This is a genomic window from Martinezella lusitana (genome assembly GCF_900094565.1).
Taxonomy (GTDB): domain Bacteria; phylum Pseudomonadota; class Alphaproteobacteria; order Rhizobiales; family Rhizobiaceae; genus Rhizobium; species Rhizobium lusitanum.
The window spans coordinates 228970-286640 of sequence record NZ_FMAF01000001.1; the positions used below are offsets into that span (position 1 = coordinate 228970).

50 protein-coding genes (2 of these 50 only partly in view) are annotated in these 57671 nt (G+C 61.1%); 28 read left to right on the forward strand and 22 right to left on the reverse strand.

Annotated elements, in window-relative coordinates; genetic code table 11:
• The 3 genes from iolD to iolB all read left to right on the forward strand — a co-directional run.
• Positions 1-1260: the 3' portion of a 3D-(3,5/4)-trihydroxycyclohexane-1,2-dione acylhydrolase (decyclizing) gene (gene iolD / locus GA0061101_RS01055; protein ID WP_037193833.1), read on the forward strand. It extends 591 nt beyond the left edge of the window; only the last 1260 of its 1851 coding nucleotides appear in the window; its start codon lies beyond the left edge, outside the window; its stop codon occupies positions 1258-1260.
• A 67-nt stretch (positions 1261-1327) separates the two neighbouring features.
• A complete protein-coding gene (iolE, locus tag GA0061101_RS01060) occupies positions 1328-2242 on the forward strand; it encodes a myo-inosose-2 dehydratase (RefSeq protein ID WP_092572841.1) in 915 nt (304 codons plus the stop codon).
• Between the two features lie 16 nt (positions 2243-2258).
• Positions 2259-3056 (forward strand): 5-deoxy-glucuronate isomerase, encoded by a 798-nt coding sequence (gene iolB, locus GA0061101_RS01065; RefSeq protein ID WP_037193829.1) that lies wholly within the window; start codon positions 2259-2261, stop codon positions 3054-3056.
• A gap of 49 nt (positions 3057-3105) precedes the next feature.
• Here the strand turns inward: iolB and GA0061101_RS01070 are convergent, their stop codons facing one another.
• Entirely contained in the window at positions 3106-4473 is a 1368-nt protein-coding gene (locus GA0061101_RS01070) for an MATE family efflux transporter (protein WP_092572842.1), read from the reverse strand.
• Positions 4474-4537: 64 nt separating this feature from the next.
• Positions 4538-4975, reverse strand: coding sequence for a glyoxalase superfamily protein (locus tag GA0061101_RS01075; RefSeq protein ID WP_092572843.1), 438 nt, complete (start codon positions 4973-4975; stop codon positions 4538-4540).
• A gap of 309 nt (positions 4976-5284) precedes the next feature.
• Between GA0061101_RS01075 and GA0061101_RS01080 the strand changes: the two genes are divergently transcribed.
• A complete protein-coding gene (locus GA0061101_RS01080) occupies positions 5285-5677 on the forward strand; it encodes a PilZ domain-containing protein (protein WP_037193823.1) in 393 nt (130 codons plus the stop codon).
• A gap of 91 nt (positions 5678-5768) precedes the next feature.
• A complete protein-coding gene (locus GA0061101_RS01085; protein WP_092572844.1) occupies positions 5769-6881 on the forward strand; it encodes a pyridoxal phosphate-dependent aminotransferase in 1113 nt (370 codons plus the stop codon).
• Between the two features lie 133 nt (positions 6882-7014).
• Here the strand turns inward: GA0061101_RS01085 and GA0061101_RS01090 are convergent, their stop codons facing one another.
• Positions 7015-7278, reverse strand: a complete 264-nt coding sequence (locus GA0061101_RS01090; protein ID WP_034507870.1) for a sel1 repeat family protein — start codon at positions 7276-7278, stop codon at positions 7015-7017.
• A 464-nt stretch (positions 7279-7742) separates the two neighbouring features.
• Here GA0061101_RS01090 and GA0061101_RS01095 point away from each other — a divergent pair, with 464 nt between their 5' ends.
• From GA0061101_RS01095 to GA0061101_RS01100, 3 genes are all read left to right on the forward strand, one after another.
• Positions 7743-8081 (forward strand): DUF2147 domain-containing protein, encoded by a 339-nt coding sequence (locus GA0061101_RS01095; protein WP_047640150.1) that lies wholly within the window; start codon positions 7743-7745, stop codon positions 8079-8081.
• A 316-nt stretch (positions 8082-8397) separates the two neighbouring features.
• Positions 8398-8559: a hypothetical protein gene (locus tag GA0061101_RS39245; protein WP_162693676.1), complete on the forward strand. Its 162-nt coding sequence runs from the start codon at positions 8398-8400 to the stop codon at positions 8557-8559.
• A gap of 124 nt (positions 8560-8683) precedes the next feature.
• Positions 8684-10186 (forward strand): AMP nucleosidase, encoded by a 1503-nt coding sequence (locus GA0061101_RS01100; protein WP_037193816.1) that lies wholly within the window; start codon positions 8684-8686, stop codon positions 10184-10186.
• Positions 10187-10214: 28 nt separating this feature from the next.
• Here GA0061101_RS01100 and GA0061101_RS01105 read toward each other — a convergent pair whose 3' ends face one another.
• On the reverse strand, positions 10215-10445 hold the full coding sequence (locus tag GA0061101_RS01105; RefSeq protein ID WP_037193814.1) for a hypothetical protein: 231 nt from the start codon (positions 10443-10445) through the stop codon (positions 10215-10217).
• 155 nt (positions 10446-10600) lie between these two features.
• Between GA0061101_RS01105 and GA0061101_RS01110 the strand changes: the two genes are divergently transcribed.
• The 4 genes from GA0061101_RS01110 to GA0061101_RS01125 are packed head-to-tail and all read left to right on the forward strand — an operon-like array spanning position 10601 to position 12981.
• Positions 10601-10960, forward strand: coding sequence for a YciI family protein (locus GA0061101_RS01110; RefSeq protein WP_037193812.1), 360 nt, complete (start codon positions 10601-10603; stop codon positions 10958-10960).
• A gap of 10 nt (positions 10961-10970) precedes the next feature.
• Positions 10971-11333 (forward strand): YciI family protein, encoded by a 363-nt coding sequence (locus GA0061101_RS01115; protein WP_092572845.1) that lies wholly within the window; start codon positions 10971-10973, stop codon positions 11331-11333.
• A gap of 18 nt (positions 11334-11351) precedes the next feature.
• Positions 11352-11729 carry a YciI family protein gene (locus GA0061101_RS01120; protein ID WP_037193807.1) on the forward strand — a complete coding sequence of 126 codons (378 nt, stop codon included), beginning with the start codon at positions 11352-11354 and terminating at the stop codon, positions 11727-11729.
• 10 nt (positions 11730-11739) lie between these two features.
• Positions 11740-12981, forward strand: a complete 1242-nt coding sequence (locus tag GA0061101_RS01125) for an RNA polymerase sigma factor (protein WP_092573007.1) — start codon at positions 11740-11742, stop codon at positions 12979-12981.
• A gap of 5 nt (positions 12982-12986) precedes the next feature.
• On the opposite strand, the gene GA0061101_RS01130 is transcribed toward GA0061101_RS01125, so the two are convergent.
• On the reverse strand, positions 12987-13946 hold the full coding sequence (locus GA0061101_RS01130) for a lysylphosphatidylglycerol synthase domain-containing protein (RefSeq protein ID WP_092572846.1): 960 nt from the start codon (positions 13944-13946) through the stop codon (positions 12987-12989).
• A gap of 94 nt (positions 13947-14040) precedes the next feature.
• On the opposite strand from GA0061101_RS01130, the gene GA0061101_RS01135 reads away from it, so the two are divergent.
• The 3 genes from GA0061101_RS01135 to GA0061101_RS01145 are packed head-to-tail and all read left to right on the forward strand — an operon-like array spanning position 14041 to position 17185.
• Complete coding sequence (locus tag GA0061101_RS01135) at positions 14041-15060, forward strand: glycosyltransferase family 2 protein (RefSeq protein ID WP_037193803.1); 1020 nt, start codon at positions 14041-14043, stop codon at positions 15058-15060.
• On the forward strand, positions 15053-16549 hold the full coding sequence (locus GA0061101_RS01140; RefSeq protein ID WP_092572847.1) for a glycosyltransferase family 39 protein: 1497 nt from the start codon (positions 15053-15055) through the stop codon (positions 16547-16549). Before GA0061101_RS01135 ends, GA0061101_RS01140 begins: the two co-directional genes overlap by 8 nt.
• Before the next feature lie 15 nt (positions 16550-16564).
• Positions 16565-17185, forward strand: a complete 621-nt coding sequence (locus tag GA0061101_RS01145; RefSeq protein WP_092572848.1) for an NUDIX hydrolase — start codon at positions 16565-16567, stop codon at positions 17183-17185.
• Here the strand turns inward: GA0061101_RS01145 and GA0061101_RS01150 are convergent, their stop codons facing one another.
• The gene (locus GA0061101_RS01150; protein WP_092572849.1) at positions 17186-18553 is read right to left on the reverse strand and encodes an aspartate aminotransferase family protein; all 1368 of its coding nucleotides are present in this window, start codon (positions 18551-18553) and stop codon (positions 17186-17188) included.
• 289 nt (positions 18554-18842) lie between these two features.
• Here GA0061101_RS01150 and GA0061101_RS01155 point away from each other — a divergent pair, with 289 nt between their 5' ends.
• Entirely contained in the window at positions 18843-20183 is a 1341-nt protein-coding gene (locus GA0061101_RS01155) for a glutamine synthetase family protein (protein WP_047640152.1), read from the forward strand.
• A 5-nt stretch (positions 20184-20188) separates the two neighbouring features.
• Here the strand turns inward: GA0061101_RS01155 and GA0061101_RS01160 are convergent, their stop codons facing one another.
• Positions 20189-21136, reverse strand: coding sequence for a diacylglycerol/lipid kinase family protein (locus tag GA0061101_RS01160; RefSeq protein ID WP_037193793.1), 948 nt, complete (start codon positions 21134-21136; stop codon positions 20189-20191).
• A 324-nt stretch (positions 21137-21460) separates the two neighbouring features.
• Here GA0061101_RS01160 and GA0061101_RS01165 point away from each other — a divergent pair, with 324 nt between their 5' ends.
• Positions 21461-22678: an MFS transporter gene (locus GA0061101_RS01165; protein ID WP_092572850.1), complete on the forward strand. Its 1218-nt coding sequence runs from the start codon at positions 21461-21463 to the stop codon at positions 22676-22678.
• On the opposite strand, the gene GA0061101_RS01170 is transcribed toward GA0061101_RS01165, so the two are convergent.
• Positions 22594-23046 (reverse strand): winged helix-turn-helix transcriptional regulator, encoded by a 453-nt coding sequence (locus tag GA0061101_RS01170; protein ID WP_245297419.1) that lies wholly within the window; start codon positions 23044-23046, stop codon positions 22594-22596. The two genes, GA0061101_RS01165 and GA0061101_RS01170, sit on opposite strands and share 85 nt — an antisense overlap.
• Positions 23047-23150: 104 nt before the next feature.
• Between GA0061101_RS01170 and GA0061101_RS01175 the strand changes: the two genes are divergently transcribed.
• Positions 23151-24164, forward strand: a complete 1014-nt coding sequence (locus tag GA0061101_RS01175; protein ID WP_092572851.1) for a zinc-binding alcohol dehydrogenase family protein — start codon at positions 23151-23153, stop codon at positions 24162-24164.
• 355 nt (positions 24165-24519) lie between these two features.
• Positions 24520-25893, forward strand: a complete 1374-nt coding sequence (gene mgtE / locus GA0061101_RS01180; RefSeq protein ID WP_037193786.1) for a magnesium transporter — start codon at positions 24520-24522, stop codon at positions 25891-25893.
• A 66-nt stretch (positions 25894-25959) separates the two neighbouring features.
• Here the strand turns inward: mgtE and GA0061101_RS01185 are convergent, their stop codons facing one another.
• On the reverse strand, positions 25960-26481 hold the full coding sequence (locus GA0061101_RS01185; protein WP_376774223.1) for an Lrp/AsnC family transcriptional regulator: 522 nt from the start codon (positions 26479-26481) through the stop codon (positions 25960-25962).
• A 96-nt stretch (positions 26482-26577) separates the two neighbouring features.
• Here GA0061101_RS01185 and GA0061101_RS01190 point away from each other — a divergent pair, with 96 nt between their 5' ends.
• Complete coding sequence (locus tag GA0061101_RS01190; protein WP_092573008.1) at positions 26578-27492, forward strand: DMT family transporter; 915 nt, start codon at positions 26578-26580, stop codon at positions 27490-27492.
• Positions 27493-27552: 60 nt separating this feature from the next.
• On the opposite strand, the gene GA0061101_RS01195 is transcribed toward GA0061101_RS01190, so the two are convergent.
• Together GA0061101_RS01195 and GA0061101_RS01200 are read right to left on the reverse strand one after the other, a co-directional pair.
• Entirely contained in the window at positions 27553-28080 is a 528-nt protein-coding gene (locus GA0061101_RS01195) for a GNAT family N-acetyltransferase (protein ID WP_092572852.1), read from the reverse strand.
• Between the two features lie 6 nt (positions 28081-28086).
• Positions 28087-29751, reverse strand: a complete 1665-nt coding sequence (locus GA0061101_RS01200; protein ID WP_092572853.1) for an electron transfer flavoprotein-ubiquinone oxidoreductase — start codon at positions 29749-29751, stop codon at positions 28087-28089.
• Positions 29752-30045: 294 nt separating this feature from the next.
• Between GA0061101_RS01200 and GA0061101_RS01205 the strand changes: the two genes are divergently transcribed.
• From GA0061101_RS01205 to GA0061101_RS01230, 6 genes are all read left to right on the forward strand, one after another.
• Positions 30046-30834, forward strand: coding sequence for an SDR family oxidoreductase (locus tag GA0061101_RS01205; RefSeq protein ID WP_047638902.1), 789 nt, complete (start codon positions 30046-30048; stop codon positions 30832-30834).
• 528 nt (positions 30835-31362) lie between these two features.
• The gene (locus GA0061101_RS01210) at positions 31363-32601 is read left to right on the forward strand and encodes an efflux RND transporter periplasmic adaptor subunit (RefSeq protein WP_092572854.1); all 1239 of its coding nucleotides are present in this window, start codon (positions 31363-31365) and stop codon (positions 32599-32601) included.
• On the forward strand, positions 32598-35717 hold the full coding sequence (locus GA0061101_RS01215; protein ID WP_037193775.1) for an efflux RND transporter permease subunit: 3120 nt from the start codon (positions 32598-32600) through the stop codon (positions 35715-35717). Before GA0061101_RS01210 ends, GA0061101_RS01215 begins: the two co-directional genes overlap by 4 nt.
• Positions 35718-35957: 240 nt before the next feature.
• Positions 35958-37247 carry an Hsp70 family protein gene (locus tag GA0061101_RS01220; RefSeq protein WP_037193774.1) on the forward strand — a complete coding sequence of 430 codons (1290 nt, stop codon included), beginning with the start codon at positions 35958-35960 and terminating at the stop codon, positions 37245-37247.
• Positions 37248-37302: 55 nt separating this feature from the next.
• On the forward strand, positions 37303-38190 hold the full coding sequence (locus GA0061101_RS01225) for a uracil-DNA glycosylase (RefSeq protein ID WP_092572855.1): 888 nt from the start codon (positions 37303-37305) through the stop codon (positions 38188-38190).
• Positions 38191-38330: 140 nt separating this feature from the next.
• Positions 38331-38522, forward strand: a complete 192-nt coding sequence (locus tag GA0061101_RS01230) for a hypothetical protein (protein ID WP_037193769.1) — start codon at positions 38331-38333, stop codon at positions 38520-38522.
• Positions 38523-38838: 316 nt separating this feature from the next.
• Here the strand turns inward: GA0061101_RS01230 and GA0061101_RS01235 are convergent, their stop codons facing one another.
• Positions 38839-39714: a hypothetical protein gene (locus tag GA0061101_RS01235; RefSeq protein ID WP_092572856.1), complete on the reverse strand. Its 876-nt coding sequence runs from the start codon at positions 39712-39714 to the stop codon at positions 38839-38841.
• 494 nt (positions 39715-40208) lie between these two features.
• Between GA0061101_RS01235 and pepN the strand changes: the two genes are divergently transcribed.
• Positions 40209-42857, forward strand: a complete 2649-nt coding sequence (gene pepN, locus GA0061101_RS01240) for an aminopeptidase N (RefSeq protein WP_092572857.1) — start codon at positions 40209-40211, stop codon at positions 42855-42857.
• A 229-nt stretch (positions 42858-43086) separates the two neighbouring features.
• Positions 43087-45402 (forward strand): PAS domain-containing sensor histidine kinase, encoded by a 2316-nt coding sequence (locus GA0061101_RS01245; RefSeq protein ID WP_037193763.1) that lies wholly within the window; start codon positions 43087-43089, stop codon positions 45400-45402.
• Here GA0061101_RS01245 and GA0061101_RS01250 read toward each other — a convergent pair whose 3' ends face one another.
• The 10 genes from GA0061101_RS01250 to GA0061101_RS01295 form a co-directional block, all read right to left on the reverse strand.
• Positions 45403-48363 (reverse strand): bifunctional [glutamine synthetase] adenylyltransferase/[glutamine synthetase]-adenylyl-L-tyrosine phosphorylase, encoded by a 2961-nt coding sequence (locus GA0061101_RS01250; RefSeq protein WP_092572858.1) that lies wholly within the window; start codon positions 48361-48363, stop codon positions 45403-45405.
• 40 nt (positions 48364-48403) lie between these two features.
• Positions 48404-49819, reverse strand: a complete 1416-nt coding sequence (locus tag GA0061101_RS01255) for a sensor histidine kinase (protein ID WP_047559755.1) — start codon at positions 49817-49819, stop codon at positions 48404-48406.
• Positions 49816-50574 carry a response regulator transcription factor gene (locus GA0061101_RS01260; RefSeq protein WP_037193758.1) on the reverse strand — a complete coding sequence of 253 codons (759 nt, stop codon included), beginning with the start codon at positions 50572-50574 and terminating at the stop codon, positions 49816-49818. Before GA0061101_RS01260 ends, GA0061101_RS01255 begins: the two co-directional genes overlap by 4 nt.
• A gap of 103 nt (positions 50575-50677) precedes the next feature.
• On the reverse strand, positions 50678-52234 hold the full coding sequence (locus GA0061101_RS01265) for a Do family serine endopeptidase (protein WP_037193757.1): 1557 nt from the start codon (positions 52232-52234) through the stop codon (positions 50678-50680).
• A gap of 170 nt (positions 52235-52404) precedes the next feature.
• Positions 52405-52911: a cytochrome c-type biogenesis protein gene (locus tag GA0061101_RS01270; RefSeq protein ID WP_051963345.1), complete on the reverse strand. Its 507-nt coding sequence runs from the start codon at positions 52909-52911 to the stop codon at positions 52405-52407.
• Entirely contained in the window at positions 52908-54896 is a 1989-nt protein-coding gene (locus GA0061101_RS01275; protein WP_092572859.1) for a heme lyase CcmF/NrfE family subunit, read from the reverse strand. Before GA0061101_RS01275 ends, GA0061101_RS01270 begins: the two co-directional genes overlap by 4 nt.
• A complete protein-coding gene (gene ccmE, locus GA0061101_RS01280; RefSeq protein WP_037193754.1) occupies positions 54893-55342 on the reverse strand; it encodes a cytochrome c maturation protein CcmE in 450 nt (149 codons plus the stop codon). Before ccmE ends, GA0061101_RS01275 begins: the two co-directional genes overlap by 4 nt.
• On the reverse strand, positions 55339-56481 hold the full coding sequence (gene ccmI, locus GA0061101_RS01285) for a c-type cytochrome biogenesis protein CcmI (RefSeq protein ID WP_092572860.1): 1143 nt from the start codon (positions 56479-56481) through the stop codon (positions 55339-55341). Before ccmI ends, ccmE begins: the two co-directional genes overlap by 4 nt.
• A gap of 232 nt (positions 56482-56713) precedes the next feature.
• On the reverse strand, positions 56714-57145 hold the full coding sequence (locus tag GA0061101_RS01290) for a membrane protein (protein WP_037193752.1): 432 nt from the start codon (positions 57143-57145) through the stop codon (positions 56714-56716).
• Positions 57146-57235: 90 nt separating this feature from the next.
• Positions 57236-57671, reverse strand: partial view of a sensor histidine kinase gene (locus tag GA0061101_RS01295; RefSeq protein ID WP_037193751.1) — the final stretch only. It continues 959 nt past the right edge of the window; 436 of the gene's 1395 nt are visible here — the last part of the coding sequence; the start codon falls outside the window, past its right edge; the stop codon is at positions 57236-57238.

Genomic DNA, 57671 nt, shown 5'->3' on the forward strand with positions numbered 1-57671 from the left:
TATCCCGAGAGCTTCTTCGAGGAACATGTCTGGACGACGCGACGCCCGCAGCCGGATGCCGACGAGCTGGCGAATGCCGTTGCGCTGATCCGCAAATCCGAAAAGCCGGTTATCCTTGCCGGCGGCGGCGTGCTCTATTCACAGGCGACCAAGGAACTGACTGCTTTCGCCGAAGCGCATGGCATCCCCGTCGTCGTTACGCAGGCCGGCAAGTCGGCGATCGACGAGAGGCATCCGCTGGCGCTCGGCTCGGTCGGGGTCACAGGCACGTCGGCCGCCAATGCCATTGCCGAGGACACCGATCTGGTGATCGCCGTCGGCACCCGCTGCCAGGACTTCACCACCGGCTCCTGGGCGCTGTTCAAGAACGATAAGATGGTCATCATCGCCCTCAACATCGCGGCCTATGATGCATTGAAGCATGATAGTCACCCACTGGTGACGGATGCGCGCGAAGGTCTGAAGGCACTCGGCGCCGGCCTTGCCGGCTGGCGGGCTCCGGCCTCGCTCGCGGAGCAGGCAACGCGGGAGAAGAAGGTCTGGATGGAGGCCGCCGCCAAGGCGATGGCGACCACGAATGCCGCCCTGCCCTCCGACGCCCAGGTGATCGGCGCCGTCACGCGCACGCTCGGCGGCGATAAAACCATCGTGCTGTGCGCCGCCGGCGGCCTGCCGGGCGAGCTGCACAAGCTCTGGCCGGCAACCGCGCCCGGCAGCTACCACATGGAATACGGCTTCTCCTGCATGGGTTACGAGATCGCTGGCGGCCTCGGCGCAAAGATGGCGCGGCCGGACAAGGACGTTGTCGTCATGGTTGGCGACGGCTCCTACATGATGCTGAATTCGGAGCTGGCGACCTCGGTCATGCTCGGCCTGAAGCTCACAGTCATCCTCCTCGATAACAGGGGCTACGGCTGCATCAACCGGCTGCAGATGGCAACCGGCGGCGCGAACTTCAACAATCTGCTGAAGGATTCGTACCATGAGGTGATGCCGGACATCGACTTCAGGGCGCATGCCGCGAGCATGGGCGCGGTTGCCGTGAAAGTCGCCTCCATCGCCGAACTGGAACAGGCGATCGAGGCATCGAAGAAGAACGAGCGCACCTCGGTCATCGTCATCGACACCGATCCGCTGATCACGACGGATGAAGGCGGTCACTGGTGGGACGTCGCCGTTCCCGAAGTCAGCCCCCGGCTTGAGGTCAACAAGGCCCGTGCCGCCTACGAAAAAGCGCGCGCCGTCCAGCGTATCGGCTGATCGATTTCTTTCATTTTTCCGGAGGAGCTTTTCGGCTCCTCCAACACTATTTTCAAGGAGACCATTGATGAAGGCCAAACTTGGCATGTCGCCCATCGCGTGGTGGAACGACGATCTTCCGGAGCTGAGCGACGACGTATCTCTCGAAGAATGCCTGCGCCAGTCACGCGGTGCTGGCTTCACCGGCATGGAACAGGGTCGGCGTTTCCCGAGCAATCCTGAGGAGATGCTGCCGATCCTGCGCGCCGCCGACGTGACGCTCTGCGGCGGCTGGTTTTCGGGCACGCTGGTCAACGAGGAACTTGCCGCCAACAAGGACCGCATCGCTCCGATGATCGCGCTGTTCAAGGCGGTCAACGCACCCTGCATCGTCTATGGCGAAGTCGGCCGCTCCATCCAGGGCGACCGCTCCAAGCCGCTCGCCACCAAGCCGCGCCTTTCGGATGACGAGATGAGGGCCTATGCGCGCCGCGTGACCGAATTCGGCGAATGGTGCGCCGAGCAGGGCATGCCGCTCTCCTATCACCATCACATGGGCGCAGTCGTCGAAACCGAGCCGGAACTCGACGCCTTCATGCGCTATTCCGGCGAAGGCATCCCGCTTCTGCTTGATGCGGGTCACCTCGCTTTTGCCGGCGGCGACGTCCTGCGCGCCATCGACAACCACCACGCCCGCATCAACCATGTCCACGTCAAGGATATCCGCAAGCCTGTCGTGGATGGGCTGGATCGCAGCAGGCAGTCCTTCCTGGATGCTGTCGCGCTCGGTGCGTTCACGGTGCCGGGCGACGGCTCGCTCGATTTCGGCGCCATCGTCAAGCGCTTCGCCGATTACGGCTATGAAGGCTGGTTCGTCGTCGAGGCCGAACAGGACCCGCGCAAGGCTCCGCCGCAGAAAATGGCCGAGATCGGCCATGCCGAATTGATGCGCGTCATGACGGCCGCAGGTTATACGGTGGAAACCGAGGGTTTCCCCAAGTAAGTAAGGAAGAACGCCCATGCCAAATCTCAAGGTCAAACCTGATGGCTCCCATGGCCGCGTCACCCATGTCACGCCGGAAAGCGCCGGCTGGACCTATGTCGGCTTCGATCTCCATCGCTTGAAGCCGGGCGAAACGGCCTCGGCGGAAACCGGCGATCGCGAAGTCTGCCTCGTCTGGGTCAGCGGCAAGGGAAGCGCCAAGGCGGGCGCGAAGGATTTCGGCGTGCTCGGCGGCCGTATGAGCCCGTTCGAGGGCGCGCCCCATGCACTTTACATTCCGGCCGGCTCGAGCTGGTCGGTCACGGCCGAAACCGAGCTGGAACTTGCCGTCTGCTCGGCTCCGGGCGGCGGCTCCTATGAGGCGCGCGCCATCCCGCCGGGTACGCACCCCGCGCTGACACGCGGCAAGGGCACCAACGTTCGCCATGTCAACAACATCATGCCGGAAGACGACGGCGCGGCGCATTCGCTGCTTGTCGTGGAAGTGATCACGCCAGGCGGCCATACCTCGTCCTATCCTCCCCACAAGCACGACCAGGACAATCTCCCGAACGAAAGCTTCCTCGAGGAGACCTATTACCACCGCCTCAACCCGCCGCAGGGGTTCGGTTTCCAGCGCGTCTATACCGACGACCGATCGCTGGACGAGGTGATGGTGCTGGAGGACGGCGACGTGACGCTGGTGCCGAAGGGATACCATCCCTGCGCCGCGTGCCATGGCTATGATCTCTACTATCTCAACGTCATGGCTGGTCCGAAGCGCATCTGGAAATTCTACAACGCGCCGGAACACGAATGGCTGCTCAAGGCCTAACTGGCCTTCAAAAGGAAAGGCCGCGCCTCGACAGCGCGGCCTTTCTGTTTCATGCCGGCAACAGGCCGTAGCGCCAGCCCCGGTTTCTGGCGTTGCGCGACAGCACGAGCCAGATGAGCAGGATCATTCCCGCCTCGGCAAAGACCGGTGTCATCCAGATCCCGCCTTCGCCGAAGAAGAGCGGCAAAAGAAATGTCAGCGGCAGCGTGAACAGATAGGGCCGCGACAAGCCGAAGATCGCGCCGCGTTTCGCATCGCCGACCGACTGGAAATAGGATGATAGAATGATCGCCTGGCCGAAGAGGAAGTAGGCGCCGATCGTCCATGGCAGAATACGGCCAACTTCCGCGACGATCAGCGGATCCGCGACGAAGATCGCCCCCAGATGTCCCGCCAGCATTTCGACGATCAGTTCCACCATGGCGCAATAGATCAGAGCCGAGGCCATCGCGATCAGCACGCTGCGGCCGACGCGGGCCGGAAGTGCCGCGCCATGATTGTGGCCCGATACGGTCTGCAGCGCGATGCTGAGGCCGAGAAGCGGCAGATAGGCGAAAGTCATCACCCTCGTCACGATCCCATAGGCGCCAACGGTCGAGACGTAGTCGCCCTCGTGCCAGATCGACAGGTTGAAGAGGATTGCCGCCGAGCTCAACGAGATACCGATGAAGCCGAGGCTCATCGGCGCGCCGAACGCGAAGATGCCGCGCCATTCGCGCAGGTGCAGCTTCATGTCGACCGCGAGCGCACCGGGACGACGCAGGCGATATACGAGAATGATCGCCAGGCAGATGAATTGCGCGAGGATCGAACCGCCGGCCGAGCCGACGACACCCCAATGGGCCACGGCCATCAGCAGCCAGTTGGCGAAGATATTGAGCAGGGTCGAGGCAAGCGTCACCAGCGTCATGAAGCCGAGCCTCCCCTCGCAACGCAGTGCATCGACATGCAGCGACAAAAAGAAGCTGATCGGCGCGAAGGCGACCATGACGCCCATGAAGGCTTCGGCATTGGCGGCAACCGCTGCATTTCCTGCCGCCGCCATGACAATGAGCTGTCGGCCCGCCGCCCAATAGACGATGTTGATGAGGATCACGACGGCGATCGCCAGCGCATGGGCGCCGGTGAACACACTCCTTGCCCCGACACGATCCCCGGCCCCGAGGCGGCGCGCGAGAATGCTCGCCATGCCGTTCGAGACCAGCGATTGCAGCGCAATGAGCAACATCAAGGCGGGAAAGATGAGACTGACCGCAGACAGCGCGGCGGCGCCGACATAGACGCCGAGGAAATAGGCGTCGACCACGGCAAAAAGGCCGCTGACTGTCGTGATGACGACGATCGGCGCAGCGGTTTTGGCAAAAACGCCGGGCAGCCAGCCGGTGAGGAACATGTTGGTTTCGGAATGACGTGTCATGTGAAGATCCAGGCGGAGCCGCTTGCGAAAGGCGAAGCTCGAGATTCGTTGATGACGGGATAAATCAGATGTCGAGCACCAGATGCGGCACGCCGTTCGACGTCTTGCGCGGCGAGATACCATCGGCGTCGACCTGAGCGTTGATGCGCTGCCGGAAGGCCGAAAAGCTCTCGAAGGCGACCACGTCAACCGGCTCGTCGAAGTGAATGGTGATCTTGTAAAGCCCGCCGGACTTCGCTGATAGTGCCAGAACCTTGCCGGTGAAGGCTTGGTTCAGATAGCGGCCGCGAACGGCAGCGCCGACCGCGAAGGGCGCATCGGGCCTGTCATTCGGTTTGGCCGCGAGTGCTGAGAGCGTGTTCCAGTCTCGCAGGCCATATTGCTTGGCGATGAGCTCCAGCGCGGCGCTATGGCTCATGTCATCGCCGCGCTCAGCCATGGCCTGACGCAAACGCCGGGCCTGCACCTTTAATTCATCTATGGACGGATAGGTCGTCGTCATGAGGTCAGCCTTTGCTAAGGCACGCATTTACGACCGTGGAACGGGGCTCGCATTACCGTCAGTCAGCATGCCCTATGTGGCTGTGACCAAAACTGCGAGGACTTCACCTTGGATTTTCATCCGCGAGCGGCAGGCGCCTCGAACCGACAATCCGTATGATCGAAGCCAATGTTCCTGTCAAGCTGCATCCAAATCGGCACAAAAGGCGAACCCGTTAAAATTCTACCAATGCAATTGACGCTTCCGCAAAACCTCCGTGCAAGGTTCATGGTGTAACCGAGATGAATTCGGTCTGCTCTTCAACAGGGAATGACAATGCTTCGCGCAACGCATCTGGCGAAAGTCAAATCCGAAGTCTACGAACGGAGTTGGGAACGGTTCTTTGTCCAGAGGCCGGCGCGTCTCGTGGCGGTACGTCCCTGTCTCACCGGTATTTCCATGCGCAGCGCCGAGATCGTCGACATCTCGCGCGGCGGCGCCAGCTTCGTCGTCGCCACGACCGTCGGGCTGCCGAGCCATTACTACCTGAACATTCTCGGCCTCGCCTATCGCATCGCCTGCGCCGAAACGAGCCGCAACGGCAACCGCATCCATGTCCGCTTCATCAACCTGATCGAGCCGGAGACATTGCGCCGCGTCGTTCGCGCCGATTTCATGATCGGCAATACCGAAGCGCTCGCCGCGCGCGGCAGGAGACGATAGGCGCAGATCCCGCAGCTTTCCGCTCTTGCAACGGCACGCCAAGCGCCTATTCTGCCGCACCTTGCAACAGAATTCGGGAAAACAAGCCAGCATGTCCGCCTTTTCGCGCTTCACGCCGCTGATCAGCGCCCTTCCCTCCACCGTGCCTTTCGTCGGCCCCGAAGCGCTGGAGCGTCAGCGCGGGCTGACGGTCAAAGCCCGCATCGGCGCCAATGAAAACGGCTTCGGCCCCGCGCCCTCGGTCATCGCAGCCATGCGCGAGCAGGCCGGCGACATCTGGATGTACAATGATCCGGAAAATTTTGCGCTGAAGCAGGCGCTCGCCGCGCATCTCGGCGTCCAGTTCGCCAATATCGCCGTCGGCGAAGGCATCGACAGCCTGCTTGGGCTCATCGCGCGCATGGTCATCGAGCCGGGCACGCCTGTCGTCACCTCGCTCGGTGGCTACCCTACCTTCAATTTCCACGTCTCGGGCTTCGGCGGCCGCCTGGTGACCGTGCCTTATGTCGACGATCGCGAAGATCTGGATGGGCTGCTCGAAGCGGTCAGACGCGAGAATGCGCCTCTGGTCTATTTCGCCAATCCGGACAATCCGATGGGAAGCTGGTGGGATGCCGACAAGGTCGTCGCATTCGCCCGCGCGCTGCCGGAAAACTGCCTGCTCATCCTCGATGAAGCTTACAGCGAGACGGGACCAGCGAGCTCCCTGCCGGCGATCTCGACGTTGATCGATTTGCCGAACGTGCTGCGCACCCGCACATTCTCCAAGGCTTATGGTCTTGCCGGAGCCCGCGTCGGCTATGCCATCGGCGTGCCCGAGACGGTGCTGACCTTCGACAAGATCCGCAATCATTTCGGCATGAACCGGCTGGCGACAGTGGCAGCGCTCGCCGCACTGAAGGATCAGGCCCATCTCGCCGAGGTCGTCCACAAGATCCAGGCGGCTCGTGAGCAGATCGGTGCGATCGCGCGGGACAACGGACTCCTGCCGCTTGCCTCCGCTACCAATTTCGTCGCCATCGACTGTGGTCGCGACGGTGTCTACGCCCGCGCCATCGTCGATGGGCTGATCCAGCACGGTGTTTTCATCCGCATGCCGGGTGTCGCGCCGCTCAACCGCTGCATCCGCATCAGTGTCGGACCCGCCCGAGATCTGGATCTGCTGGCCGAAGCGCTGCCTAAGGTGCTGAAGGCGATCGGTTGAATCTCAAACGACGAAACCGCGCCGGCCTTGTTCCGGCCGGTCGCGGTTTTCGATATTTCGGCGGTTCGCCTCTCCGTCGTCCGCCAACATCCCCTCTTTCGAGGTCAGTACGTCGTATTCTTTGTGGCGCGCTTCAGTGCGTGGTCATCCACTCGCGGGCGGCGCGGAGCGCTGCAGCGAGCTGCATCTTGGTCAAAGTCGCGGCGACGTCGGCACGAAGCTCGGCGGCCCGCGCGCTGCCACGGATGGCCGCGATATTCAACCATTTATGGGCGGCCACGAGATCTGCGGTGCAGCCCCTGCCGGTCGCGTAGTTCACGCCCAGCTCGCAAAGGGCATCGGCGCTGTTGCCACCCATCATGGCCATTTCAGACATCGGTGTTTCGAAGCGTGCCATCGGTTTTATCCCTGTTTTACTTCTGTTCGTACTTGCCCTGTTTTTCCGTTAGGACCTTGCCGTCGTTCGCGGCTTTCCGGTCCTTCCGGCCGGCGGGTTTGCCCCGCTCGTTTGATGGCCTCACTATCGCAGACGGCTTTCAAAAAACGGCTAAAATGCATGCTTAATTCGATGCAAACAAAGTACAAATGCTTGGTAAACTTGGGATTTTGTTAAACATCGCTTGCCTTGCAAATTAAGGACTTTTGAGCGAATTTTACGTTTTGTTAGGATCTGGATTTAAACCCTTCGTTCACCACGAAATGAGCTGTAGTCATCGGAAACAGTATTTTTCGACAGGACGCTGGAGGCCGCATAACGGGAATTTGCGCTTGGAAACCATATTTATCTTTACGTTCGCGTTAGATAATCTTGGCGTATTTCCGGTCGCAGGGCCGGACGGTACCCTGGGGAGGAACAACAAAATGATCCGTGTAACCATTCTTGCCGCGGCGCTGCTCGTCAGCGCAAGCGCAGCCTTCGCTGACGAGCCGATCGTGGGCAACTGGAAGACCGTGGAAGGCGATACCGCCGCCATCACACCTTGCGCAGACAGCTATTGCGTGACGCTGAAAACAGGCAAATATGCCGGCCGGCAGATCGGCAAGATGCAGGGCAAGGACGGCAGCTATACGGGCGAACTCACCGACCCTTCCGAGGACAAGACCTATAGCGGCTCCGGCTCCGTCAGTGGCAATACCGTCAGGATGAAGGGCTGCGTCCTGAAAATCTTCTGCAAGTCGCAGACCTGGACGAGGCTCTAGAGCAATTCCAGGAAAAGTGCGAAGCGGTTTTCCGTCCGGGATTGCGCAAAAACAACATCATGGAGCGGTGGGGCGATTCCGTGAAACGCGTAACCGCTCTAAGGAGCGCACCGTCCGAAAAATGCGTGATCCTGTGCGCCTGCCCGCGACCCTTCGGGCAGGCCTCATTAGGCGCGGCATGCAAATCGACAATCAAGTCCGGTAAGATTCATGAACGCTGGATGAACCGGTATCTCAGCACCTGTTCAGCCTGACCATGGCAAAACAGTGTCCAGTATAGGGCACGGGTAGGGTCAGGAACATGGACTCGTTTATCATGGCACGGCGTTTTGTCATCGTTATGCTGTTTGCAGCCGTCTTCGCATTCAGCTTCTCTGTTGCGGTCGAACACGCCGGCCGCAGCGGCGCGCAATCGCATTTCGGGGCAAGCTTCACCTGCCTGCAAACCGGCGCGCCTTATTGCACGACCGTGCAATAAGGAAACATCTCTCCATCCCGGATGGCTGGGCTGGAGGCACGATTGCAAGAAAATAGCTGCGAAAATCCAGAGCCGTCTCTTTCAACGTCGTTTGCTTGTTAACAACGACACTCTATAATGGCTCATGAGCAACAGAATCTCTCCTTTTTCACCCCTCGACATCTCCTCCCCCAGCCCGGTCCAGCCCCGGACCTTCGATGATTCGGCCAAGGCCGTCGACGCGCTGACGGAGCTTTACGATCGCAATACCGCCTTCCTGATCGCCAGTTTCACCGAGTTGGCCAAGGGTGCGCCGATCACGGCGCGCTACCGCGCCTTCTACCCGCAGGTCAGTATCGAAACGACGAGCTTCGGCCATGTCGACTCGCGTCTTTCCTATGGTCACGTCACCGCGCCGGGCGTCTACACGGCCACCATCACGCGTCCGCAACTGTTTCGCCATTATCTGAAAGAGCAGCTGACGCTCTTGATGCGCAGCCACAATGTACCGGTGGTCGTGTCCGAATCGTCGACGCCCATTCCGCTGCATTTCGCTTTTGGCGAAGGCGCGCATGTCGAGGCCTCCGCTGCGGCTTTCGAGGATATTCCGCTGCGCGACCTCTTCGATACGCCGGATCTGAACACGACGGACGACGAGATCGCCAACGGCGAATATATCCCGCCTCCGGGAGAGCCCTCGCCGCTCGCACCGTTTACCGCGCAACGTATCGACTATTCGCTGGCCCGCCTCTCGCATTATACCGCGACGAGCGCCGCGCATTTCCAGAATTTTGTGCTGTTCACGAACTATCAGTTTTATATCGACGAATTCTGCAAATGGGCGCGGGATCTGATGGCCAGCGGCGGAGACGGCTACACCGAGTTCGTAGAACCCGGCAATATCGTCACCAAGGCCGGCTCCAGCCGGCCCGAGGGCGATGTGACGTCGCCGCGCCTGCCGCAAATGCCGGCCTACCATCTGAAGAAGAAGGGGCATGCCGGCATCACCATGATCAATATCGGTGTCGGCCCGTCCAACGCCAAGACGATCACGGACCACGTCGCCGTGCTGCGCCCGCATGCATGGCTGATGCTCGGCCATTGCGCCGGCCTGCGCAACAGCCAGCGGCTCGGCGACTATGTGCTCGCACACGCCTATATGCGCGAAGACCATGTTCTGGACGACGATCTGCCGGTCTGGGTGCCGATCCCGGCGCTCGCCGAAGTGCAGGTGGCGCTGGAGGCGGCCGTCGCCGAAATCACCGGTTTCGAGGGCTTCGAGCTGAAGCGCATCATGCGCACCGGCACAGTCGGCACGATCGATAACCGCAATTGGGAACTGCGCGATCAGGCAGGCCCGGTCAAGCGCCTGTCGCAGGCCCGCGCCGTGGCGTTGGACATGGAGTCCGCGACCATCGCCGCCAACGGCTTCCGCTTCCGCGTTCCCTACGGCACGCTCCTCTGCGTCTCCGACAAGCCGCTGCATGGCGAACTGAAGCTGCCGGGCATGGCGACCGCCTTCTATCGCACCCAGGTGAACCAGCATCTGCAGATCGGCATCCGCGCCATTCAGAAACTGGCCGAAATGCCGCCGGAAAAGCTGCACTCGCGCAAGCTGCGCAGCTTCTTCGAAACGGCGTTTCAATAAGCCGGGCCAATAGGCTGGGGCTCTCCCCCTACCGCCCTTCTGCCGGTATCGAAACTATCTTGGCAGCGGCCGCAACTTGCGGCCGTTCGTCGTTTGGCGCCGCACCCCAGCTCAGGCACAGGATCAGCAGGGCAAAGCCCGCGAACCCCATCCAGATGCGGAACACGACCCTTCCGACATCCGCCGCGTCAAGCAGCTCTTCTTCCGACATTGTCTTCTTTTGCCAGTAGTGCACGATTGCGGCTTCCAGACCGTACATCTCCGTCTCTCCTTTCGTGACGACGGAGCTGGTCGACCGGGGTCGAGCTTTTTCGACAGGGCCGAAAATTTTTGTCATGCTGCGGATCGGGCTGTCGATTTGCGTACGGCCGGCTCGTCTATGGCTGTTATCAAATTGCGAGAGGAGCAGCTGCGATGAAATATCTCTGCCAGGTCTGGTTCGACGGTTCGATGCTCGACACCATGACCAAGGAGGAAAAGCACAGGCTCGATTCGGATTCGCTCGGCTACGACCGGGATCTGATGGCCAGCGGGCACATGATCCATGCCGAGGCGCTGCAGTCGCCAAGCTCGGCGGTTACGGTGCGGGTCCGCAACGGCGAGACCGCGGTGACGGACGGTCCCTTCATTGAGACCAAGGAATATCTAGGCGGCTTCATCCTGATCGATGCGAAGGATCTGAACGACGCAATCCGGGTTGCTGCCGGCATCCCGCTTGCAAAGCTCGGAAGCATCGAGGTGCGGCCTATCCATTCCTTCGGCTCGGATCTTTGAGGAGGCGGCGATGAAATTTCTTTGTCAGGTCTGGTTCGAGACAACCGAGATCAGCAAGCTTTCCGAGGAGGAAGGGCGACAGCTGACGCAGGAGTCCATCGACAACGACAACCGGCTGCGCGCCAGCGGCCATATCATCGTCGCCAATGCATTGCGGGAGCCGGAGACCGCCAGAACGGTCCGGGTGCGCCAGGGCGAGACCGCGATCACCGACGGTCCCTTCGCGGAGTTGAAGGAGCATCTCGGCGGCTTCGTGTTGATCGAGGCCAGGGACATGGAGGAAGCCACGCGCATTGCCGCCACCTTCCCCGTCGCCCGCTACGGCATGATCGAGGTCCGTGCGGCCTTCGACATCCGGTTTCCGGATGAATAGGCGCTAAGGGAGAGAGCGATGCGATTTCTATGCCTGATCTACACATCCGTCGACGTCGACGGAAGGCTGACTCAAAGCGAGATGAACCATCTGATCGCCGAGCATTTCGTCTATGATGAGAGTCTGCGGCAGGACGGCCGCCTGATCGTTTCGGATGCGCTGGAACTCCGAGATAAATCGATCGTCATCCGACCGCAGGGCGACACGTTTTCGGTGACGGATGGGCCATTCGTGGAGACGAAGGAACATCTGGCCGGTTTCTATCTCATCGATGCGCCCGATCTGGATAGCGCGACCGATATCGCCAAACACATTCCCTCGGCACGCTATGGTGCCATCGAGATTCGTCCGGTGCGTATCCTGACGCTTCGGGGAGACTTAGCGGAGAAACGCTGACGCCGTGTCGCTGAACCAGACCATCGACAGCATCTATCGCAGCCATTCGCGCGGCGTGCTGGCAACCCTGATCCGCTTGCTCGGCGATTTCGATCGGGCCGAGGAGGCGCTCCACGATGCGTTCGCAGCGGCCGCGCAGCAATGGACGGAGGAGACGATTCCGGCCAATCCCTATGCCTGGCTTGTCTCCGCCGGCCGCTTTCGCGCCATCGATCACATAAGGCGGCGGGTGCGCTTCGATGCTGCCCAAGCCGATATCGCCGACAGCCTCTATCCGGAGGGGGAGACGATGGAGATCGCTGAACGCAAAGAGATCGAGGACGACATGCTGCGGCTGGTCTTCACCTGTTGCCATCCCCTCATTCCGGCGGAAGCGCAGATGGCGATGTCGCTGCGCGAGGTGTGCGGCCTGACGACGGAGGAGATCGCCCACGCCTTCCTGATTCCGGCGCCAACCGTCGCCCAGCGCATCGTCCGCGCCAAGAACCGCATCCGCGCGGCCGGCATTCCTTATGAGGTGCCTGACAAGATGAAGCTGCCGGAGCGGCTGGCCCAGGTGCTGCACGTCATCTACCTCGTCTTCAACGAGGGCTATTCCGCATCCTCTGGCGCAACGATCGTTCGCGCCGATCTCGCAGCCGAGGCCATCCGGCTCGGCCGGCTGTTGCTGCAGCTTCTGCCGGATCCGGAGGTCTCGGGACTGCTGGCGATCATGCTGTTGCAGGATTCGCGACGGCTTGCCCGCGCGGACGCCGCCGGCGAGCTGGTTTTGCTCTCCGATCAGGACCGCTCGCTCTGGGATCACGGCAGGATTCGCGAGGGCCTGGCTCTCTCGGCCGAGGCCATGACCGCGGACGGCGTCGGCACCTACGCCCTGCAAGCCGCCATCGCCGCCGAACATGCGCGCGCCGCGACAGCAGACGACACGGATTGGCAGCGGATTGTCGCCCTCTATGACCTTTTGCTGCTGGCCAATCCCTCGCCGGTGATCGAACTCAATCGGGCGGTAGCCGTCTCGATGTGTGATGGGCCGGCAGCGGCGCTCGCCATCGTGAATAGCCTGCTCGGCGAGGAGCGTCTGGCGCGATATCACCTTGCCCACGCTGCCAAAGCTGATTTCCTGCGCCAACTCGAGCGCAACGAGGAAGCACGGCAATCCTACGAGATGGCGCTTTCGCTTTGCCAACAGGCGCCGGAGCAAGCGTTTCTGCGCAAGCGGCTGGCCGAACTGGAAGACAAAACCCGGCATTAGCCGGATCAGGCACGCTTTCTGGAAACAAGCAGACCGATGGCGGTGCCCGTCAGTGCCGAAACGACGATCAGGAGGTGGGCGTTGATGCTCGCCTGCGCCAGGTTCTCGAGCGCAGCCTTCTCGCCCGAAGCGCCGAATGCCATGGCGCCGGCGGTGATGCCGGCCGGATAGGTGCCGACACCTCCCGGCGCATGCACTGGCAGCACTGACGACAATTCGCCGCCGAGCGCGCCGCCGAAACTTGCCGACAACGGCGTGACATTCATCAGGCCGAGCGCCCAGGCAAGTACCGCGACCTTGACCAGCCAATTGACCACCGTCGTCAGCCAGGCGCGCGCAAAAGCCTGGGCATCGACAGGCAGGCCGCGCTCCAGCTCATGTACCAGCCCTTGCGCCTTCTTCGGCAGAATGCGGGCGGCAAGGCGGATCAGCGGCCGGCGCGAAACGAAAGCTGCGACCGGCAAGAACAGGAAAGCCAGCCATACGATCCAGGCCAAAACGCGGTAAGGCGAAGCAAGCGCAAGACCGACGCCGGCCGCCGCGAGCAGCGCATGCAGGTCGAGCAGCCGCATGACGAACAGCGCCGATGTGCCGCGCGCCAGCGGTATGCCGAATTCGGAGCGCATCAGCACCGGGAAACTGGTCTCCCCAGTGCGGAACGGCATCATGATATTAAGCAGATTATGCACCTGCGTCACACGGAAGAGCGCTGCGAAATGGCCAGCCGTTTCCTTCGGGAAATAATCATAGATGCGCCAGGTGCGCAGGAAGTAGGTGCCGGTCAAAAGCGCTAGGGCGAGCAGGATCGGCAGAAGGCCGACCTTGCCCCACTGCGCCAGGATCGAACTCCACCCCCAGAACCATTCGATGAAGGCGGCATAAGCGACGACCACCGCGAGAGTGAGCAGCGTCATTCGGTTGCGAATAAACCAATTCTGTCGGCTGGCAACCGTCGGAGTCTTCATGTAGTTAGGGCACCCAATGCGAGCGGTGGCTGAGGCCGGACATATCGCTCGTTCCGTCCGGCAGGTTCTGCCGGTCTTTTAGGAGAAAGAAGAGTTGCAGACAACGGCAGAGTCGACCCTCCCCCAGGCCGATACGGCAGGCCCTCTTGAGCTTTCGCTGGTTGTGCCCGTCTTCAACGAGGAAGAAAGCGTCGGGCCGCTCGTCGAGCGCATCTGCTCCGCCATGGCTGGCTTTGCAAGACCGTGGGAACTGATCCTGGTCGATGACGGCAGCACGGACGCAACGCTTGCCAATGCGCGCCGGTCGCTGCCGCGCGACGGGCTGACGCTGCGCATCGTCGAGCTTCAGCGCAACTTCGGCCAGACGGCAGCCATGCAGGCGGGTATCGACGCCGCCAGCGGCCGGCTGATCGCCACCATGGATGGCGACCTGCAGAACGACCCGAAGGACATCCCTTCGATGGTCGAAGAGTTGGAACGGCGACAGCTAGACCTGCTCGTCGGCTGGCGCAAGAACCGCCAGGATGGGCTCCTGCTTCGCAAGATCCCTTCCTGGTGCGCCAATTACCTGATCGGCCGCATCACCGGCGTCAAGCTGCACGACTATGGCTGCAGCCTGAAGATCTATCGCGCCTCGATCATCAAACAGGTGAAGCTGATGGGCGAGATGCACCGCTTCATCCCCGCCTGGGTCGCCGGCGTGGTGCCGAGCTCGCGTATCGGCGAAGTCCCCGTCACCCATCATGCGCGCCAGCACGGCACCTCCAAATACGGGATTTCGCGCACCTTCCGCGTCATTCTCGATCTGCTGTCGGTGATGTTCTTCATGCGCTACAAGGCGCGGCCGGGCCACTTCTTCGGCTCACTCGGCCTCGGCCTCGGCGCGCTTGCCAGCCTGATCCTGCTCTGGCTCTTCATCGACAAGTTCATTTTCGGCAGCGACATCGGCAACCGGCCGCTGCTGCTGGTCGGCGTCGTGCTGCTGCTGTCATCGATCCAGATGATCACGACAGGCATCCTCGCGGAGATGATCGCGCGCATCTACTATCGCGACGATCTTTCGCCGAACTATATCGTGCGCAAGATCTTCGATCGGGATCACCAGGATGCATAGGTTTCTGGTCCGCCGACCGGATGCCATCATCCCGCTTCTCGCTGGCTACTTCATCATCGAGTTCCTGGTGCGCCTCGCCATCCCGCATGGCATGCGCTTCGACGAGTCGCAGCAGGCCCTGTTCTCGCAATGGCTGACGCTTGGCTACGATTCCCAGCCGCCGCTATACAATTGGGTGCAGGCAGTCGTCGTTTCCGTCTTCGGCCTGTCGCTGACTGCAATCTCCGCCGTCAAGAACATCTTCCTCTTCCTCGTCTATCTCAGCTATTACAGGCTGGCCAGGGAAGTGCTGACCGACAAGGTCTTCGCGGCGATCGCAACGTTGTCGCTGCTCACCATCCCGCAATTCTTCTGGGAGGCCCAGCGCGACCTGACGCACACGGTCGCGCAGCTTGTCACCATCAACCTGTTTCTTTGCGGCGCGATCCGCACGCTGAAGGCGCCAAGCCTTGGTTCCTATGCATTCACCGGCTTGGCGCTCGGCCTCGGCATGCTGTCGAAATACAATTTCGCGCTGCTCGCCGCCGGCGCCCTGGTCGCCGTGCTGATGCACCCGCAGGGCCGTGCCCGCGTCTTCGACAAGCGCTTCCTGCTGACCATCCTCATTTCCCTGGTGATCTTCCTGCCGCACGGGATCTGGCTGATCCACAATTTCGACCTCGCCTCCGGCCGCACGCTCGGCATCATGGCGGAGGAGGCGCCGGAGGGCGCTTTCGCCAAGTTCGTGAAAGGGCCGTTGAAATTCTTAAAGCTGATCGTCATCATCGGCGCACCGACGCTCATCGTCTATGCGCTGGTGTTCGGCAAGAGCTTGCTGAAGAACTTCGGCCGGTCGAACGAGTGGACCCGCTTCTTCGAAATCCTTTTTGCCGTCATCGCCATAATCGTGCTGATCCTGATCGTCACCATCGGCATGACGGATCTGCGCGACCGTTGGCTGCTGCCCTTCCTCTTCCTGCTGCCGATCTATCTATGCCTGAAGATGGAAGTCGCCGGAATCACGGCCGCGGATTTCGGCAAGCGTTTCTTCTATGTCCCGCTCGTCATGATGGTCGTTATCCCGGCGCTGCTTTTGACCCGCACCATCTTCCCGATGCTGTTTGGCGCCTACGACCACTACAACACCCCCTATCCCGCCTTCGTGCGGCAGATCCTTGCGAGCGAAGGCAAGCGGCCGGGCTTGATGCTGACGAACGGATGGCTGCCCGCCGGCAACCTGCACCTGCAGCTTCCCGACGTGCCGGCCATGTCGCTCTTCTTTCCAAATCTGAAAGCCGATTATCAGTGGAGCGCAAACAAGCCGATCCTGATCGTGTGGCGCCCGGGCAAGGACAATGGTGTCATGCCGCGGGAGTTGTCGAACTGGCTGCGCGACACTCTCGGTTCGCAATATGCGACGCCGGACATCAAGCTCACGGATGTGCAATATATTCATGGCAAACCGGGTGACATGGCGTCTTTCGCCTATGCGTGGGTCTATCCGAAATAGAGGCTCGAACCGTACATGGACTCGAAGGACGACGTCACACACCTACTGACCGACACCGCCGATCTTCCGCCCTGGGAGATAAAGAGCTCCACTTATCTGGTTCACGACCGGTGGCTGAAGGTCCGGGCCGATAGCTGCGTCACAGCGGAAGGCGTGGAAATCGCGCCTTATTATGTGCTGGAATATCCCGATTGGGTCGAGATTATTGCGCTCGATGCCGAGGATCATATCTATCTCGTCCAACAGTATCGTCATGGGCTGGGTGTCGTGGCCCTCGAATTGCCCGGCGGAGCCATAGACGCGAGCGATGCAAGCCCGGTCGAGGCGGCGGCGCGCGAGCTGCGAGAGGAAACCGGTCTCTCCTCCACCGACTGGGACTATGTGGGCAAGCTTGCGCCCAATCCGGCCACTCACACCAATCTGGCGCACATCGTCATCGCTCGGAATGTCGAGTTCAGCGCCAGACCGGCGGACGACCCGACCGAACGCATTCGCCTGATCCGCATGCCGATCCGGCAGGCGATCGAGCTGGCGCTGGATGGCAAGATGATCCAGGTCATCCATGTCGCGGCGCTGACGCTTGCCCTTCACAAGGCGGGCAAGTGGGATGCGCCGACGCCGACGGACAAGCGCTGATTACGACTTCGCCTCCGCCCAGACGGCATCGAGCGCCAGCCGCGTGATGCGAACCATGGCATCCACTTCCTCATGGCTGATGACGAGCGGCGGCGACGCCAGCATGCGATCGGCCGTCGCGCGCAGCACGAGACCGTTGGCGAGCGCGTGGTTGCGGACGGCCGAGCCTATCGCATCGGGCTTCTCGAACCGGCGGCGGGTGGATTTATCGGCGGCAAGCTGCAATGCGCCCATGAGGCCGATGCTGACGGCCTCGCCGACCATGTTATGATCCGCAAGGCTGCCCCAGGCCTCGGCAAAATAGGGACCGATATCGTCGCGAACGCGCTCGACCAGCCGTTCATCCTCGAGAATTCTCAGATTCTCCAGTGCGGCGGCCGCACACACCGGGTGGCCGGAATAGGTGAAACCGTGATTGAACTCGCCGACCTCGTTGATCAGCACGTCGGCAATGCGATCGCTGACGAGTACGCCACCGATCGGCAGATAGCCCGACGATAGTCCCTTGGCGATCGGGGCGAGATCGGGCTCGACGCCGAAATGCTGATAGCCGAACCATGAGCCAAGGCGACCGAAGCCGCAGATTACTTCGTCGCAGACCAAGAGGATGTTCCGGGCCTTGCAGATGCGCGCGATTTCCGGCCAATAGGTCGAAGGTGGAATGATGACACCGCCCGCGCCCTGTACCGGCTCGGCGATGAAGGCCCCGACATTGTCCTCGCCCAACTCATCGATCTTCTCCTCCAGCTCTCGGGCGACGTTGAGGCCGAACTCCTCCGGCGAGAGCTCGCCGCCATCGGCGTACCAATAGGGCTGCCCGATGTGGACGACGCCTGGGATCGGCAGGTCGCCCTGCTCGTGCATGTATTTCATGCCGCCCATGCTGGCGCCGGCAACTGTGGAACCATGATAGCCGTTCCTGCGGGCAATGACGGTCTTCTTGCTGGGCTTGCCGACCGCGCTCCAGTAGACCCGCGCCATGCGGAACCAGGTATCGTTCGCCTCCGAGCCGGAATTGGTGAAGAAGACATGATTGAAATGCGGCCCGGCATGGGCGCAGACTTTTTCAGACAGCAGCGTCGCCGGCGTTGTCGTCGTGCCGAAGAAGGTATTGTAGTAGGGCAGCTCGTTCATCTGCCGGATCGCGGCATCGGCAATCTCCGTGCGGCCGTAGCCGATATTCACGCACCAGAGGCCGGCAAAGCCATCCAGATATTTCCGCCCTTCACTGTCGAAGATATAGACGCCCTCGCCGCGCTGGATGATCCGCGCGCCGTCGGCGTTCAACTTCTTCATATCGGCGAAGGGATGGAGATGATGGGCGGCATCGAGAGCGGCAAGATTGGAGCGGCTTGGCATGTCGGGCATGATTGAAACTCACCTCATTGCAATTGGTTTCTGCCAGGCGAGTCCGCCGACGCCGCAATTGTGTGCATGGCCCCTCACCCCAGCCCTCTCCCCGTCAAACGGGGAGAGGGAGTTTTCGTGCCAACTACCGCATTGCGCGAAGATGGGTATCGGAGAGTCCCCCTCTCCCCGCACATGCGGGGAGAGGGCTGGGGTGAGGGGCCCGGCACGGAGACTCAGCGTCGCCAGACTTGACTGATAGCTATCATGGTTTACGACCATGCCGTGAGCATTGGGGATTTACAAGAGTATGGCGGCCGACAACGCAACCGAAGGTAATGCGCGTATCGAGGTGCTGATATCGGACATGAACGGCCGGCTGCGGGGCAAGCAGATCCCGATCGCGGCCGAAAAGAAGGTCTGGTCCGGCGCCGTGCGGCTGCCGACCTCGACGCAGTCGCTCGATATCTGGGGCGACGACAATGACGACATGACAGGCCTGTCGCTGACGATCGGCGATCCAGACGGTACCTGTGTCGCTGATCGGCGCACACTCGCGGATATGCCCTGGGCACCGCCTGGGTCGAAGCAGGTGCTGGCCACCATGCATGAGCTCGACGGCAGCCCGAGCTTTCAGGATCCCCGCGCCATTCTTGCGGCCGTGGTCGACCGCTACAAGGCGCTCGGCCTGACCCCCGTCATCGCAACCGAGCTGGAATTCTATCTGCTTGCCGGCGATTGGCGCGAAAGGGGCATCCCCTCGCCGCCGCCGGCATTGACCTATCGCGACGAGCCGAACGGCTACCAGCTCTACGACATGGACGCGGTCGACCTGCTCGACGGCTATCTTGAAACGCTGCGCAGCTATGCCAGGGCGCAGGCGCTGCCGGCGGACGCGACGACGGCGGAATTCGGCCCCGGCCAGTTCGAGGTCAACCTGCTGCATCGCCCGGATGCCCTTGCCGCCGCCGACGACTGCATCATGCTGAAGCGCGTGGCCGAGCAGGCGGCGCGCAAGCACGGCCTGAAATCGACCTGCATGGCGAAGCCCTATACCGATCATGCCGGCTCCGGACTGCATGTACATGCCAGCATCATCGATGATCAGGGCCGCAATATCCTCGATGCGGAAGGCGGCGAGCCGAAGAAGCTGAAATCGATCTGCGCCGGGTTACTGCAAACGCTAGAGGATGCGCAGCTGATCTTTGCGCCCTATGCCAACTCGTACCGCCGCTTTCAGCCGGGCTCCTTCGCCCCCGTCGACCTGACCTGGGGCTATGGCCATCGCGGCACCGCAGTGCGCATTCCCGAAAAGGATGGACCTGGCGCGCGCGTCGAGCATCGTGTCGCCGGCGCCGACGCCAATCCCTATCTGATGCTGGCGGCAATCCTTGGCGGCATGCTGCTCGGTTTAGAGAACCAACTGGACCCCGGCGAGGAGACGACACCGACCTACGTGCCGGCCAATGCCCCGCGGCTGACGCATGACTTCCTGACCGCCGTCGAACGCTTCCGCAGCTCTGTCTTCATCGCCGATATCTTTGGCGAGCGATATCAAAAGCTCTACGGCGATACGAAGCACAAGGAAGCCATCCGCTCTCTGCGCACCGTTTCCGATTTCGACTATCGAACCTATCTGCCGCGTCTCTGACCGCTTCAGACGGCCAGGCTGTTGACGGCACCCTCGCGCTCGACGCTGGCGGCGGTGCCTTCGCGGACCATCACCTTGAGTTCGCCGGGATGAACCTTGAGCGTTACATCGCGCTCCAGCGGCAGCAACTCGCCATCCATGACGCAGTTTGCGAGCTGGCGCAGCTTCGGAAAATGCAGATGCACTTCCGGCGCATGCATGACCATGACATCGGTGTTCTCACGAAACCGGCCGCGCAGCATATCGACGACAAGACGCGCCACGCCGAGCGGCCGCAATGGCTTTGCCATGTAGAAGCCGAGCTCACCGCCCTGCAGATTGTCAGCATAGAGCAGTGCATTGGCGCCAAAGGGATTGTTGGAGACGGAAATCGCCGACACGTGCCGGCGTTCGCGAACGCCGCCGGCTTCGAAGTCGACATCGAATTCCGGCGGATTGGCGATGACCCCGAAGGCGGCACGGGTGCTGGCCGACATCTTTCCGATGCGCGAGCGATAGGTATAGCCGTTGCGATAACGCACCATGCGCGCATGCAGGCCCGCTGAGAACTGATGCACGAAGGCCCGACCGTTGGCGCTGCCGATATCGACCTTGTCGACCTCACCTGTCGCGAGCACGTTCAGCGTCTGCCAGATATCGAGCGGCAACCTCAGCGAACGGGCAAACAGGTTCATGGTGCCGGCGGGAATCACGCCGAGGGCGACGCCGGTCTTCCAGGCGATGGCGGCGGCGGCCGAAATCGTGCCGTCGCCGCCTCCGGCGACGATACCGTCTATGTCGTCCCGGCGCGCCGCGCGCTCCATCGCCGACACGACGTCTCGTCCCGCCACGACCACGGCTTCGAAATCATGACCGGCATCGCGGAAGACTTGCTCCGCCTTCGCCTCATAGGCAGCCATATCCGTCGTCCGGAAGGTACCGCCATCGCGGTTGAAAAAGCCGATCAACTTCATTGGGGCTCTTGGTCTTTCCGCAAATTGTATTTCGGGAAGGGGCGAATGCCCCCGTGCGCCTCCCCCACAGATGGTTCCGAATGAAGCGATTTCAAGCATTACAACTGCTCTGCCCGATCGGACCAATGTTCACTTATGCAGCGTACGACATGCTGCACTGCAAAAAATGCACGCGACAGAAATATCGACGCCATCGATACTATCGCCTGAGGTATGTCCATGCCCCTCCAGTCCTTTATTTCCCCATGATGCATCGAATGCCGGGTTCCGGGCTCGCTGCATGATTCGCGGCGCCTTGCCCGGGTTTGTCGCCAAGGAGCTTTCGTGAGCGATATTGCCGCCGACGTCCTCGATACCCAAACCGTCCTGGAAGCGCCTTCGCGCACGGCCATCGCGCTCGTGACACTGGCCCTCGCGGTCGGCAGCTTCGGCATCGGTACCGGTGAATTCGTCATCATGGGACTTCTGCCTAATGTTGCCGACACCTTTGGCGTCACCACGCCGGAAGCAGGTCATGTCATCAGCGCCTATGCGCTCGGCGTCGTCGTCGGTGCGCCTATTATCGCCGTGCTCGCCGCCAAGATGGCGCGGCGCACGCTGCTCCTGCTGATGATGGCGATCTTCGCCGCCGGCAATATTTCCAGCGCATTCGCACCGACCTTCGCAAGCTTCACGGCGCTGCGTTTCATCACCGGCCTTCCGCATGGCGCGTATTTCGGCGTTGCCGCGCTGGTTGCCGCATCGATGGTGCCGGTTCACCGCCGCGTCCGCGCCGTCGGCCAAGTCATGCTCGGCCTGACGATCGCCACGCTGATCGGCACGCCGATCGCCACCTTCCTCGGCCAGCTTCTGAACTGGCGGGCGGCCTTCATGATGGTGGGTGGCATCGGCCTCGCGACCATGCTGCTCATCGCCCTCTTCCTCCCCAAGGATAGGGTCGAGGAAGGCGCCAGCATCACCCGCGAACTCGGCGCGCTCAAGCGCATCCAGGTATGGCTGACGCTTGGCATCGCCGCCGTCGGCTTCGGCGGCATGTTCTCGATCTTCAGCTATGTTGCCACCACCACGACACAGGTTGCGGGCCTTGGGGCAAGCATGGTGCCGGTCGTGCTTGCGCTGTTCGGCATCGGCATGAATGTCGGCAATGTCGTGGGCTCCCGTCTCGGCGACATCTCGCTCAAGGGCACGATCGGCGGCATGATGATTTTCAATATCATCATCATGACGCTGTTTTCGTTGACGGCCGCCAATCCGGTGATGCTCTGCGTCTGCGTGTTTCTGATCGGCTGCGGCTTTGCCGCCTGTCCGGCCGTGCAGACCCGCCTGATGGATGTGGCGGCGGATGCGCAGACGCTGGCTGCCGCCTCAAACCATTCCGCCTTCAATATCGCCAATGCGCTCGGCGCATGGCTCGGCGGCATGGTGATCACCTGGGGCTTCACCGCGGCTGCGACCGGCTATGTCGGCGCGGTTCTCTCGGTCGCCGGTCTTGCGGTCTTTGCCGTTTCAGTTGGCCTGGAGCGCCGTACCGGCCACGCATGAGGCCGCGGGTGCGGCCAGTCCTGCCGGCCATTGTGGCAGAAGACATTCTCCTCGCCCCATACAGCCATCGCCTTGATGATCGGCCGCAGGCTTGTGCCGAGCGGCGTCAGAGCATATTCGACGCGCGGCGGCACGACCGGAAAGACGGTGCGTGAGACCAGCCCGGATTCTTCCAATTCGCGCAGTTGCTTCGTCAGCATGCGCTGCGTCACCGACGGAAGCTTGCGGCGGATTTCATTGAAGCGCAGCGTTCCTTCCATCAGGTGAAACAGGATCACGCCCTTCCATTTGCCGTCGAGCAGGCTCAACGTCGCCTCGACCGGGCATCCCGGAAAATTCCTGACGAGCTTGGAGCGGGGAAGCGACATCGACAGTATCCTTTTTGTACCTACGTACAGAATTTGTGCATTCTTGCGCCCTTTGATGATAATGCGCATCTAGCCTGTGTGCAACAAAACCAGGAGCTTCTCCCATGCGTGCAGTCGCCTACAAGCAACCTCAGCCCATTTCCGCCGAGACATCGCTCATCGATATCGACCTGCCGACACCCGAGGCCAAGGGCCACGACCTGCTCGTCGAAGTGAAGGCGGTCTCCGTCAATCCGGTCGACGTTAAGGTCCGTGCCAGCGCCGCGCCGCCCGAAGGCGAATACAAGATCCTTGGCTGGGACGCGGCCGGCATCGTCAGGGCCGTCGGTCCCGAGGTCACGATGTTCAAGCCGGGCGATGAAGTCTTCTATGCCGGCGCCATCAACCGCGGCGGCTCGAATGTCGAATTCCATCTCGTCGACGAGCGCATCGTCGGGGCCAAGCCGAAGAGCCTCGATTTTGCGGCCGCGGCTGCGCTGCCATTAACCTCGATCACGGCCTATGAAGCGCTCTTCGATCGCCTGAAGGTGCAGGATCCCGTTCCCGGCGTGGCAAATGCGATCCTCATCATTGGCGGTGCCGGCGGCGTCGGATCGATTGCGATCCAGATCGCACGCGCCTTGACCGACCTCACCGTCATCGCTACGGCCTCGCGGCCGGAAACGCAGGCCTGGGTCAAGGAGTTGGGCGCGCATCACGTCATCGACCATTCGAAGCCGCTTGCGCCTCAGATCGAGGCGCTCGGCATCGGCGCGCCCGCCTTCATCTTCTCGACGACCAATACCGCTGACCACATCGCGTCCATCGTCGATGCCATCGCCCCGCAGGGCCGGTTCGCGCTGATCGACGATCCGAAGACGCTCGACGTCATGCCTTTCAAGCGCAAGTCGGCCTCGATCCATTGGGAACTGATGTTCACCCGCCCGCTGTTCAACACGGCCGACATGATCGAGCAGCACAGGCTGCTGACGAAGGTCGCCGAACTGGTCGATGCCGGCAAGGTCCGTACGACGCTGACGGAGACCGCAGGCACGATCAACGCGGCGAATCTGAAGAAGGCGCATGCCCTGGTCGAAACCGGAAAAATGAAGGGCAAGGTCGTCCTGGTGGGCTTCTGAGAGACTGAAATTTTCAGCGAATATGGCCGGGCGCGAGGCGTCCGGCCAAGCTATTTAACGCATTCGCAACGGAATTTGTTGCAACGCACAAACTTTCGGCCGCCTAAAGAAATTTTTCTTGCGACATAGTGCCTTTAACTGCTTCCACCTCTTGACTTTTTATGCCTTCGGCGCGACTTCTCCCCCACGTGGGGAATAATGTTTTTCCATGCCGATTAACCGGAGCCATCTTTAGATGCCTAGCGACAGTAGTAGTCGATTGCCTTTGCCGTCAGTAGCATTCGTGCACTAACCGACTCCTGTCGGCTCGCCACGATCCGCTACGACGGCGGATCGACTGGAAAGGCGAGCTTTAATGAATATCAACAGCTTCCCCATGCGGGCTGGCAACGCCGCTCGTGCATTCATCAATAACAACCGCGCCGTAACCATCGCGGAACGCGTCGAGTCCTTGAACGTGCTCGATGTGGGCGAGGCTGCGCGCATTCTCGCCAAAATGCCGGAAGAGCGCGCCGTGCGCATTCTCGACCGGCCGGAACTGCGCAACGCATCCAAAATTCTCGAAGTCATGGGCAATGCGGACGCCTCCCGGCTGCTGCACGGCATGTCGAACGACCGTGTCGCCGACGTGCTGCTCGAGATGGATATCGACACCCGTGCCCGGCTCTTCGCCACGTTCGACGAGCATGCCCGGCAAGCGATCCAGGGCCTGATGGGCTACCCGCCGCGCACCGCCGGCGGCATCATGACGACAGAGTTCGTGAGCGTATTGGCAAGCTGGACCGTTGCGCAGACGCTCGACCACGTTCGCCAGGTCGAGCGCTCCCGCGAAACCGTCTATGCCATCTATGTGCTCGACGACGAGACACATGTGCTGCTGCATGTCGTGACGCTGCGCCGCCTCATCACCGGCGAGCCCGACGCCTGTATCCTCACCGTCGCACAGAAGGGCACGCCGGTAACGGCGCCGCCACTGATGAAGCAGGAGGACGTCGCCCGTCTGATCCGGCGCCACGATCTGCTGGCGCTTCCGGTTGTCGACGACAAGGGCCACATGCTCGGCATCGTCACCGTCGACGACGTCATCGACACGATGATTGCCGATACGACCGAAGACGCACAGAAGTTCGGCGGCATGGAAGCACTCGGTCAGCCCTACATGAAGATCAGCTTTGGCGGCATGATCCGCAAGCGCGCCGGCTGGCTTGCCGCCCTCTTCCTCGGCGAAATGCTGACGGCAAGCGCCATGCAGCATTTCGAAGGCGAACTGGAAAAAGCCGTCGTGCTGACGCTGTTCATCCCGCTGATCATGAGCTCCGGTGGCAATTCCGGCTCGCAGGCAACCTCGCTGATCATCCGGGCGCTGGCGCTCGGCGAGCTAAAGCTTGCGGACTGGTGGCGCGTGGCTCTGCGTGAACTGCCGACGGGCATCGTGCTCGGCGCAATTCTCGGTCTCGTCGGCTTCGCCCGCATCGTGCTCTGGCAGACCATCGGTCTCTTCGACTACGGTCCGCACTGGCAGCTCGTCGCCTTTACTGTCTTTGCAGCCTTGATCGGCATCGTGACGTTCGGTTCGCTTGCCGGCTCGATGCTGCCGTTCGTTTTGCAGAAGCTGCGGCTCGACCCGGCCAGCGCATCGGCGCCCTTCGTTGCGACGCTGGTCGACGTCACCGGGCTGGTGATCTACTTCTCGGTCGCACTGATGATCCTCAGCGGAACGATGCTCTGAGGATCATCAGGCTCTCATCCAAAAAGGGGCCTGCAACGGCCCCTTTTCATTTTCACTTCGCCTGTTTCATTCAGGCTGTGGCAGTTTCAGGGCACCATTGGTCTTGATCGTGCGGATCGCAAAGTTCGAGCGCAGATCGACCACGCCGGGAAGCACCAAAAGCTTTTCCGACATCACCTTCTCATAGGCGGCAAGGTCCGCCACCACGACCTCCGCGAGGAAATCGGCCGTTCCCGAAATCAAATGGCAGGCCACGACCTCCGGAATGGCGAGCAATGCTGCCTGCTGCGCCTCGGAATTTTCCTTCGAGTGATGACCGACCTTGAGTTCAACGAAAACCGTGAGGCCGAGGCCGGCCTCCTTGCGATCGATATCGGCGCGGTAACCGCGCAGTAGGCCGGATTTTTCCAGGTTGCGGATGCGCCTCAAACAGGGCGACGGCGAAAGATTGACCCGCTCGGCGATCTCGACATTGGTGGCGCGCGCGTCCTCCTGAAGGCAATTGAGGATGGCAATATCGAATTTATCCAGCTTTGGCATATCTGAGAAACTCAAGCATCCATATTGGCAGATTATTGCCTGTATCATGTTTTTGGAGCCATAACTAGCAAGGACATGCCTCAGCCTTCGGCGCTATCTTCTTCCCATCGAAAGACAAACTGGATCGTTGGAAAGGATATGTCGATGACCGCCTTGACCCTCCCCACCCGCAAAATCAGCCCCACAGCGATCGGCTATGCGGGCGCTATCGTCACCGTGTTGATCTGGGCGAACTGGATTCTGGCGACACGCCACACGGCCGAGACGCAGATGAGCACGATCGACCTCGGCCTGATCCGCTACGGCGTGCCGGCCCTGGTATTGGCCCCCGTCTGGTGGCGGACCGGCCTGCTGCCGAAAGGCGTGCCACTGAAGCTGCTGGCGCTGATGGTCTGCGGTTCCGGCGCCCTGTTCTTTCAGTTGACCACCTTCGCCATTCAATTCACCCCGGCCTCGGCAGCCGGCATCCTGCTCGGCGGTTCCATGCCGCTGGCCGCCGCCCTAATCGGCGTGACGCTGTTTCGTGAACGGCTCGATGTGACCCGCTGGCTCGGCCTTGCCGGCATCGTCGCCGGCGTCGTCATCCTGCTGGCACGCAGTCTTTACGGCGTGCAGATCTCCTGGGAAGGCTTCACGCTGCTGCCGCTCGCAGCCTTGCTCTGGGCAAGCTACACCCATGCCTTCCGCCGCTCGGGCTTGAGCGCGTTGCAATCGAGCGCCATCATCGCTGTCTGGTCCTTCCTCATCCATGTCGGACTGGCCTTCGTCTTCGGCAGCTCGCTCGCATCGGTGCCGTTGCCGGAAATCGGCCTGCAGATCGTCAGCCAGGGGCTGCTGTCCGGCCTTGCCGCCACCCTGGCCTACGGTCTTGCCGTCCAGGCCCTCGGCGGCACGCAGGCCGCAGCCTTCACCGCCATCACGCCTGTTCTCGCCACCATCGGCGGCGGGTTCCTGCTCGGTGAGAAAATCGGAGCGGCTGGCATTGCAGCCGCCCTCGTCACCGGCATAGGTGTTGCTCTCTCCACCGGTCTGCTCGCCCGGAAAAGCGCCCAGCATTAATTCCTGTCTTCGACATCATGGCGCTTCGGATTGGCGATCTGGCCCACCCTGGGATACGGATCAGAACCGAAGCGCCATCGCCACGCGTCTGGCCGGATCGGCGCCGTGCGCGACCTCATTCTCCAGGATCCGCGTCAACTCAGCCGGCCTTTCTTCATTGCCCAATATTCGAAATCCCAGCGAGGCATAGAAAGGCGCGTTGAAGGCGGCATGCCGGTCCGTCGTCAAAGTGACGCCTGCAGCACCCTGCGTTTTCGCCGCCGCTATGACAGCTTCCATCAGACGCCTTCCGGCGCCCTTCTTCTGCCAGTGCCTGACGACATCGATTTCGGCAATGTGAACGGAACCGTCCTTGAGGATGCCGGCAAGGAAGCCGAACGGCTGGTCGCCGTCATCGACGGCGACGAGCAGCAGCTGCTCCGCCTGTGACTGCCTGAGCACTTCGATTGACAGCGATGTCGGCTCGCAGGCCACGGCACCGGCCTCATGCAACGCCCAGAACGCATCGATCTCGATATCAGCAAGCAAATGCTGCTCTTCCGGCCGAGCCAGACGGATCGCCCAGGCGCCTTGCCCGACCTCTGTCATTGCATCTCACATATTCGGATAGACAGGCCCTTCGCCACCCTGTGGAGGTACCCAGTTGATGTTCTGGTTGGGATCCTTGATGTCGCAGGTCTTGCAGTGGACGCAGTTCTGGGCGTTGATGACATAGGTCTCCTTGCCATCCTTCTCCACCCATTCATAGACGCCTGCCGGACAGTAGCGGGTCGAGGGGCCGGCAAAAATGTCGTGCTCCGACGATATCTGCAACGCCATGTCCTTGACCTTGAGATGCACCGGCTGGTCTTCCTCGTGGTTGGTGTTCGACAGGAACACCGAGGACAGCCGATCGAAGGTCAGGACGCCATCCGGCTTCGGATAGTTAATCTTCTCGTGCTTGGACGCGGGCTCGAGAGATTGGGCATCCGTCTTGCCGTGCTTCAGCGTGCCGAAGAATGAGAAGCCGAACAGCTGGTTCGTCCACATGTCCAGACCGCCAAGGCCGACACCGACCAGCGTGCCGAACTTCGACCACAGCGGCTTGACATTGCGCACCCGCTTCAGGTCCTTGCCGATATCCGTCTGGCGCCATTCGGTCTCGATCTCGATCACTTCGTCATTGGCGCGGCCCGCGGCGACCGCCGCGGCGATCTTGTCGGCTGCCAGCATGCCCGACAGCACCGCATTGTGGCTGCCCTTGATGCGCGGCACATTGACGAAACCGGCCGAACAGCCGATCAGCGCGCCGCCCGGAAAGGTCAGCTTCGGCACCGACTGATAACCACCCTCGGTGATGGCGCGTGCACCGTAAGAGATGCGCTTGCCGCCCTCGAAGGTGCCGCGGATCGCCGGATGCGTCTTGAAGCGCTGGAATTCCTCGAAGGGATAGAGATAGGGGTTCTTGTAGTTCAGGTGCACGACGAAGCCGACGGCGACCAGATTGTCTTCCAGATGATAAAGGAATGAGCCTCCACCGGTCTTGAAGCCGAGCGGCCAGCCGAAGGAGTGCTGCACCAGACCCCTTTTGTGGTTCTCCGGCTTGACCTGCCAGAGTTCCTTGATGCCGATGCCGAATTTCTGCGGCTCGCGATCTTTCGAGAGGTCGAATTTGGCAATGAGCTGCTTGGCGAGCGAGCCGCGCACGCCCTCGCCGATCAGCACATATTTGCCGAGCAGTTCCATGCCGCGCGTATAGTTCGGGCCGGGCTCGCCGTTCTTCTCGATCCCCATGTCGCCGGTGGCCACACCGATGACGGCGCCTTTGTCATTATAGAGCACTTCGGTTGCGGCAAAGCCGGGATAGATCTCGACGCCGAGGCCTTCCGCCTTCTCGGCCAGCCAGCGACAGACATTGCCGAGCGAGACGATGTAGTTGCCGTGATTGTTCATGAGCGGCGGCATTATGAAGTTCGGCAGCCGGATGGAGCCGGCTGGGCCCAAGAACAGGAAGTGATCCGCTGTCACTTCGGTCTTGAATGGATGGCCCTCCTCCTCGCGCCAGCCAGGCAGCAGGCGATCGATGCCGATCGGATCGACGACGGCACCCGACAGGATGTGCGCGCCGACCTCGGCGCCCTTCTCGAGCACGACGACGGTCAGGTCCGGATTGACCTGTTTCAGCCGGATCGCCGCAGAAAGCCCCGCAGGACCCGCCCCGACAATCACGACGTCGAATTCCATGCTCTCGCGTTCAGGCAGCTCGCTCGCGTCAGTCATATACTCTCTCCGATTGGCCGGGCGCCCGATGGCATGGGAGCGCGGCCTTGTCCCCTTTGGGCGTCTTCCCCATTTCGGTTATCTCTTGTCAAAATGGGAAGGGATTGTCGAGCCGGGAAGCGACAGGCAATCCTCCAATTCGTCCAACTAGCAATCAAGTTAAATTACCTTTACGTTAACGTCAACTTTCGATCTCTTTTACCTGGCCGCTGTCACGCTGTGGCTTTCAAAATCGGCTGATGCCGCTCTATAAGTTCCACTTGAGAACTTCGAGATAGCAGAAGGGTGATCAAGATGGATCTTCGTATCGACGGGAAACGCGCGCTGGTGCTCGCCTCTTCCAAGGGGCTGGGGCATGGCATCGCCGTTGCGCTGGCACGCGAGGGAGTAAACGTCCTGCTTTGCGGCCGCAACGGCGAGAGGCTTGACAATAATTGCAAGGCCATCAACGCCGAGGGGAAAGGCCGGGCCGACTGGATCTGGGCCGATCTCAACGACGAGAATTTCATCGAGATCATCGGCAAGGCCGTTACCGAGAAACTCGGCGGCATTGATATTCTCGTCAACAATACCGGCGGCCCGACGCCGGGAACGACTGAGGATATGACCGCCGAGCGATTGGAGACCTATTTCATCTCCATGGTGGCGCGGATCATCACCCTGACCAATGCATTGTTGCCTGGCATGAAGGCGCAAGGATGGGGACGCATCCTCACCGTCGCCTCCTCCGGCGTCATCGAGCCGATCCCCAATCTGGCGCTCTCCAATACGCTGCGCCCGGCGCTCGCCGGCTGGAGCAAGACCTTGGCGAGCGAAGTGGCGGCACAAGGGATCACGGTGAACATGCTCCTTCCGGGCAGCATCGCCACTGATCGACTGGCCGAGCTCGACGCCGCAACGGCCAGGCGCGGCGGCAAGAGCCTCGAAGAGGTCAGCACCGAGCGTCAGCACCGCATTCCCGCCGGCCGCTATGGCCGCGTCGAGGAATTCGCGGCAACGGCCGCTTTTCTCTGCAGCGAACCCGCAAGCTACGTGACCGGGACGATGGTTCGCTGCGATGGAGGCGCTGCGCGATCCCTCTAGAGCGGTTGCGCGCTTCACGGAATCGCCTAACCGCTCTGGCTTATTGTTTTTGAGCAATTCCGGACGGAAAACCGCTACGCACTTTTCCTGGAATTGCTCTAAAGTCGTCATCGGCAAATCGAAAACAGGCCTTTGTAAATGGGGCCTGACAACACAATTCCGTGAGCGAAGACGGGGCCGCCATGACGCCTGTGGCCTGTCTTTACGCGATAAGCGCTGTAAAAGCGTATGCAGCCCTCCATTTATTACATGGCGGCAATCAAAAAATAATCATCTGACTATTTGCTGCGCCGCACAATGCAGAGCAAGTCGAAAGCTTTCCAAGCTTTAATTTTTCGTCATGTCGAACTGTGGTAAATTGCACTGGATGAGCGTTCATAAATTCAGGTTATAGGGACAGAATTACCGAACGTTAGCGGTAACGGCGATGTGATGGATTGCGGCGAAGCCCGTCTTTGTTGTGCGACGCAATAAATACACCTCGATGTCATCGCGCTTTCTGCAACTCGCTTCGACCGGTTCTTCAATATGAAAAAATTTTGGCTTCCCCTCGGCCTTCTAGTCGTCGCTGCCCTTGCAGTCTGGGGCTATCGTGACCGTATTCCTTTTCTTTCGGCATTTGTTGATCAGGCCTCCGCAGAAACCAAGGACGGCAGCAAAACGGCGACAGGTAGCCACAAGCGCGCGGCACTGTCTTCGGTCGTCAAGACCGTTGCGGTAACAAAAACACTCCTTCCAAATGACGTCACCGCTACCGGCTCGGCCGTTGCGCAGAATGCGACGACGATTGCCGCGCAGGAATCCGGCATCATCACATCGATCGAAGCCAAGGACGGCGTGATGGTCAAGGCTGGCGATCTGATCGCAAAGCTCGACGCACGGACTGCACAAGCCGCCGTCGACAAGGATCAAGCGACCATAGCCAAGGATCAGGCAACGCTTGTGGCGGCAGAATCAGCCCTCACCCGAGCCAAGAGCCTGCTTGCCAACGCCGGGACGCAGCAGACGGTCGATCAGGCAGTTGCGGCACGCGATACCGCCGTCGCCGACGTCAACGCTGACAAGGCTCAGCTTGCATCCGACCAGGTGCTGCTGGAAAACACACAAATCCGAGCCCCGTATGATGGGCGTCTTGGCAATGTCGTCCCGAGCCCAGGTGCTTATGTCACTCCCGGTACGGCGATCGTGTCCATCACCCAATACGATCCGATCTACGTACAATTCCATCTGCAGGAAAATCATCTGCGGGAATTGGAGGAAGCTTTGAAGGCTGGCACCGTGCCGGTCAGCACTGTTCCGCGTTCGGATAAGGGCAAGTCCCGCCAGGGCGAAATCAGCTTCTTCGATAATTCGGTCGATGCCGCTTCCGGCACCATCCTTGCCAAGGCAAAGTTCGCCAATGCCAATGGTGCTATCTGGCCTGGCCGATCGGTCAACATCATCGTCCACCTTACCGACACTCAGCCTGTGATCGTCGCTCCGACGGTTGCCATCAGCCCAGGCGCTGACGGTTTCTTCGCCTTTGTCGTCAAAGACGGCAAGGTTCATATGACGCCGGTCACCGTACAGCGCGAGAACGGGGGCTTTACCGCTGTCGCCAAAGGTCTTTCGGAAGGAGATCATATCGTCGTCGAGGGACAGGTACAGCTGACCGATGGTCAGACCGTCGTCGAACAGTTCAACGACGGAAAGACACAGAACCTTGCCGCAGCCGATGATCAGTCGGGCCGGAAGAGCGAAACGATTACGGTTGGAGCACAGCAATGATCCCCAATTTCTGTATCCAACGGCCGGTGGCGACCACGCTTCTGGCGCTGGGTGTAGTCATGGCCGGTTTGGCCGGCTATCAGCTCGTGCCGGTCGCGGCTTTGCCCCAGGTCGACTTTCCGACGATCAACGTCTCGGCACAGTTGACCGGCGCCTCGCCGCAGACCATGGCGACATCGGTTTCCACTCCGCTGATCAAGCAGTTCGAAACCATCCCAGGCATCAGTGAAATCTCGGCCACGAACTCGCTCGGCAATACGAGCATCGTACTTCAGTTCGATCTCAATCGCAGTATCGATGCCGCCGCCGCCGACGTTCAGGCGGCAATTTCGAATGCAACGCGCCAGCTGCCCAATAACCTGACGACCCCGCCGGGCTACCGCAAGACCAATCCGGCCGACGCGCCGGTCATGCTTCTTGCCGTGCAGAGCGATACAATGCCGCGCAGCAAGCTCGACGAAATTGCCGAAGACATCATCTCCCCTTCGCTGTCGACGCTCCCGGGCGTTGCCGAAGTGACCGTTTTCGGCGCGCAGACTTACGCCGTGCGTGTCGAGGTCGATCCGAGCAAGCTGCAGGACCGCGGCATCGGCATCGACACCGTCAACACCGCGCTCGTCAACGCCAACAACCAGGTTCCGGTCGGCACTCTGCAGAACAACGCACAGAGCATGACCATCAACGCCAACACGCAGCTTACCGATGCTCAGCAGTTCAAGTCGCTGGTCATTGCCAATCCCAATGGCGCGGCGATCCACCTCAGCGATGTCGCCGACGTCCAGGACAGTGTGCAAAATACCAATACCGGCTCATGGTATGATGGCAAACGGGCCATCATTCTTGCGATCCAGCGTCAGCCGGATGCCAACACCGTCGACGTCGTCGATGCAATCAACGCAAAACTGCCGCAGCTTCATGCGGAAATTCCCGGTTCGGTCACGACGAGCGTCATGAACGACTCGGCGCAACCGATCCGTGACGCCATCTCCGACGTGAAGTTCACGCTGTTGCTGACGATCGGCCTTGTCGTTCTGGTCATCTATCTCTTCACCGGCCATGTGACGGCAACGATCATTCCCGGCCTTGCCGTGCCGCTGTCGCTGATTTCGACCTTTGGCATGATGTATGTGTTGGGCTACAGCGTCGACAACATCTCACTACTAGGATTGACACTCGCGGTCGGCCTCGTGGTGGATGACGCAATCGTCATGCTGGAAAACATATTGCGACATGTCGAGGAAGGCATGCCGGTATTGCAGGCGGCGATCAAGGGTTCGGCGGAAGTCAGCTACACGATCATCTCGATGTCGATATCGCTGATCGCCGTATTCATCCCGATTCTTCTGATGGGTGGCGTCGTTGGACGCATCTTCAACGAATTCGGCATGGTGGTCGCCATCGCCATCGTCTCTTCGGCGATCGTTTCGCTGACAGTTACACCGATGCTCAGCTCCCGCCTCTCCAGCGGCCATGGCCAGCCACCGCTGCCAGTTCGTCTCTTCAACAAGGGCTTCGACTGGACGCAGCGCGGCTACGACAGAGGCGTATCCTGGTGTCTGCGCCATCGCGCGACCGTGCTTGTGTGCTTCTTTGGTTCCATCGGCTTTTCCGCCTATCTGTTCATGGTGCTGCCGGCGAGTTTCTTCCCCACGGAAGACATCGGCCGCCTGCAGATCTCCACCCAGGCTCGACAGGATATATCCTATTCGGCCATGCGCGACCTGCAAAACCAGGCCGCAGCCCTCGTCAAAAAGAACCCCGCCGTCGACCACGTGATGTCGATCGTCGGCGGCAGTGCGCGCCAGCCGCTGAACAACGGTACGATGTATGTCCAGCTGAAGCCGAAGGATCAGCGCGAGCCGCTGGACCAGACGCTGCGTGAAATACGCACCACCATCGGCACGATCGCCGGTATCAAGGCCTACATCACACCGCAACAAAGCCTGCGCTTCGGCGGCCGCCAGACCGCCAGCCAATACCAGCTGGTGATTCAGGCGTTGAGCGCCGACAAGACCGACCTCTGGTCCAACAAGATCGCAGACCAGATGCGGCGCGATCCGCGCTTCACCGATGTCGCCTCGGATGAGCAGAACAATGCGCTGCAGGCCAATATCGTCGTCGACACCGAAAAGGCGGCCAACTACGGCATCAACAACAATGTGCTGCGCACCACGCTGGAGGAAGCGTTCGGCAATTATAACGCCGCGCAGATCCAGACCACCGGCGACAGCTATGACGTTATCGTCGAATTCGACACCAGCAAACCCTGGGACGACCAGAAGCTGCAGGAAATCCGGGTCGCCTCCGCAAGCGGCGCCCTGGTTCCGCTGTCGAACTTCGCCCATGTCGAGCGCACCACCGGCCCGGTCACCATCAACCAGACCGGCCAGCTCGTGTCGACCACCGTGTCCTTCAACCTGCCTGCGGGCGAAGCCCTCGGTGACGCCACGGCACAGATCGATCAGATCAAGAAGGATCTCAACATGCCGGCGGACGTCTTCACGTCCTATGGCGGCACCGCCCAGATCTTCCAGCAGTCGCAGGGCAGCACGCCTTATCTGATCCTTGCCGCCGTGCTGACGATCTACGTGGTCCTCGGCGTGCTTTACGAGAGCTTTATCCATCCGCTGACCATTCTGTCCGGCCTGCCGGCCGCCGCCCTCGGCGCGCTGCTTTCCCTCAAGCTCTTCGGTTTCGACCTGTCGATCATCGCCCTCATCGGCTTACTGATGCTGATCGGTATCGTCAAGAAGAACGCGATCATGATGATCGACGTGGCGCTGGAAACGCTGCGATCGGGCAGTGGCGTATCTGCGGCGGAGGCGATCCATGAAGCCTGCGTTCGCCGTTTCCGGCCGATCATGATGACGACCTTCTGCGCCTTGCTTGGTGCCCTGCCGATTGCCGTCGGCGGGGGCGCGAGCTCGGAGCTGCGTCAGCCGCTCGGTGTCGCGGTCGTTGGCGGTCTGGTCGTCTCGCAGATCCTGACGCTGTTCATCACGCCGGTGATCTTCCTTGAGATGAACCGCCTGAGCGACTTTCTGGCTCGCCTCGGCAAACGCAAGGACACGGACCAGCATCCGAAAGACAGACCGACGGCTATCGCCGCCGAATGAGATCAACGGGCGCCGAGAGGCGCCTGCTTCGCTTGCCATGCCCGGAATTGCCGATGGCATCGCGCAAGGCGGGAATGTCACCGGCCGCGTCTTTGGACAGGCCAAATAAAACCCATCGCCAAGTCTTGCACTTGCTACCCAGCCATGTCATGACGCGCCCTCTTTGCGATAGTGGCGCGTCTCGCGCCTCACAGGGGCTTTGTCCCAATCCTGAAAATTTTGACGGAAAGGAGTGCGGGCATGGCTCGGGCGCTTGGTTTCGACTTCGGCACGACGAATACGGTTCTGGCGATGGCCGATGGGCCCGACACCCGATCGGTCGCCTTCAACAGCGCAACAGGCACATCCGACAGCATGCGCACGGCGCTCTCCTTCATGAAGGACCCGGCGCTGGGCGCTGCGGCACTGAAGGTCGAGGCCGGACATGCGGCGATCCGGCAGTTCATCGACAATCCCGGTGACTGTCGCTTTCTGCAGTCGATCAAGACTTTTGCGGCAAGCGCGCTTTTCCAGGGCACGCTCATCTACGCCAAACGCCATCGTTTCGAAGATCTGATGGAGATTTTCGTGCGGCGCCTGCGCGCCTATGCGGAAGATGGCTGGCCCACCGAAGTCTCACGGATCGTTACAGGCCGGCCGGTGCATTTTGCCGGCGCCAATCCCGACCCCGCACTCGCCACGGAACGCTACAACGCGGCCCTGTCCCGCATCGGCTTCCCGGAAATCCACTATGTCTATGAGCCGGTGGCGGCCGCCTTCTACTTCGCCCAGCATCTGAAGAAGGATGCGACCGTGTTGGTAGCCGACTTCGGCGGCGGCACGACGGACTATTCGCTCATCCGCTTCGAGACCCATGCCGGCAAGCTCACCGCCACCCCGATGGGCCATTCCGGCGTCGGCATTGCCGGCGATCATTTCGACTTCCGGATGATCGACAACATCGTCTCGCCGGCAATCGGCAAGGGCAGCTTCTTCAGGAGCTTCGACAAGCTGCTGGAAATGCCCACCTCCTATTACGCCAACTTCGGCCGCTGGAACCAGCTCTCCATCTTCAAGACCTCGCGCGAATATGCCGACCTGAAAACGCTGGTTCGCAGCAGCCTGGAGCCGGAAAAGCTGGAGACCTTCATCGAACTCGTCGAGCATGACGAAGGCTATCCGCTCTATCAGGCCGTGTCGGCAACGAAGATGGCCCTTTCGGCTGATGAAGAGGCGGAGTTCAACTTCCCACCCCTCGGCAAGGCCGGCCGCACGCGTGTCCGCCGGGCGGACTTCGAAAAGTGGATCGCAGACGACCTTGCCCGTATCGAAGGCGCGCTGGACGATGTGCTGACGACCACGAGGACATCGCCCGACGCGATCGACAAGGTATTCCTGACGGGCGGCACGTCCTTCGTGCCGGCTGTGCGGCGCATCTTCACGGAACGCTTCGGTCAGGAGCGCATCGAGACGGGCGGCGAGCTGCTCTCGATCGCCCATGGCCTTGCGCTGATCGGCGAGCGCGAGGACATCGCCCAGTGGACGGCGTGATAGAGCACGCTGCCCTGCTCTTTCGTTCCTGTGCCGCATTGGCTACAGTTCGTCCATGATCTCCGCCAGCGACCTAACACCGGCCGAACTTGCCGCTCTCCTGCATTTTCATGCGGATGCCGGGGTCGACTGGCTGCTGGAAGAGCAGCCGGTCGACCGATTTGCCGAATTCGAAGCCATGCGGGCCGCACGACTGGGGGCAAGGGCGGTGCCGCCGCGTGACGAAGCGCCGCCGCCTGCGGCGAAAGCGCAGCCGGATCGTCGTCAGAGCGCGAAGCCAGTTGCCGTACCGCCCCCCACCTCGCCGCGCAATGCGCCCGCGATCCCCGACGAACAGGTTATGGAGCAGGCCCGATTCGCGGCTGAAAGCGCGCGGTCGCTTGCCGAGCTGAAGACTGCAATCGAGGCCTTCAACGGCTGCAATCTGAAAAACAGCGCCCGCTCGACGATCTTTGCAAGCGGCACGGCCGAAAGCCGGATCATGGTGATCGGCCCGATGCCGAGTGCCGACGACGATCGGGAAGGCGTGCCCTTTGCCGGCCGCGCCGGATTGTTGCTGGACAAGATGCTGGCCGCCATCGGCCTTCGGCGCGACGATATCCTGCTTACCAACGTCATTCCGTGGCGGCCGCCGGGCAACCGCACTCCCTCGGCACCGGAAATCGAGATATGCCGTCCGTTCATAGAGCGGCAGATAGCGCTCACGGAACCGAAGGCATTGCTGCTGCTCGGCAATTTCACCGCGCGTCATTTCTTCGACAGCGGCGAGACCATCCACGGACTGCGCGGACAATGGCGGGAAATCAGCATTCTCGGCCGAACGATCCCGGCAATCGCCAGCCTTCATCCGCAGGAATTGCTCACCGCGCCGATCAATAAGCGGCTGGCATGGAATGATCTGCTCGCTTTCAAGAATCGTCTCGACGCCGAAATATTAGGCTGATTTTCGCCACAGTTAACAAAAAATGACACTAGCCATGCATTTGTAGCATGGCAGTCTTTCGCGGCTGTGCATTGCGAAATGTATGTTGCACTGCAATATATAGCTGTGTCTTGGGAGGAATCTCAAAAGGAACCAAGGCCATGAGTTCACGTTTTCGTCCTATTCACTGCGGGTTTGACACCCTGCGTCGCGCTCTCGAGCCCGTGCGCGCTACAAACGGACATCGCAATCTCGGCGTCGCTGCCAACGAGCAAATGACAGCCCGAGGCACCGGAATCTCGGCTCGCGTCAGCCGTCCGACCGCCATCTTCGCCGATTTCCGCGCCTGCTGAACAAGCGCGACCGCGGGTTGCGGCATAGCCTCGCCTTTGATTTTCAGGAATTACAGCATGTCTTCGGGTTTGCGTTCGCTCATCACCCTCTTTGATTCGGTCGGCCATATCGGCTCCGCGGTGCGCGCTGCCGAGGAATTCGAGCGCGCTCGCAATCTTGGCAGGGACGAATGCAAAGACTCAAGCCCCGCATGGGCAGCAGTGGCCAGCATTCCTCTATGAGGCCTCATGGGCGGGATCAATGATCCGGCCCGTCGTTTAAGAAGATCTCATGAAGCACCGCCGGGTATCGACGCCCGGCTGCGTATCGACGCCGTTATTGTTTCGGATCGGGGTGCCCTGCGGCAGACTGCGCCCAGGCGAAAGCCTCGTCTATCGCCGCAAGCTTCACAGCCTGCCATCCGCAATACTGATCCAGAAAATCGCGCGATATCCACATACGCGTCTTCTTGGGTTCATCATACCAGCCTATGTCGCCACGATCGGCGGATTTGCGCAAAAGGCGTTGCAGATGGGTCCGGGATATCATGAAGTGAGCCGCCAGTGCGCGCGCGTCGACGCGCCCGATATCGATGTGGCTGTCCATCTCCGCGCTCAGATCCATTTTCGCCATGATGTGGTCGACGACAAGACCACCGGCCTCGGTCCATAAAAACAAGCCAACGCCTTCCGGCGGCTCGCGCCAGACTTCCGCCTCCAGGCAGTGACGCGCCATGCGCGGTTGTGCCAGATCCATCAGCGCCGGAGAGGTGGCAAGTGCGACCGCACGCACGCCATCGTCGAGCAGATCGAGCGCCGCCAGATTGGACAGATACCAGCCAAACATCGCCGTGTGACTGATCTCGGTCGGCACATAGCGCCGGGGGCGTCGAACATGGCCGGGGGCCGGCACGAGGAAGCGATAGGTGAGCAGTTCCTCGATAAAGCTCAGCACCGTGTTGCGGCTGGCAACCCGATGACGCGTGATAAGATCGCGAAGGCTGACGACGGTCAGACCGGAGCCTGGTACCGCCGGATCGTATTCGAAATGAAGCGCATAGGCCGTCTGTGTCAAAAGCCAGCGCTGATGCGAGGCAAGCATTCGCGCAATCCGCGGGCCATGATCGTAGCGGTTCCGCAACGATTCCGCGAGGAAGCGCAACGATGATATGAATTTGGGATGGCGAGCAAGTTGCTCAATGGAAAAGCTCAATCGGGCCTCCTTGGGGTGCCCTTCTCAACTGCCGATAATACAGGATGTTTTATTTTTGTGAACGAGTTCACCGGAATCGATCATAATTCCGAAAGCCTATAGCATGCTATAGTTGTGTAGACGCACTCATACCGTAAGAGATTAAACAAATAATTTACTTTAAATAACTCTTCTCTGTTTGCGCACGCTGTTTTCGATGACAGCAAGGCAATGACGACCCGTCTGATCGATGTGACCGCAATCGCTGCAAAGGCAGGCAAAAACAGCCGGAGTATGATTACGCAGCGGCCGGATACACATCCAAGAGTGGCATTCAACCTGAAACGGAAGCTGCCCGTCGATCGAATACTTGCTGTGCCATAACAAAACATAACGATGTAATGATATGACTTTAACTTTGGTTCAGATTTCGATGTAATGATGCGGCGACTTCCAGTCCGAGGTAAGGCTTCGGATTGCGCCCGCCATAGCATAAGCCTTGATCAGGATGGACCATGCGAACAGACACCGGCCAGATTGTCTATCTGGCAGAATATCGTCCCACCGACTTCGTTCTGGAACGCGTCGATCTTACTTTCGATCTGCATCCGACCGAGACCAAAGTCGAAGCGCGGCTGATCTTTCACCGGCGGGAAGGCACCGACCCGAAAGCCCCGCTCGTGCTCGACGGCGATGAGCTGGTTCTTTCCGGGTTGCTGCTCGATCAGGACGAAGTTCCGGCCGGACAATATGAAGCTTCGCCGGACAGCCTGACCATTCGCGACCTGCCGGAAAGCACGCCCTTCGAGCTCACCATCACGACGGTGATCAATCCGGAGGCCAATACACAGTTGATGGGCCTCTATCGCACCGGCGGCGTCTATTGCACGCAGTGCGAGGCCGAAGGGTTCCGCCGCATCACCTATTTCCCCGACCGACCGGATGTTCTCGCTCCCTATACGGTCAATATCATCGCCGACAAGCAAGCAAACCCGCTGCTGCTGTCGAACGGCAATTTCCTCGGCGGCGCCGGCTACGGCGAAGGCAAGCACTTCGCCGCCTGGTTCGATCCGCATCCGAAGCCGAGCTATTTGTTTGCGCTCGTGGCGGGCGATCTTGGCGTCGTTGAGGATACGTTCACGACCATGTCCGGCCGCGAGGTGGCGCTGAAGATCTATGTCGAGCATGGCAAAGAGCCGCGTGCGGCTTACGCGATGGATGCGCTGAAGCGCTCCATGACATGGGATGAGGAGCGGTTCGGACGCGAATATGACCTCGACATCTTCATGATCGTCGCCGTTTCGGACTTCAACATGGGGGCGATGGAAAACAAGGGCCTCAATGTCTTCAACGACAAATACGTGCTGGCCGATCCGGAAACCGCTACCGATGCCGACTACGCCAATATCGAAGCGATCATCGCGCATGAATATTTCCACAACTGGACGGGCAACCGCATTACCTGCCGCGATTGGTTCCAGCTCTGTCTCAAGGAAGGCCTGACCGTCTATCGCGATCACGAATTCTCCGCCGACCAGCGCTCGCGGCCGGTCAAGCGCATCGCCGAGGTCCGTCATCTGAAGTCGGAGCAGTTTCCGGAGGACAGCGGCCCCCTCGCCCATCCGGTGCGTCCGACGACATACCGCGAAATCAACAATTTCTACACGACGACGGTCTACGAGAAGGGCAGCGAAGTCACGCGCATGATCGCGACTCTGCTCGGCCGCGACCTGTTCAAGAAGGGCATGGATCTCTACTTCGATCGGCACGACGGACAGGCTGTGACGATCGAGGATTTCGTTAGATGTTTCGAGGATGTCAGCGACCGCGACCTCACGCAGTTTTCGCTTTGGTATCACCAGGCCGGCACACCTCTCGTGACCGCCTCCGGCGACTATGATGCCGCCGCCAAGACCTTCACGCTGTCGCTCGAACAAATGCAGCCAAACACGCCGGGCCAGACGACCAAAAAGCCCCTGCATATTCCGCTGCGTCTGGCGCTGATTGCCGAAAACGGCGCTGTGATCGCCCCGACGTCTGTGGCCGGGGCGGAACTGACCGACGACGTCCTGCACCTCACGGAAAAGGCGCAGACGGTGGTCTTCCACGGCATCCCCTCGCGGCCGGTTCTGTCGCTCAACCGCAGCTTCTCGACGCCGATCAACCTGCAGTTCAACCAAAGCGCCCGGGATCTGGCGCTGATCGCTCGTTACGAAACCGATCACTTCGCCCGCTGGCAGGCGCTGATCGATCTTGGGCTGCCTAACCTCCTGCAGGCGGCTCGCGATGCACGTCAAGGCATTGCCGTCACCTGCGATTCCGCCTTCGTCGACGCGTTGCTGGCGGCAGCGGGCGATGACAGCCTGGAGCCGGCCTTCCGGGCACAGGCGCTTGCCCTGCCGAGCGAAGCCGACATTGCCCGCGAACTCGGCGGCAACAACGATCCCGATGCCATCCACACGGCTCGCCAGGCGATCCTCAAGCGGGTCGCCGAAACCGGCAAGGACATCTTTGCTGCGCTTTACGACAGCATGCAGACGCCAGGATCATTCAGCCCGGACGCGGCAAGCGCCGGGCGCCGGGCGCTGCGCAATGCGGCTCTGACCTATCTGTCGCAACTGGATGGTACGCCCGCCCGTGCAAAGGCCGCCTATGACGCGGCAAACAACATGACCGATCTCAGCGCCGCACTGACCATTCTCGCGCATCGCTTTCCCGAGACGGCGGAAACCGCCGCTGCCCTCGAGCATTTCCGCGAGCGCTTCTCCGAAAATGCTCTGGTCATCGACAAATGGTTCGCCATCCAGGCCGGGATTCCCGGCGCAGGCGCGCTGGAGCGCATCCAGCGGCTCATGGAAACGCCGCTGTTCAAGCGCACCAATCCAAACCGCGTGCGCGCCGTGCTCGGCACCTTCGTTTTCGCCAACCCGACCGGCTTCGGCCGGGCCGACGGCGCAGGCTACGGCTTCCTCGCCGACGAGATCCTCGACATCGATCAACGCAACCCGCAGCTTGCCGCCCGTATTTTGACTTCGATGCGCTCCTGGCGCCTGCTGGAACCGGTGCGCGCCGACCATGCCCGCTCGGCTCTGGTGCGGATCGAACGGGCCGGCGGTCTTTCGAGCGACGTGCGGGATATCGTGGAGCGCATCCTGAAGGAATGATCCCGGTCTTGGCGGCCATCGATCGAGACGGCTGACTTGCGGCATCTTTTTCAGCTTCAACGAGTCCCGAATGCACGCAACTTACCGGTGCGTGTACAAAAGATGCTGAAATCGCAGATGGTTAAGAAAGTTTTACCTCGCCCTCTGGACAAGGCGAATCACGAGTGATTCATTAAGGCAGATTCGGGCGAGCGGCGCAGCGAATCACACGAGGGACAAGGCTAGAGCGATGGTGGACGTGCGGCGGGCAACCGCGGCCGATGGACGGCTGCGTGTTAATTTCGACGGTCTGAAATCCTGGCATAGCGGCGTTACTGATCGGACGGGTGTCCGGGTGGAGACGATGTCGCGTCGCTTCCCGCAGACCGAACATATCCTCAAGCGCATCATCCCGGTCCTCATCATTTCCTTCCTGATGGTGGTTGCCGCCTCGCATTTCTTCGGCATGGTCACCGAACACGGCCGGATGGCGGCATCAGCCCGGCGCGCGACCTCGCTTTCCATCGCCGCCGCATCGGCCGCCCTTTCAAACGATGCCAGCCTGTTCCAGGCCGGCAACCGGAGCGACGCGGAGCGGAAGCTTGCGACCTACCTGCCGCAGGATCGGCTGGATAGCGGCGCATTCGTTCTGCTCGTGCAGTCGAGCGGAAGGGTTTTCGGCTCATCCGCCGCCGGCTCCGCCTATATCGGCATGTTGATCTTCGACTTCTTTCCCGAGGTATCCGCCATCCGGAATTTCGGCGATCACGCCGGCGTCATCGAGACGATGATCGACGGCGAGCCTTATTATGCGGCGATTTCATTGATCGGCGACAAGGGCGATTTCATTCTGTCGGCCGCATCGATGGAGCAGATCGACAAGCTCTGGCGCGATGAGCTGACGCTCAACGTCACGCTCTTTGCCGGCATTTCGTCCATTCTGCTCGTCATTCTCTATGCCTATTACACGCAGGTGAAGCGGGCCCGCGATGCCGACGAAATCTTCCTCGAATCCAACCTGCGCGTCGAGACGGCCCTTTCCCGCGGCCGTTGCGGCCTCTGGGATTTCGATTTCACCAGCCGCAAGTTCTTCTGGTCGCGGTCGATGTACGACATGCTTGGAATGCCGGCCGCCGACAAGCCGCTCGCCTTCACCGATGCGGCACGCCTGATGCACCCGGATGACAACAGCCTGCATATGCTGGCCCGCTCCGTCACCCGCGGCAGCGCCGGCCAGGTCGACCAGATTCTTCGCATTCGCCATGCCAAGGGGCATTATGTCTGGATGCGTGCCCGCGCCCAGGTCATTCGCACCAATTCCGGCCGCGTGCACATGATCGGCATCGCCATGGACGTCACCGAACAGCATCGGCTGGCGCAGCGCTATGCCGAAGCCGACCAGCGGCTGGCCGATGCGATCGAATGCACCTCAGAAGCCTTCGTCTTGTGGGACAAGAATGATCGCCTTGTCATGTGCAACGCCCACTTCCAGCAGGCTTACGGACTGCCGGACAAGGTGCTCGTGCCGGGGGCCGAACGCGCCATGGTCAACGCCGCCGCGGCTCGGCCAGTCATCGAGCGCCGCATTGTCGATCCCGGCCGCTCCAATCATTCGCAGACGACGGAAGTCCAGCTTGCCGATGAGCGCTGGCTGCAGATCAACGAACGCCGGACCCGTGACGGCGGCCTCGTTTCCGTCGGCACCGACATCACGCAGTTGAAACGCAACCAGGAACGGCTGCGCGAATCCGAGCGACGGCTGATGGCGACGATCAACGATCTCTCGGCTTCACGCCAGATCCTGGAACGGCAAAAGGCGGAACTGTCGACCGCCAATGCCAATTACCTCTGCGAAAAGGAACGCGCCGAGGCCGCCAACAGGGCGAAATCGGAATTCCTCGCCAATATGTCGCATGAGCTGCGCACGCCGCTCAACGCCATCCTCGGCTTTTCGGAGATCTTGCAGGATCAGATGTTCGGCCCGCTCGGCTCGGCGCGATACAATGAATATGCCAAGGATATCCATGACAGCGGCAAGCATCTGCTGAACGTCATCAACGATATCCTCGATATGTCCAAAATCGAGGCCGGCCATATCAAGCTCAGCTGCGAGCAGGTCGACCTCGCTCCACTGATCGAGGAATGCCTGCGTCTCACCCGCATTCCCGCCACACACAAGAACATTCTCGTCGAGCAGTGCATCTCTGCCGATATCAGGCTCAGCGCCGATCGCCGCGCCATGAAGCAGATCGTGCTCAATCTGCTCTCCAACGCCGTGAAATTCACCAATGACGGCGGCCGCATCGCGGTTCGTACCCGCAAGGTCGAGGATGCCGTGGTGCTGATCATCGCCGATACCGGCATCGGCATTCCAAAATCGGCCCTGAGCAAGATCGGCCAACCCTTCGAGCAGGTGCAAAGCCAATATGCGAAAAGCAAGGGAGGCTCCGGCCTGGGGCTCGCGATTTCGCGATCGCTGACCGCGCTGCATAACGGCCGCATGCGTATCCGCTCCCGTGAGGGCGTCGGCACGGTCATCGCTATTCGCATTCCCGATCGGCGCTGATCAGCTTCCCACCGTTGTCTGGAATATTTTTCGTACCGCCTTCGAGAGCCGCTTCAGCTCCGCTTCGAGCGTGCGAATATCGGGACAGTCGCCTGCACGGCAGACCAGCTCGATCAGCCCGGAAGGCGCATGTCCCGGATCGAACAAACCGTCGATGCAAAGCCGGATCAGCTGCGACAGCGCGGTATAGAGATGCAGGGCCTCCAGACAAACATCGAGATCGTTGCGGTCCATCAGACTGCCGCCGAGCAATTTCAATGCATCGGCTGTACTGAGGCCGTTCGCATCTATGCCGACGCCGCGAGTCGGCGCGATGAGCCGCAAATATTGCGCAATGAATTCGATATCGATCAGCCCGCCGGGGATCAGTTTCAGATCCCAGATGCTTTCCGGCGGCTTCTCCTGTTCGATCAGTCTGCGCATCTCCAGGACATCCTTGGCGATCTTGGCGATATCTCGCCTTGCGGAAAGAACCTCGCCGATGATGCGTTCGGCATTCAGCGTCAGTTCCTCGTCGCCGCAGATCAGGCGCGCTCGCGAAAGCGCCATATGTTCCCAGGTCCAGGCTTCCTCGCGTTGGTATCTTTCGAAGGAGTTGATGCGCGTGGCGACCGGGCCTTTGTTGCCCGAGGGGCGCAGGCGCATGTCGACCTCATAGAGCACGCCTTCGGCCGTCGGGGCCGAAAGAGCCGCGATCAGGCGCTGGGTGATGCGGGTGAAATAACGGGTCGCATCCAGCGGCTTCGGACCTGAGGATTCACCTGCCGTATCGTCATAGTCGTAGAGCAGGATGATATCGATGTCGGAACCTGCCGTGAGCTCGAAACTGCCGAGCTTGCCCATCCCGACGACGGCGACGCGGCCGCCGGGATATTCGCCATGGGCCGCGCGGATTTCCTTCATTACAGCATCCAGCGCCGCCTCGACGATCAGATCGGCGAGATAGGTGAAGGCGCGGGCGGCCATGAAACCGCCGATCGCGCCCGTCAGCAGGCGAATGCCAATCAGGAAGCGCTGTTCGGACGCAAAGATGCGCAAGCGGTCAAGCACCTCCTCATAATGCCTCGCCGGCGCCAGAAAGCTTCTGATGCGCTCCGCCAGATAGTCCCGTGTCGGCAGTTCGGCCATGAGACCCGGGTCCAGCATGCCGTCGAAGACATGCGGCTTGGCGGCTATGATCTCGGCGAGACGCGGTGCCGACGACATGATGTTGACGATGAGCGAGAGCAATGCCGGATTGGTGCTGAGCAGCGAGAAGAGCTGAATGCCCGCCGGCAATCCGGAGATGAAGCTGTCGAAGCGCAGCAGCGCCTTGTCTGCCCGCTTGCTTTCGCCGAAGACCCTCAGCAGCTCGGGCGTCAGCTCGGTCAGCCGCTCGCGCGCCTCGACCGATTGCGTGGCGCGATATCGCCCATAGTGCCAGGTGCGGATGACGTTGGAGATATCTGAAGGTCTCTCGAAGCCGAGACGTCGCAGCGTCTCCAGCGTATCGGGATCATCACCCTGACCAGTGAAGACCAGATTGCCGGTTTCGGTCGACAGTTTTGTTTCCTGCTCGAACAGGCGGGCATAGCGTCGCTCGACCGTTTTCAAGATCGTTACCAAAGCCACGGAAAAAGCCGATACGTCGGCAAACCCCATCATGAAAGCAACGCGCTTCAGCTCGGTGTCCGTCTCCGGAAGCAGATGCGTCTGCTCGTCGCGCACCATCTGCACGCGGTGCTCGACATCGCGCAGGAACCAGTAGGCGGCCGCCAGCTCGTCGCGCGTTTCCGCGTCTATCCATTTCGCCTTGGTCAGCTCCGCCAGCGTTTCCTCCGTCGAACGGCAGCGCAGCGCCGGCATGCGGCCGCCGGCGATCAGCTGCTGCGTCTGTACGAAGAACTCGATCTCGCGAATGCCGCCGCGGCCAAGCTTGACATTGTGGCCCTTGACCGCAATGGCGCCGTGCCCCTTGTGCGCATGGATCTGCCGCTTGATGGAATGAATGTCCGATATCGCGGCATAGTCGAGATATTTGCGAAAGACGAAGGGCACGAGATCGCGGATGAAGGCCTGCCCCGCGGCGATGTCGCCGCCGACGGACCGGGCCTTGATGAAAGCGGCGCGCTCCCAGTTCTGCCCCCTGCCCTCATAATAGATCATCGCCGCATCGACGGGGATCGCAAGCGGCGTCGAACCGGGGTCGGGCCGCAGACGCAGGTCGGTGCGGAACACGTAGCCATCGGCCGTGCGCTCCTGCAAAATGCGCACCAGCCGGCGCATCAGCCGCGGAAAGATATCGATCGCGTCTTCCGGATTGGGAACGATACCGGCCGTTTCGTCAAAGAAAACGACGATGTCGATATCGGACGAGTAATTCAGCTCCTCAGCACCGAGCTTGCCCATGCCGAGCACGATCAGGCCCGATTTCCGGCTTGGAGCGGCGGGATCGGCAACCGAGATCTTGCCGGCTACGTGCGAAGACAACAGCAGATGGTCGATCGCCGCGGAGATGGAAGCTTCCGCAAGGGCGCTCAGCCAGCGGGTGGTCACCCTCCCGTCATAGATACGCGCAAGGTCGGCAAGCGCGATCAGGAAGGCGGCCCGGCGTTTGGCCACCCGCAGACGGCTCATGACTTCGGATTCCGAAGGCGACGCCCCACCGTCTTCCGCCGGCAACCAGGCACGACGGGCCTGTTCGACCAGTGCCTTGATCTGCGGCGACAATGGTTTCTCGATGGCCGCAACGAGCAGCGACGGTTCGAGATTGGCCATTTCGCGCAGATGGGGCGACAGTGCCAGCGCGGCGACGACAAAATCCCGCAGGGAACTCTCGCCGCCTAGCAGGGCGGCGATTGCCGGCTCCACGCCGGCGATCTGCTTGAGATCGGCGAGCGTGGACTTCAATTCCGTCTGGTTCAGCGGCCGCAACCGCCCAGGCGGGACATCCCGCAACAAATCGCCTTGCGTCGTCGTCATGCAGCTCTCCCCAAGAGCAATCGGATAAGGCAGGATTAGTCTATTGTTTCTGTGTGGGGAAGATCATGGTGACCGTTAGTCCCTTGGCATCGGAATGCTCGGGATCGGTATCCGAAAGCTCGAGCCGGCCTCCATGCAGCTCCATGACGGCTTCCACCAGCGCCAGGCCAAGGCCCGTTCCCGGCTTGGAACGGCTTTCGTCCAGGCGGAAGAAGCGCTTGATCACATCGGCGCGCTGATGGGCGGGAATGCCGGGACCGTGGTCCGCAACGGCAAGCATGACAGCATCATGCGTGCGCGACAGCTTGAACGTCACCGCCGGCTCGCCACGGCAACCGGCCGCATATTTGAGGGCGTTGTCGATGAGGTTGAACAGCGCTTGACCGATCAGTTCGCGATTGCCCTGCACCTCCACATCCGGCTCGATGTCGGCCGTGAGCGCCAGACCAACCTCTTCGGCGGCCGGTTCATAGAGTTCGGCCGTATCGGCGACGATGGAAGAAAGATCGACGGCGGTCATTTCGGCCGCCACGGACCCCGCCTCGACGCGGGAAATCATCAGCAGCGCGTTGAAGGTGCGGATCAGCTGGTCCGATTCGCCGATGATGCCCTCGAGCGCGACGCGACGGCCCTCGCTATCGCCATTGTCGACCGCCTCCGCAGCCTTGTTCCTCAACCGCGTCAGCGGCGTTTTCAGGTCATGCGCAATATTGTCCGAGACCTGCCGCAAGCCTTCGTTCAATTTCTCGATGCGCCCCAACATGGCGTTCAGCGATGCCGACATGCGGTCGAACTCATCGCCGGAGCCCCCAACGGGCAGGCGTTGCGAAAGGTCGCCCGCCATGATCTTACGGCTGGCATCCGTCATCCGGTCGATGCGCTTCAAGGCGTTGCGGCCGATACCGAACCAGATGACCAGCGCACCGACCCCCATGATCGCCAGCGCCAGCATCAGCGCCTGGCGCACCAGCAGGCGGAAGCGCTCCGGTTCGCCGAGGTCGCGGCCGATCAGGATGCGCAGGCCGTTGTCGAGAATGAAGATATTGGCGATCGCCAGATGCCGGCGCTCCGGATCGTTGGTTGCGTCGGTATAGCGCTCGTAGGTGAAAGGCAGTTCCGTCCAGCCGGCCTGACCGAGTACACCGGGCTGCACCGAGGCGACGTTGCCGGCGAGGATATCGCCGGAGGGGCCGGCAATGACGTAGAGATTGGCGCCTGGCTGGCGGGCCCTACGCTCCATCGTGCGCAAGAGCAGGTTCAGGCCGCCAATATCGTAGGCACGCTTGACCTGATTGACTTCCTGCTGAACGGCATCGCGGATCTGACCGGTCAGCAACCGCTCGGACATGGCCGTCACGTAGAAAACGAGCGTGGCGGCACAGAGCGCAAAAAGAAGGATGTAGAGAGCTGATAGGCGGACTGCGGTGGACTTGAAGAGGACGCGAAAGCGACTCATCCCTCATCCTTGATCATATAACCGGCGCCGCGGATCGTCTTGAGCAGCGGCTGGCTGAAATCCTTCTCGATCTTGGAGCGCAGTCGCGAGACATGTACGTCGATGACGTTGGTCTGCGGATCGAAATGGTAATCCCAGACATTCTCGAGAAGCATGGTGCGGGTGACAACCTGGCCGGCATTCTTCATCAGATATTCCAGCAGGCGGAATTCGCGCGGTTGCAGCGGGATCTCCTTGCCGCCGCGGCGCACCTCATGCGACAGCCGGTCGAGCTCCAGATCGCCGACGCGATAGAGCACATCCTGCTCCGGCGTACCCTTGCGACGGCCGAGGACCTCGACGCGCGCCAGCAACTCGCTGAAAGCATAGGGCTTCGGCAGATAATCGTCGCCGCCGGCACGCAGGCCGGTGACGCGATCATCCACCTGGCCGAGCGCGGAGAGAATGAGGACCGGCGTGTGTACGCCCTTGCGGCGCAATTCGCTGATGACAGACAGTCCGTCGCGGCGGGGCAGCATGCGGTCGATGATGGCAACATCGTAGGTGTTCTCGGTGCCCATGAAGAGACCGCTCTCGCCGTCGCTTGCGTGATCGGCAACTATGCCGGCCTCGCGAAACGCCTTGGTGAGGTAGGCCGCCGCTTCGAGATCGTCTTCGATGATCAGAATCTTCATGTGGGCGACATTACCCGCCGAGGGCGTATCGGCACAACCGGAATCGGAAGAGGTCACGGCATGTTGGCCAGCGGTCGTCATTTTTCACCTGCCTTGAAGCCAGTCATTGTGGGGGCTTTGAAAAGGGAAGCCGCACAAGCCGTGGCCTGCGCGGCTTCCCAATGCATTCAGTCGGCTGATGGGATCAGCCGGCGTTGATCGGCAGGGCTACGAAGCGGCTGCCATCGTTGGACTGGATCTGGAACAGCGCGCGCGTGCGGCCGTCCTTCTTCGCCTGTTCGATGACCTTGGAGATGTCGCCGGCATTCGAGATCTGCTGGTTGTTGACGGAAGTGATCTTCTCGCCTTCCTTTATGCCCTTGTCGGCAGCATCGGAGTCGGGATCGACAGCGGTGATCGCCACACCCTTGCCGTCGTCGGACGGACCGACTGTCATGCCGAGATCAGCCAGAGCCTTTTCGGAGGACGGCTGCTGCGGCTGGTTCGGCTGCGAGTCGTCGTTGGAAGCCTGGTTCTGATCGGCCGGCAAGCTGCCGAGTTCGACCGTGACGGATTGGGACTTGCCATTACGCCACAGGGACACCTCGACCTTGGCACCCGGCTGCATGGCGCCGATGCGACGGGCGAGGTCACGCGGGTCCTTGACCGGTTCGCCATTGACTGCCGTGACCACGTCGCCGTTCTTGATGCCGGCCTTCTGTCCCGGGGAGCCGTCCTGCGGGGAAACGACAAGCGCGCCACTTGCGTCGGAAAGGCCGAGGGATTCGGCAATATCCTTGCTGACGGGCTGGATCTGTACGCCAAGCCAGCCGCGCGAAACGGTGCCGGTCTTGATCAGATCGGTCACGACATCCTTGGCGGTCGTTGCCGGGATCGCGAAGGCGATGCCGACGCTACCGCCCGACTGCGAGAAGATAGCGGTATTGATACCGACCACCTGGCCGTTGAGGTTGAAGGTCGGACCGCCGGAATTGCCCTTGTTCACCGGTGCGTCGATCTGGATATAATCGTCATAGGGGCCGGAATGAATATCGCGGCCACGAGCGGAAACGATGCCGGCGGTGACCGTACCGCCAAGACCAAACGGGTTGCCGACGGCAACGACCCAGTCACCAACGCGAACCTTGGCGTCGTCGGCCCAGCCGACATAGGTGAACTTCTTGCCCTTGGGGTCGACCTTCAGAACGGCGAGGTCGGTACGCGAATCCTTGCCGACGAGCTTGGCGTCAAGCTCGGTGCCGTCGTTGAGGACGACGACGAAGGCAGCGCCGTCGGAAACGACGTGGTTGTTGGTGACGATATAGCCGTCCTCCGACACGAAGAAGCCGGAGCCTTGAGCGACCGGCCGCAGACGACCCTTGCCGTCCTCGGAGTTCTTCTGCTGGTTCTGGCCCTTCTGCTGGCCGCGGCCCTGCTGCTGCTCGAACTGCTTGAAGAACTTCTTCAGCGGATGATCGTCGGGAAGGTCGTCGAAGCCACGGCCGAGCCCGAAGGAATCGTCTTCATCGGCAACCGTATTGATGCGGGATTCGACACGGACCGAGACGACCGCCGGCGATACGGCATCCACCACGTTGGCGAAACTCGGCACCTGCGGCGCCTGCACATTGACGACATCGGCATAGGAATTGCTGACGACAGCCGGAACACCCGTAGTCAGAGCAGCGACAGCGAGGCCGGCGACGACAGAAGCCTTCATAGCGGTGCTACGGGACAAGGTGTTCTTGATATTCCTGAACATATGCGAGTTACCTTCTCTTCTCTCGTCAGATTTCCACGGATGGGAAACCGGTTATGATGCGTGATGGTAAAGATATAGGGCGCCGGACGTTACAACGAACTGTCCGCCCCATGAAAAATTCGTAATGTATGGAAATGATTGCAATGGCGCGCGGGTAAATGACGACCGCATCACTTGCCGAGGATATTGTCCAATTGCGCCTCTTCCTCCGGAGTGAGAGGCTTGCCGGTCGGCTTACCGGCACGGCGACGGGCATAGACGACAAGGGCAAATCCACCTACGACAAAGAGCGCAATCGGTGCGCCCCAAAGTATAAGCGTCTTCTCCGTAAAACGCGGCTTCAGCAGGACGAACTCGCCGTAGCGGGAAACGATGTAATCGAGCACCTGCCTGTCGGTATCTCCGTCGACGAGGCGTTTGCGCACGAGCAATCGCAGATCACGGGCAAGATCGGCATTGGAATCGTCGATGGACTGGTTCTGGCAGACCATACAGCGCAATTCGGATGAGATGGTGCGCGCCCGCGCTTCCAGAGCTGGATCGGGCAGGACCTCGTCCGGATTGACGGCGAAGGCCGGCAGCGGCGCCATGATCGCCGCAAGACAGAGGCACAGGCGTGCAAAGGTCGCCAGAGCCTGTGCGATCGCGAGATGGGATGTCGACCAACCTCTGCTCATTCCGCCGGCTCCAAGGCGGGGCGCGCCTGCTTTACCTTGCGGCTCGGCGCGCCGACACGCAGGCGGCGATCGCTAAGCGAAACGAAGCCGCCGATGGCCATGACGAGAGCGCCCATCCAGATGCAGAGAATGAACGGTTTCCACCAGATGCGCACCACCATGCCGCCATCCTTGCTGGCGTCACCCACCGACACGTAGAGCTGGCTCGGCCCAAGCGTCAGGATGCCGGCCTCGGTGGTTGCCGTGCGGTTGGCCGTGAAGACGCGCTTGGACGACGACATTTTCGCGAAGGCGACGCCGCCGCGGCTTACCGTGAAGCGGGCGCGATCTTCCGTGTAGTTCGGGCCGACGCCCGGTTGCATGCCCTCGAAACGCAGGCTGTAGCCGCCGAGTTCGGCCGTCTCGCCCGGTTTCATGCTGGTGATGTTCTCCGTCTCGAAGGTCGTCACGGCAACGATACCGAGCACGGTGACGCCGAGACCGGCATGGGCAAGTGCCGTGCCGAAGGCGGAGCGCGGCAGCCCGCGCAGACGGCGCCAAGCGACATTTGCCGCCACCTTGCGAACGCCGGCGCGATACCAGAGATCGGCCAGGGCGCCGAAGACCAGGAAGAAGCCGGCGGCAAGGCCGAGAACGGCAAGCACCGGACCACCATGCCGCAAGTAGAAAAGAACAAGTCCGGCAAGGAAGGCAAGACCGGCCACAACATAGAGCCGCTGCAGCGCGCCGAGCAGGTCACCCCGCTTCCAGGCCAGCAAGGGGCCGAATGGCACGGCAATGAGGATCGGCATCATCAACAGCCCGAACGTCATGTTGAAGAACGGCGGCCCCACGGAAATCTTGTCGCCGGTTAGGGTCTCCAGCGCCAGCGGATACAGCGTGCCCGTCAAGACAGTGCCGCAGGCAACCGTTAAGATGAGGTTGTTCAGCACCAGCGCGCCCTCGCGCGAGATCGGTGCAAACAATCCGCCGGCGGCAAGCTTCGGCGCACGGAAGGCGAAGAGCGACAGCGCGCCGCCGATGAAAAGGAGGAGAATGCAGAGAATGAAAATGCCCCGCGTCGGATCGCTGGCGAAGGAATGAACCGATGTCAGCACGCCGGAACGCACAAGGAATGTACCAAGCAGCGACAGCGAAAAGGTCAGGATCGCCAGCAGAACCGTCCAGATCTTCAGCGCATCGCGCTTTTCCATGACCAGTGCGGAATGCAGGAGCGCCGTCCCGGCAAGCCAGGGCATGAAGGAGGCATTCTCCACCGGATCCCAGAACCACCAGCCGCCCCAGCCGAGCTCGTAATAGGCCCAGTAGGAGCCCATGGCGATGCCGAGCGTCAGGAAGCTCCAGGCAGCCAGCGTCCAGGGCCGGACCCAGCGCGCCCAGGCAGCGTCTATGCGGCCCTCCAGCAGCGCCGCAACGGCGAAGGAGAAACAGACGGAAAAGCCGACATAGCCGAGATAGAGCAACGGCGGATGGATGGCGAGGCCGATATCCTGCAGGATGGGGTTGAGATCCCGGCCTTCGGCAGGCGCCGGGTCAAGCCGGATGAAGGGATTGGAGGTCAAGAGGATGAAGACCAGAAAAGCCGACGAGATCCAGGATTGTACGGCGAGAACATTGGCGCGCAGCACATCGGGCAGATTGCGGCCAAACAAGGCGACGAGTGCGCTGAACAGCGACAGGATCAACAGCCAGAGCATCATCGATCCCTCGTGATTGCCCCACACCCCGGAGATCTTGAAAATCAGCGGCATCAGCGAATGGGAATTGGCCCAGACGTTCAGCACCGAGAAATCGGAGGCCACATAGGCATAGGTGAGGGCGCCGAAGGAAAAAGCAACGAGCACAAACGTGACGACGGAACCGACCGGCGCGATATCCATCATCGACACATCGCCGCGCCGCGCGCCGATCACGGGGAGGATGGAAACGATAAGCGCGGTCGCCAGCGCGAGCACCAGGGCATAATGTCCGAGCTCGATGATCATTGAGTCGCCTCCTTACCCTTCCAGACGCCATCCGCCTTCAGCTTGTCGGCAACCTGTTTCGGCATGTAGCGCTCATCATGCTTGGCCAGAACGCTGTCCGCAACGAAGACATCGCTGCCCGGCTCGAATTTGCCTTCGGTCACGACACCCTGTCCCTCACGGAAGAGATCCGGCAGGAGGCCGTCATATCTCACCTTGATCGTATCTTTGCCGTCGGTCACAGAGAATTGTACCTGCGTGCCCTGGCCGCGCACGACGGAGCCTTGGCCGACGAGTCCGCCCAGGCGGATGAGCGTTCCGGCATTGACCGGCGTCTTGGCGAGATCACCAGGCATGTAGAAATAGGCAACCGACTGGCTGAAGGCGAACAGGACGAGCAGCACGGCGATGGCGATGAACCCCATGCCGCCGGCGATGACAGCCAGACGTTTCTGCTTGCGGGTCATTGCTGCGTCACCTCCGTCGGCAGTCCCAATTCTTTTGCCAGCGCCAGGAGCTGTTGTCCCTCCCCACCATCCGCCGGGAAGGCCGTAAGGCCGCGCTTCAGCGCATCGACGGCGCGATCCCGGTCGTTCAGCACGACATAGGAGCGGATCAACCGCATCCAGCCCTCGAAATTCTTCGGATCTTCCTTGAGCTTTGCATCGAGGCTATCGACCATGCCGCGGATCATCTGCTGGCGATCGCCGCTATTCAAGCTATTCGCAGCCGCGACATCCTCGGCCGTCGGATTGCCGGGCGCATTCACATTTGCGGACGCCACCGGCTTGCCGCCGTTCTTGACGATATGCTGGTCGACGGCCGCAAGCCACGGCGCATCCGGCGGCGATTGTTTCGCCAGAGCCTCGAATGCGGCTTTCGCATCCGCCGCCTTGCCTTCCTGCTCCAATGCCAGCGCCAGATAGTAGAGCGTTCGTGGGTTGGCGTCATCAAGCGCCCGCGATTGCTGCAGTACGCTGCGCGCATCCGCGGTTACGATACCATCAGCCTTGACCACCAACACCTCGCCCAGATCGCCGAGCCGCGCGGCGTTCGGCCCCAGCAGGCGGATGACGTTGCGATAGGCAAGCTCCGCATCGCCTATGCGGTTGGTCTTGAAGTAGATCGGCGCCAATACCTCCCACCCCTTGCCGTCATCGGGGTTCCTGGCGAGGTGCTGTTCGATCTTGACAATCGAGATAGCAAGATCGTTTCCGGGCTTTTCGAGCCGCGCTTCCAGCGGCTGCGACGGCAGCCCGGGCTCGCCATTGGCAAGATAAAGACAGAGCCCGACGACGGGAAGCATGACGACGATGAAGGCCTGGGAAAGGCGATAGCTGCCACGTTGAGACGATCTCGCTTCGCTCGCCTCCTCCTTGGAAGCGGCGATCAGGCGTCGGCCGATTTCCGCGCGGGCGTAGCCGGCCTCTTCCGCGGAAATCAGCCCGCCGGCAAGATCGCGATCCAGTTCACGAAGCTGATCGCGGTAGACCTCGGCCTCTCCCGAACGACGGTCGCCAGCCTCCTTTGCACCACGCAGAAGAGGGTGAAGCAACACAGCGCCGACAACAGCCGTCAGAACGGCCACGAGAATCCAGAACAGCATAGACGCCCAATACTTTAACGAGGCGCTTATTCCAACCGCGAAAGCCCCGTTGACGAAGATTTGAGGCGTTTGGCCGCGCCTATTATGCCTCCGCCCCAGCGGGAAAAGCTGCCCAAGGGGCGAATGAGGGGGTGAGGATCGAAACGACGAAGGCAATCCTGACGGTGCAACGCCGTCTCACCCGGCGCTTTGGCGCCACTCTCTCCCCACTGGCGCGAGGGCTAAGACCATCTCAGTTGAGCGGCGTCCATGTGCCGTTGTCATTGCGGCATGCGGCACCCCTTGCCGTGGTCGGCTTTCCCTCGACCGTGATCGTGTGCGTGTATTGCCGGCAATTTTGTGAGCCGACCTGATAGGGAGCGGCGGCAATGACCTCGCCGCTGGCATTCCTGCCGTTCCAGACCACGGGCTGACCGAGCGGCGAGCTTTCCAGCGCCCTGTACTCCGCTTCCAGCGCCCGCTGCAGGTCACTATCGCTGAGCTTGATGCCGGTTCGTCCGACAATGCCGCCTTCAAGCGCGACAATATAGGTCGTCGACCCCGCGGACTTCGAAGAGTGGAGCAGGCTTATGCCGCCGCCCTTGCCGCTCGTCGTCGAGCAACCTGAAAGCGCAATCGCGGCAAAAACGGAGGGGGCGATCAAGAAAAAGGTACGAAGCTTCATACAACCGAACCAGTATCAACAAGCAAACTATAGGTACTGCGATGCGGCATCATCATGACCCACCACATCTTTTTGTCATCATGCCGTGCCTCACGCAACATCCTTCGTCAGACCAGGCAGAATTAGACTGGCGCGAAGGCCGCCCCAGGCACCGCGGGAGAGTTCCAGCCGCCCCTGATATTCGTTGGTGATCTCGCTGACGATCGATAGCCCGAGACCGGTGCCCGGCTTGCTCTCGTCCAGCCTGCGCCCGCGCTTCATCGCCTCGCGGATCTGATCCGGCTCAAGGCCGGGTCCATCGTCCTCGACCACCAGCTCCACCCAATGACGCCGCACAGGATCGATGCCCTTGATTTCCGGCGGCGCCTCGCTCGCGGAAAGACGCACCTTGTGCTCGGCAAAGCGGGCGGCGTTTTCCAGCAGGTTACCGACCGTCTCCTCCAGATCCTGCTGCTCCATGGCAAGGGCAAGATTGGGAGCAACCGACAATTCGAACTCCTTGTCCGCGTTGAGCCGCCGCATGACT

Excerpts from the sequence above, each read along its gene's own strand:
- GA0061101_RS01105 (WP_037193814.1), bottom strand. The coding sequence starts at position 10,445 with ATGTACGGTCTGGAAGCCGCAATCGTGCACTACTGGCAAAAGAAGACA.
- GA0061101_RS01210 (WP_092572854.1), top strand. The coding sequence starts at position 31,363 with ATGAAAAAATTTTGGCTTCCCCTCGGCCTTCTAGTCGTCGCTGCCCTT.
- GA0061101_RS01155 (WP_047640152.1), top strand. The coding sequence starts at position 18,843 with ATGGCGGCCGACAACGCAACCGAAGGTAATGCGCGTATCGAGGTGCTG.
- GA0061101_RS01175 (WP_092572851.1), top strand. The coding sequence starts at position 23,151 with ATGCGTGCAGTCGCCTACAAGCAACCTCAGCCCATTTCCGCCGAGACA.
- GA0061101_RS01110 (WP_037193812.1), top strand. The coding sequence starts at position 10,601 with ATGAAATATCTCTGCCAGGTCTGGTTCGACGGTTCGATGCTCGACACC.
- ccmE (WP_037193754.1), bottom strand. The coding sequence starts at position 55,342 with ATGACCCGCAAGCAGAAACGTCTGGCTGTCATCGCCGGCGGCATGGGG.
- GA0061101_RS01075 (WP_092572843.1), bottom strand. The coding sequence starts at position 4,975 with ATGACGACGACCTATCCGTCCATAGATGAATTAAAGGTGCAGGCCCGG.
- GA0061101_RS01230 (WP_037193769.1), top strand. The coding sequence starts at position 38,331 with ATGAGTTCACGTTTTCGTCCTATTCACTGCGGGTTTGACACCCTGCGT.
- GA0061101_RS01265 (WP_037193757.1), bottom strand. The coding sequence starts at position 52,234 with ATGTTCAGGAATATCAAGAACACCTTGTCCCGTAGCACCGCTATGAAG.
- pepN (WP_092572857.1), top strand. The coding sequence starts at position 40,209 with ATGCGAACAGACACCGGCCAGATTGTCTATCTGGCAGAATATCGTCCC.
- GA0061101_RS01185 (WP_376774223.1), bottom strand. The coding sequence starts at position 26,481 with ATGATACAGGCAATAATCTGCCAATATGGATGCTTGAGTTTCTCAGAT.
- GA0061101_RS01145 (WP_092572848.1), top strand. The coding sequence starts at position 16,565 with ATGGACTCGAAGGACGACGTCACACACCTACTGACCGACACCGCCGAT.
- GA0061101_RS01170 (WP_245297419.1), bottom strand. The coding sequence starts at position 23,046 with ATGTCGCTTCCCCGCTCCAAGCTCGTCAGGAATTTTCCGGGATGCCCG.
- GA0061101_RS01200 (WP_092572853.1), bottom strand. The coding sequence starts at position 29,751 with ATGACTGACGCGAGCGAGCTGCCTGAACGCGAGAGCATGGAATTCGAC.
- ccmI (WP_092572860.1), bottom strand. The coding sequence starts at position 56,481 with ATGCTGTTCTGGATTCTCGTGGCCGTTCTGACGGCTGTTGTCGGCGCT.
- GA0061101_RS01215 (WP_037193775.1), top strand. The coding sequence starts at position 32,598 with ATGATCCCCAATTTCTGTATCCAACGGCCGGTGGCGACCACGCTTCTG.
- GA0061101_RS01090 (WP_034507870.1), bottom strand. The coding sequence starts at position 7,278 with ATGGCACGCTTCGAAACACCGATGTCTGAAATGGCCATGATGGGTGGC.
- GA0061101_RS01245 (WP_037193763.1), top strand. The coding sequence starts at position 43,087 with ATGGTGGACGTGCGGCGGGCAACCGCGGCCGATGGACGGCTGCGTGTT.
- GA0061101_RS01255 (WP_047559755.1), bottom strand. The coding sequence starts at position 49,819 with ATGAGTCGCTTTCGCGTCCTCTTCAAGTCCACCGCAGTCCGCCTATCA.
- GA0061101_RS01130 (WP_092572846.1), bottom strand. The coding sequence starts at position 13,946 with ATGAAGACTCCGACGGTTGCCAGCCGACAGAATTGGTTTATTCGCAAC.
- GA0061101_RS01205 (WP_047638902.1), top strand. The coding sequence starts at position 30,046 with ATGGATCTTCGTATCGACGGGAAACGCGCGCTGGTGCTCGCCTCTTCC.
- iolB (WP_037193829.1), top strand. The coding sequence starts at position 2,259 with ATGCCAAATCTCAAGGTCAAACCTGATGGCTCCCATGGCCGCGTCACC.
- GA0061101_RS01095 (WP_047640150.1), top strand. The coding sequence starts at position 7,743 with ATGATCCGTGTAACCATTCTTGCCGCGGCGCTGCTCGTCAGCGCAAGC.
- GA0061101_RS01150 (WP_092572849.1), bottom strand. The coding sequence starts at position 18,553 with ATGCCCGACATGCCAAGCCGCTCCAATCTTGCCGCTCTCGATGCCGCC.
- GA0061101_RS01120 (WP_037193807.1), top strand. The coding sequence starts at position 11,352 with ATGCGATTTCTATGCCTGATCTACACATCCGTCGACGTCGACGGAAGG.
- GA0061101_RS01100 (WP_037193816.1), top strand. The coding sequence starts at position 8,684 with ATGAGCAACAGAATCTCTCCTTTTTCACCCCTCGACATCTCCTCCCCC.
- GA0061101_RS01140 (WP_092572847.1), top strand. The coding sequence starts at position 15,053 with ATGCATAGGTTTCTGGTCCGCCGACCGGATGCCATCATCCCGCTTCTC.
- GA0061101_RS01190 (WP_092573008.1), top strand. The coding sequence starts at position 26,578 with ATGACCGCCTTGACCCTCCCCACCCGCAAAATCAGCCCCACAGCGATC.
- mgtE (WP_037193786.1), top strand. The coding sequence starts at position 24,520 with ATGAATATCAACAGCTTCCCCATGCGGGCTGGCAACGCCGCTCGTGCA.
- GA0061101_RS01220 (WP_037193774.1), top strand. The coding sequence starts at position 35,958 with ATGGCTCGGGCGCTTGGTTTCGACTTCGGCACGACGAATACGGTTCTG.
- GA0061101_RS01085 (WP_092572844.1), top strand. The coding sequence starts at position 5,769 with ATGTCCGCCTTTTCGCGCTTCACGCCGCTGATCAGCGCCCTTCCCTCC.
- GA0061101_RS01290 (WP_037193752.1), bottom strand. The coding sequence starts at position 57,145 with ATGAAGCTTCGTACCTTTTTCTTGATCGCCCCCTCCGTTTTTGCCGCG.
- GA0061101_RS01260 (WP_037193758.1), bottom strand. The coding sequence starts at position 50,574 with ATGACGACCGCTGGCCAACATGCCGTGACCTCTTCCGATTCCGGTTGT.
- GA0061101_RS01160 (WP_037193793.1), bottom strand. The coding sequence starts at position 21,136 with ATGAAGTTGATCGGCTTTTTCAACCGCGATGGCGGTACCTTCCGGACG.
- GA0061101_RS01225 (WP_092572855.1), top strand. The coding sequence starts at position 37,303 with ATGATCTCCGCCAGCGACCTAACACCGGCCGAACTTGCCGCTCTCCTG.
- GA0061101_RS01195 (WP_092572852.1), bottom strand. The coding sequence starts at position 28,080 with ATGACAGAGGTCGGGCAAGGCGCCTGGGCGATCCGTCTGGCTCGGCCG.
- GA0061101_RS39245 (WP_162693676.1), top strand. The coding sequence starts at position 8,398 with ATGGCACGGCGTTTTGTCATCGTTATGCTGTTTGCAGCCGTCTTCGCA.
- GA0061101_RS01270 (WP_051963345.1), bottom strand. The coding sequence starts at position 52,911 with ATGAGCAGAGGTTGGTCGACATCCCATCTCGCGATCGCACAGGCTCTG.
- GA0061101_RS01115 (WP_092572845.1), top strand. The coding sequence starts at position 10,971 with ATGAAATTTCTTTGTCAGGTCTGGTTCGAGACAACCGAGATCAGCAAG.
- GA0061101_RS01070 (WP_092572842.1), bottom strand. The coding sequence starts at position 4,473 with ATGACACGTCATTCCGAAACCAACATGTTCCTCACCGGCTGGCTGCCC.
- GA0061101_RS01275 (WP_092572859.1), bottom strand. The coding sequence starts at position 54,896 with ATGATCATCGAGCTCGGACATTATGCCCTGGTGCTCGCGCTGGCGACC.
- GA0061101_RS01080 (WP_037193823.1), top strand. The coding sequence starts at position 5,285 with ATGACAATGCTTCGCGCAACGCATCTGGCGAAAGTCAAATCCGAAGTC.
- GA0061101_RS01250 (WP_092572858.1), bottom strand. The coding sequence starts at position 48,363 with ATGACGACGACGCAAGGCGATTTGTTGCGGGATGTCCCGCCTGGGCGG.
- iolE (WP_092572841.1), top strand. The coding sequence starts at position 1,328 with ATGAAGGCCAAACTTGGCATGTCGCCCATCGCGTGGTGGAACGACGAT.